45 protein-coding genes and 2 pseudogenes (1 of these 47 cut by a window edge) are annotated in these 57,256 nt (G+C 71.7%); 12 read left to right on the forward strand and 35 right to left on the reverse strand.

Annotated features, from left to right (window positions below; translation table 11 throughout):
- The first annotated feature begins 193 nt into the window (after positions 1 to 193).
- The 4 genes from ACGFYU_RS20370 to ACGFYU_RS20385 all read left to right on the forward strand — a co-directional run bounded on the left by ACGFYU_RS20370 (position 194) and on the right by ACGFYU_RS20385 (position 4,722).
- Positions 194 to 736: a hypothetical protein gene (locus ACGFYU_RS20370; protein WP_393828684.1), complete on the forward strand. Its 543-nt coding sequence runs from the start codon at positions 194 to 196 to the stop codon at positions 734 to 736.
- Between the two features lie 669 nt (positions 737 to 1,405).
- Positions 1,406 to 1,765 carry a hypothetical protein gene (locus tag ACGFYU_RS20375; protein ID WP_393828685.1) on the forward strand — a complete coding sequence of 120 codons (360 nt, stop codon included), beginning with the start codon at positions 1,406 to 1,408 and terminating at the stop codon, positions 1,763 to 1,765.
- A 78-nt stretch (positions 1,766 to 1,843) separates the two neighbouring features.
- Positions 1,844 to 2,548 (forward strand): ABC transporter ATP-binding protein, encoded by a 705-nt coding sequence (locus tag ACGFYU_RS20380; RefSeq protein WP_393828686.1) that lies wholly within the window; start codon positions 1,844 to 1,846, stop codon positions 2,546 to 2,548.
- Between the two features lie 185 nt (positions 2,549 to 2,733).
- Positions 2,734 to 4,722: a hypothetical protein gene (locus ACGFYU_RS20385; protein WP_393828687.1), complete on the forward strand. Its 1,989-nt coding sequence runs from the start codon at positions 2,734 to 2,736 to the stop codon at positions 4,720 to 4,722.
- A 404-nt stretch (positions 4,723 to 5,126) separates the two neighbouring features.
- On the opposite strand, the gene ACGFYU_RS20390 is transcribed toward ACGFYU_RS20385, so the two are convergent.
- From ACGFYU_RS20390 to ACGFYU_RS20405, 4 genes are all read right to left on the reverse strand, one after another.
- On the reverse strand, positions 5,127 to 5,954 hold the full coding sequence (locus ACGFYU_RS20390; RefSeq protein ID WP_393828688.1) for a replication-relaxation family protein: 828 nt from the start codon (positions 5,952 to 5,954) through the stop codon (positions 5,127 to 5,129).
- Positions 5,955 to 6,679: 725 nt separating this feature from the next.
- Positions 6,680 to 7,678 (reverse strand): zinc-binding dehydrogenase, encoded by a 999-nt coding sequence (locus ACGFYU_RS20395; RefSeq protein WP_393828689.1) that lies wholly within the window; start codon positions 7,676 to 7,678, stop codon positions 6,680 to 6,682.
- Between the two features lie 46 nt (positions 7,679 to 7,724).
- Positions 7,725 to 8,078 carry a MerR family transcriptional regulator gene (locus ACGFYU_RS20400; protein WP_393828690.1) on the reverse strand — a complete coding sequence of 118 codons (354 nt, stop codon included), beginning with the start codon at positions 8,076 to 8,078 and terminating at the stop codon, positions 7,725 to 7,727.
- 342 nt (positions 8,079 to 8,420) lie between these two features.
- Positions 8,421 to 9,092 (reverse strand): DUF4097 family beta strand repeat-containing protein, encoded by a 672-nt coding sequence (locus ACGFYU_RS20405; RefSeq protein ID WP_393828691.1) that lies wholly within the window; start codon positions 9,090 to 9,092, stop codon positions 8,421 to 8,423.
- A gap of 263 nt (positions 9,093 to 9,355) precedes the next feature.
- Between ACGFYU_RS20405 and ACGFYU_RS20410 the strand changes: the two genes are divergently transcribed.
- Positions 9,356 to 10,147 carry an inositol monophosphatase family protein gene (locus tag ACGFYU_RS20410; protein ID WP_393828853.1) on the forward strand — a complete coding sequence of 264 codons (792 nt, stop codon included), beginning with the start codon at positions 9,356 to 9,358 and terminating at the stop codon, positions 10,145 to 10,147.
- Positions 10,148 to 10,196: 49 nt separating this feature from the next.
- On the opposite strand, the gene ACGFYU_RS20415 is transcribed toward ACGFYU_RS20410, so the two are convergent.
- From ACGFYU_RS20415 to ACGFYU_RS20515, 21 genes and pseudogenes are all read right to left on the reverse strand, one after another.
- The gene (locus tag ACGFYU_RS20415) at positions 10,197 to 10,481 is read right to left on the reverse strand and encodes a hypothetical protein (RefSeq protein WP_393828692.1); all 285 of its coding nucleotides are present in this window, start codon (positions 10,479 to 10,481) and stop codon (positions 10,197 to 10,199) included.
- A 44-nt stretch (positions 10,482 to 10,525) separates the two neighbouring features.
- Positions 10,526 to 10,870, reverse strand: coding sequence for an Ada metal-binding domain-containing protein (locus tag ACGFYU_RS20420; RefSeq protein ID WP_393828693.1), 345 nt, complete (start codon positions 10,868 to 10,870; stop codon positions 10,526 to 10,528).
- 3 nt (positions 10,871 to 10,873) lie between these two features.
- The gene (locus ACGFYU_RS20425) at positions 10,874 to 11,581 is read right to left on the reverse strand and encodes a 2OG-Fe(II) oxygenase (RefSeq protein WP_393828694.1); all 708 of its coding nucleotides are present in this window, start codon (positions 11,579 to 11,581) and stop codon (positions 10,874 to 10,876) included.
- 15 nt (positions 11,582 to 11,596) lie between these two features.
- Positions 11,597 to 12,091 (reverse strand): methylated-DNA--[protein]-cysteine S-methyltransferase, encoded by a 495-nt coding sequence (locus ACGFYU_RS20430; protein WP_393828695.1) that lies wholly within the window; start codon positions 12,089 to 12,091, stop codon positions 11,597 to 11,599.
- Positions 12,092 to 12,111: 20 nt separating this feature from the next.
- Complete coding sequence (locus ACGFYU_RS20435) at positions 12,112 to 12,828, reverse strand: 2OG-Fe(II) oxygenase (protein ID WP_393828696.1); 717 nt, start codon at positions 12,826 to 12,828, stop codon at positions 12,112 to 12,114.
- Positions 12,829 to 12,900: 72 nt separating this feature from the next.
- Positions 12,901 to 13,335 carry a nuclear transport factor 2 family protein gene (locus ACGFYU_RS20440; protein ID WP_393828697.1) on the reverse strand — a complete coding sequence of 145 codons (435 nt, stop codon included), beginning with the start codon at positions 13,333 to 13,335 and terminating at the stop codon, positions 12,901 to 12,903.
- A gap of 30 nt (positions 13,336 to 13,365) precedes the next feature.
- A complete protein-coding gene (metF, locus tag ACGFYU_RS20445; protein WP_393828698.1) occupies positions 13,366 to 14,325 on the reverse strand; it encodes a methylenetetrahydrofolate reductase [NAD(P)H] in 960 nt (319 codons plus the stop codon).
- Positions 14,322 to 15,461: a carbohydrate kinase family protein gene (locus ACGFYU_RS20450; RefSeq protein WP_393828699.1), complete on the reverse strand. Its 1,140-nt coding sequence runs from the start codon at positions 15,459 to 15,461 to the stop codon at positions 14,322 to 14,324. Before ACGFYU_RS20450 ends, metF begins: the two co-directional genes overlap by 4 nt.
- A gap of 81 nt (positions 15,462 to 15,542) precedes the next feature.
- Positions 15,543 to 16,769, reverse strand: a complete 1,227-nt coding sequence (metK, locus tag ACGFYU_RS20455) for a methionine adenosyltransferase (RefSeq protein ID WP_393828854.1) — start codon at positions 16,767 to 16,769, stop codon at positions 15,543 to 15,545.
- Positions 16,770 to 17,366: 597 nt separating this feature from the next.
- Positions 17,367 to 18,704: pseudogene (locus ACGFYU_RS20460) on the reverse strand (lyase family protein); the annotation flags it as partial.
- Positions 18,701 to 20,659: an FAD/NAD(P)-binding protein gene (locus tag ACGFYU_RS20465; protein WP_393828700.1), complete on the reverse strand. Its 1,959-nt coding sequence runs from the start codon at positions 20,657 to 20,659 to the stop codon at positions 18,701 to 18,703. The pseudogene ACGFYU_RS20460 and the gene ACGFYU_RS20465, both read right to left, overlap by 4 nt.
- Positions 20,656 to 22,353, reverse strand: coding sequence for an FAD-dependent monooxygenase (locus ACGFYU_RS20470; RefSeq protein WP_393828701.1), 1,698 nt, complete (start codon positions 22,351 to 22,353; stop codon positions 20,656 to 20,658). Before ACGFYU_RS20470 ends, ACGFYU_RS20465 begins: the two co-directional genes overlap by 4 nt.
- Positions 22,354 to 24,234, reverse strand: a complete 1,881-nt coding sequence (locus tag ACGFYU_RS20475) for an FAD-dependent monooxygenase (RefSeq protein ID WP_393828702.1) — start codon at positions 24,232 to 24,234, stop codon at positions 22,354 to 22,356.
- Positions 24,231 to 25,247, reverse strand: coding sequence for a methyltransferase (locus ACGFYU_RS20480; RefSeq protein ID WP_393828703.1), 1,017 nt, complete (start codon positions 25,245 to 25,247; stop codon positions 24,231 to 24,233). Before ACGFYU_RS20480 ends, ACGFYU_RS20475 begins: the two co-directional genes overlap by 4 nt.
- Positions 25,248 to 25,290: 43 nt before the next feature.
- Positions 25,291 to 27,048, reverse strand: a complete 1,758-nt coding sequence (locus tag ACGFYU_RS20485) for a class I adenylate-forming enzyme family protein (RefSeq protein ID WP_393828704.1) — start codon at positions 27,046 to 27,048, stop codon at positions 25,291 to 25,293.
- A gap of 96 nt (positions 27,049 to 27,144) precedes the next feature.
- Positions 27,145 to 28,248, reverse strand: coding sequence for a 3-dehydroquinate synthase II family protein (locus ACGFYU_RS20490; protein WP_393828705.1), 1,104 nt, complete (start codon positions 28,246 to 28,248; stop codon positions 27,145 to 27,147).
- Positions 28,245 to 29,075: a 2-amino-3,7-dideoxy-D-threo-hept-6-ulosonate synthase gene (locus ACGFYU_RS20495; protein WP_393828855.1), complete on the reverse strand. Its 831-nt coding sequence runs from the start codon at positions 29,073 to 29,075 to the stop codon at positions 28,245 to 28,247. The genes ACGFYU_RS20490 and ACGFYU_RS20495 overlap by 4 nt, the downstream gene beginning before the upstream one ends.
- A 186-nt stretch (positions 29,076 to 29,261) precedes the next feature.
- A complete protein-coding gene (locus tag ACGFYU_RS20500) occupies positions 29,262 to 29,948 on the reverse strand; it encodes an O-methyltransferase (protein WP_393828706.1) in 687 nt (228 codons plus the stop codon).
- A 156-nt stretch (positions 29,949 to 30,104) separates the two neighbouring features.
- A complete protein-coding gene (locus ACGFYU_RS20505) occupies positions 30,105 to 30,731 on the reverse strand; it encodes a cupin domain-containing protein (RefSeq protein ID WP_393828707.1) in 627 nt (208 codons plus the stop codon).
- Positions 30,732 to 30,776: 45 nt separating this feature from the next.
- Positions 30,777 to 31,544, reverse strand: a complete 768-nt coding sequence (locus ACGFYU_RS20510; protein WP_393828708.1) for an SDR family oxidoreductase — start codon at positions 31,542 to 31,544, stop codon at positions 30,777 to 30,779.
- Entirely contained in the window at positions 31,541 to 33,016 is a 1,476-nt protein-coding gene (locus ACGFYU_RS20515) for an MFS transporter (protein WP_393828709.1), read from the reverse strand. Before ACGFYU_RS20515 ends, ACGFYU_RS20510 begins: the two co-directional genes overlap by 4 nt.
- 155 nt (positions 33,017 to 33,171) lie before the next feature.
- Here ACGFYU_RS20515 and ACGFYU_RS20520 point away from each other — a divergent pair, with 155 nt between their 5' ends.
- The 4 genes from ACGFYU_RS20520 to ACGFYU_RS20535 all read left to right on the forward strand — a co-directional run bounded on the left by ACGFYU_RS20520 (position 33,172) and on the right by ACGFYU_RS20535 (position 36,582).
- Complete coding sequence (locus ACGFYU_RS20520) at positions 33,172 to 33,759, forward strand: RNA polymerase sigma factor (RefSeq protein ID WP_393828710.1); 588 nt, start codon at positions 33,172 to 33,174, stop codon at positions 33,757 to 33,759.
- A complete protein-coding gene (locus ACGFYU_RS20525) occupies positions 33,756 to 34,595 on the forward strand; it encodes an MGMT family protein (RefSeq protein WP_393828711.1) in 840 nt (279 codons plus the stop codon). Before ACGFYU_RS20520 ends, ACGFYU_RS20525 begins: the two co-directional genes overlap by 4 nt.
- Before the next feature lie 51 nt (positions 34,596 to 34,646).
- On the forward strand, positions 34,647 to 35,204 hold the full coding sequence (locus ACGFYU_RS20530; RefSeq protein WP_393828712.1) for a methylated-DNA--[protein]-cysteine S-methyltransferase: 558 nt from the start codon (positions 34,647 to 34,649) through the stop codon (positions 35,202 to 35,204).
- Between the two features lie 145 nt (positions 35,205 to 35,349).
- Positions 35,350 to 36,582, forward strand: a complete 1,233-nt coding sequence (locus ACGFYU_RS20535) for a class I adenylate-forming enzyme family protein (protein ID WP_393828713.1) — start codon at positions 35,350 to 35,352, stop codon at positions 36,580 to 36,582.
- Positions 36,583 to 36,681: 99 nt separating this feature from the next.
- Here ACGFYU_RS20535 and ACGFYU_RS20540 read toward each other — a convergent pair whose 3' ends face one another.
- Positions 36,682 to 37,503 (reverse strand): BTAD domain-containing putative transcriptional regulator, encoded by an 822-nt coding sequence (locus tag ACGFYU_RS20540; RefSeq protein ID WP_393828714.1) that lies wholly within the window; start codon positions 37,501 to 37,503, stop codon positions 36,682 to 36,684.
- A 315-nt stretch (positions 37,504 to 37,818) separates the two neighbouring features.
- Here ACGFYU_RS20540 and ACGFYU_RS20545 point away from each other — a divergent pair.
- Both ACGFYU_RS20545 and ACGFYU_RS20550 read left to right on the forward strand, forming a co-directional pair.
- Positions 37,819 to 38,139: pseudogene (locus ACGFYU_RS20545) on the forward strand (chorismate mutase); the annotation flags it as partial.
- 233 nt (positions 38,140 to 38,372) lie between these two features.
- Positions 38,373 to 40,196 (forward strand): BTAD domain-containing putative transcriptional regulator, encoded by a 1,824-nt coding sequence (locus ACGFYU_RS20550; protein ID WP_393828715.1) that lies wholly within the window; start codon positions 38,373 to 38,375, stop codon positions 40,194 to 40,196.
- A 111-nt stretch (positions 40,197 to 40,307) separates the two neighbouring features.
- Here the strand turns inward: ACGFYU_RS20550 and ACGFYU_RS20555 are convergent, their stop codons facing one another.
- The 6 genes from ACGFYU_RS20555 to ACGFYU_RS20580 form a co-directional block, all read right to left on the reverse strand.
- On the reverse strand, positions 40,308 to 41,075 hold the full coding sequence (locus ACGFYU_RS20555) for a thioesterase II family protein (protein WP_393828716.1): 768 nt from the start codon (positions 41,073 to 41,075) through the stop codon (positions 40,308 to 40,310).
- Positions 41,076 to 41,086: 11 nt separating this feature from the next.
- A complete protein-coding gene (locus ACGFYU_RS20560; RefSeq protein ID WP_393828717.1) occupies positions 41,087 to 41,878 on the reverse strand; it encodes a 4'-phosphopantetheinyl transferase family protein in 792 nt (263 codons plus the stop codon).
- Positions 41,879 to 41,915: 37 nt separating this feature from the next.
- Positions 41,916 to 42,854, reverse strand: a complete 939-nt coding sequence (locus ACGFYU_RS20565; RefSeq protein WP_393828718.1) for a TauD/TfdA family dioxygenase — start codon at positions 42,852 to 42,854, stop codon at positions 41,916 to 41,918.
- A 174-nt stretch (positions 42,855 to 43,028) separates the two neighbouring features.
- Complete coding sequence (locus ACGFYU_RS20570; RefSeq protein WP_393828719.1) at positions 43,029 to 44,072, reverse strand: MupA/Atu3671 family FMN-dependent luciferase-like monooxygenase; 1,044 nt, start codon at positions 44,070 to 44,072, stop codon at positions 43,029 to 43,031.
- Between the two features lie 19 nt (positions 44,073 to 44,091).
- Positions 44,092 to 45,489, reverse strand: a complete 1,398-nt coding sequence (locus ACGFYU_RS20575; RefSeq protein WP_393828720.1) for an MFS transporter — start codon at positions 45,487 to 45,489, stop codon at positions 44,092 to 44,094.
- Between the two features lie 25 nt (positions 45,490 to 45,514).
- On the reverse strand, positions 45,515 to 45,739 hold the full coding sequence (locus tag ACGFYU_RS20580; protein ID WP_382644160.1) for an MbtH family protein: 225 nt from the start codon (positions 45,737 to 45,739) through the stop codon (positions 45,515 to 45,517).
- A gap of 181 nt (positions 45,740 to 45,920) precedes the next feature.
- On the opposite strand from ACGFYU_RS20580, the gene ACGFYU_RS20585 reads away from it, so the two are divergent.
- Positions 45,921 to 46,580, forward strand: a complete 660-nt coding sequence (locus ACGFYU_RS20585) for a response regulator (protein WP_393828721.1) — start codon at positions 45,921 to 45,923, stop codon at positions 46,578 to 46,580.
- 92 nt (positions 46,581 to 46,672) lie between these two features.
- Here the strand turns inward: ACGFYU_RS20585 and ACGFYU_RS20590 are convergent, their stop codons facing one another.
- From ACGFYU_RS20590 to ACGFYU_RS20600, 3 genes are all read right to left on the reverse strand, one after another.
- Positions 46,673 to 47,491, reverse strand: coding sequence for an ABC transporter permease subunit (locus ACGFYU_RS20590; RefSeq protein WP_393828722.1), 819 nt, complete (start codon positions 47,489 to 47,491; stop codon positions 46,673 to 46,675).
- Positions 47,492 to 47,531: 40 nt separating this feature from the next.
- Positions 47,532 to 48,482 carry an ABC transporter ATP-binding protein gene (locus ACGFYU_RS20595; RefSeq protein WP_393828723.1) on the reverse strand — a complete coding sequence of 317 codons (951 nt, stop codon included), beginning with the start codon at positions 48,480 to 48,482 and terminating at the stop codon, positions 47,532 to 47,534.
- Positions 48,483 to 48,605: 123 nt separating this feature from the next.
- A protein-coding gene (locus ACGFYU_RS20600) for an amino acid adenylation domain-containing protein (protein WP_393828724.1) crosses the window boundary here: on the reverse strand, positions 48,606 to 57,256 show its 3' portion. Its footprint extends 1,531 nt past the window's final position; the window shows 8,651 of its 10,182 coding nt (coding positions 1,532–10,182); the start codon falls outside the window, past its right edge — the gene reads right to left on this strand; it ends in the stop codon at positions 48,606 to 48,608.

A 57,256-nucleotide genomic window follows, 5' to 3' on the forward strand; every position in this document is an offset into this window, starting at 1 on the left:
TTCTGCTGAGTTCCAGCCGGGCCCACCACCCCGCCCCTACACTCCGAGCGAACCCTTCGACCAGGCCAGATAGCGAACCGCCACTGGAGTACTAGCGCCCAACGCAGGCTGGAAGCCGGTCGCCACCATCACCGCCGGCGACTTCACCGGCTCCAACCAGTTCGACCTCATGGTCCGCTGGGACGACGGCAGGATGACTCTGCACGGCGACGTCGGCTCCAACGGCCTGGGCGCCGGCGTCGAAATGGCTCCCTCCGGGTCCATCTGGAGCCACGCCACCCAGATTGCCGCGGGCCGCTTCAACGCAACCACCTACGTCACCGACCTCATGGTGCGGTGGTCCGACGGCGAGCTCAGCCTGTTCACCAACGTGGGCGCCGGCACCCTGGGCCAGGAATACAAGCTCAAGGACCCCAACAGCACCTGGAAGGAAGCGACACTGCTGACGTCCGGGCAGTTCTCCGGCAACCAGAAGTGGGACCTCATGGTCCGCTGGGACAGCGGCGAACTCGACAACTACGTCGGCACCACCACCGGCGGCCTCGGAGGTGAGCAGCGCATCCACGGCCCCAACAAGACGTGGACCCACAGCGTGATCATGACCACCGGACAGTTCACCAGTGACGGCCTCACCAACGACCTCATGATCCGCTGGACCGACGGCGAAACCACCATGTACCAGGACACCCGCATGAACAGCCTCGGCACCGAGCGGATGATCTCCCCGCCAGCCTGAACCTGCAGAGGCCGAGGCGTGCACACGGGCCCGCGTCAGATCACTCGCGCGCAACTGCCTTCACCCATCTCGCGAAGTCCCATCTCGCCCGTCCGCGTCGCGTTCCACCTCGCCAAAACAATGGCGACGGACCCAGACATCAAGTGACTGACGACGCCCTGGCCTCGCTGCGCTTCTTACTCGACGCCGCGTGGTCGAGGTCGACCAGACGCGGAAGGGAGACCTCACACTGATGTCCCAGGGCATCACTGCGAAGCGGTCCGGACGGGCTGCGCTCGACGGTGACCTGGCTTGTCTGCCAGGTACCTGTCTGATCACCACCGCCGCCTACCGTGTTTCGGCCTTTCGAGACGGCAGTCTCCACCGGGGTCCCCTAAAGAGGTATCAGGGCCTGCCACGACAGCTTCGCTCCGGTTGCCCGGGCAGGACGTTGCCCCCCCGCAGTTGCGCAGTTCGATCAACTGCGATCCGGTTCGAGGAGTGACGGGAGCCTCGTGGGTGGCCACCCGTCGCTGAAGGTGCGGAGGGATTCAGGCCAGGCCAGCGCTACTAGCCGGCAAGACGCACCAGGTTCTGACGACCATGCAGCTGTACAGACGACGCGCTGGTTGGCCAGCCGCCGTCTCGTATCGGGTCCACGTGGCCCTTCAATTAGAGAGGAATCTTTTCATGCACCGCATTGCCCAGGTGGCTGTGCTCGTGACAGCCGCCGTCGCTTTCAGCGCCCCCGTCGCAAACGCCGACAGGTCCTATATCTACAACAGTTACAGCGATGACGTAACAGACTGGCATACCGGTGTCAGCTGGGGCGGTGCCTTAGCGTGCGACATGGACCAGGACGGGAACTCTGTGAAGGCCCACTTCACGCGGGACGACAACTCCTCACACGAGGCATGGGCGCAGGCCGGAAACGGAACCTGCAACGGCGGATTCGACCTCAGCAGCACCAACCGGGTCAAGAAGCACCGCTCACAGCAGATTCGTGACTGGGCAACCGACCCCTACGGCCCCTGGAAGTACCGGCCCTGATCCAGCACATGTTCATCGCGCGGAGCCGGGATGTTCGGTACACCCGGCTCCGCGCTGCCCGGCTGACAACGAGGAAGCATGAGAACCGACCTGCACGATCGAGAGACAGCCGCAGTAGAAGTGAAGGACCTGTATTACAGCATCGGTGATCGCCGTCTTCTGAACGGGCTCTCCCTTAGTGTTGCTGCCGGATCATCCGTGGCGGTGACAGGCCCCAGCGGCTCGGGGAAGACGACTCTCCTCTGCTGCCTCAGCGGTCTGATCCCCGCCTCGTCCGGTGTCATCCGCATCGCCGGCGTCAACATCTCCCAGGCATCTGCAGGCGAGCGAGCCGCAATGCGGCTGCGCACCGTGGGTACCGTCTATCAGTTCGGTGAGCTGATACCGGAACTGTCGCCTCTGGAGAATGCCGCACTACCGGTCCTGCTCGCCGGCGGCAACGCGAAGAAGGCATACGCGGACGCACAGAGCCTGCTGGATGAGCTCGGCGTACTGGAATCCTCATCCAAGAACACCGCATCCCTGTCGGGCGGAGAGCGTCAGCGTGTCGCCGTCGCCCGCGCACTCATCGGCAGGCCTTCTGTGGTTCTGGCGGACGAACCCACCGGTTCCCTCGACGCGCGGACGGGCGACGTCGTCGCTGATCTGCTGTTCGATCTGCCCACCCGCTTTCAGTGTGCGCTGATCGTGGTGACCCACAATCCTCAAATTGCCGCCCGCGCCGACCGGACGCTTGAGCTCACCGAAGGACGCCTACTCACGGACTCAGAGGGTCGCAGATGAGCAGGCACCTGGCCATGCTCCGACTCGGTCACCGGGTAGGAACGTCCAGCGGTGTATCCGCCCTGATCCACCGCTTCGGACTGTTCGCAGCATCCTTCCTCGTGCTGTGGGTGGCCTGGAGCCTCCTGGCCGTAAATGCCAGTCTGGCCGCTCGTCAAGAACGACAGGACGCCCGTTCCCCGGTCATGGCCGAGCAGAGCCAAGAGGCGGTGGCCCTATGGCTGGAGCGCCCGGACTACGCCGATGGTCAGGCCATATCGGTCATCTTCCTGGAGCCACTCCAGGCAGATGCCAGCCCGCCGCCAGGCCTTGAGAGGTGGCCTGAGAAGGGTGAGGCCTTTCTTTCACCCCAGGCCGCAAAGCATGCGGCCGGAGCTCTCATCTCCCGCTACGGCACCATGGGTGGGACCATCGGGCGAACGGGTCTCACCGAACCCGATGAGTTGCTGGTGTACACCCGTTCCCCCATCGAAGGAATCTTCGGTGAAACGAGTCACAGAACACGCATATCGGGCTTCGGGCATCCGAATTCTCAGTTCATCGACTACTTCACCGTGAGCCACCAGTTCGAACGGTCCTCCGGCGACCTCTGGATACTCCTTCTTCTCTTCACCGTGTTGCCGGCCGCAGCCTCTCTCACGGTCGTGGTGCGCGGCGGCGCGGAGCTGAGAGACCGCCGAATCTCGATGCTCGAGGCTCTGGGAGCTTCATCTGCAGCACGCCTGCTGGTGGTCACCGGTGAAGCCGCGGCCCCTGTAGTGGGGGGCTCGCTCCTGGCGGCAGCCGCTGCGTGGGCCACGACCCTGTGGGACACCGTCCTTCCGTTCACCGGGTACACCGTCTCAGCTGGTGATGTGGCCTCACTGCGCATACGGACCCCCCTGCTGATTCTTGCTGCGGCCACCCTCGTCCTGGGGATCAGCGCGCTGCGCTACGTGATTCCCCCCAGGCGGACGACCACCCGCCCGCAGCAGACCAGAACCACGCCCGGACGGACGGCGTGGGTGCTATCCGGGACCGGGTCATCCCTGTGCCTGTACGGAACATGGCGAGCAGACGGTCCGGGGCGGGTCGCCTTCTTCTTCGGAGCCATGCTCGTACTCGCAGCCCTCCCCGTCCTTGCCGGTCGCCTGTCAGGCTCTCTCGGATCGGCGATCGCCTCGCATTCGCTCCGCAGGGGCGATGCAGCAGGACTCATCGCCGGACGGTGGCTCGCCGCCAGACCCGTCGTCCTCGCCGTACTCAGTGCGGCAATGATCCTGGGGCTCGGCCTCACGACCCTGGGCCAAGTCGTCACCAGCCAGCTCGAAGGCCCGGAAATCGTTGCCAAGCGCTTGGCCGGCGTAAACAACCGCAACGCCGTCCTGATCAAGGCATCAGGTGATCCATCCCGATTCGACCAGCTCCGCCGGCAGCTCCCAGACCATCCCACAGCCCTCATCTACCGCGACGGCGGCCGCACGATACTGTCCGCCGACTGCGAGTCGCTGGCATTCTTCGGAACACTCACCACCTGCCCCACGGCCGTATCAAAGCTGACTGACGCAATACCGACCGTTGAGACTGCGCCCCGCACAGCACTTGCAGTGCTCGGTCTCTCACCGGACATGGTGAGCATCACCACCCAGCACCCAGGCATCACCGACCCCGCAAACGTCTCCCTCGTGGTCTTCAACACCTCGGGCGGAATCGGAGCCGTTCACATCTGGGGTGCCGCCTACCGGACGCTAGGCTTCCCCATGCTTGACGTGCCGGTGGAGTCCGGGATGCTAGGCGCGCAAGCCCGGAGCGACTACGTCAAGTGGGTGTTGGATGCCTCACTGATCGGCTTGCTTGCCCTAGTCCTCGCCGGAATCGTGGGTGCAGCCTCCGTATTCGATGACCAGGCGCGAAGCCTCGGCCCCGTGGCCTCGTTCCGAAGCGACAGGAAGTTCTACCTAAGAGTGGCCCTCTGGAACCTCTCCGTTCCTCTCGTTGTCGTGGGAGCAGGCGCCGGAGTGGCTACGTACCTGCTAGGCCAGATGCTGCTCTCCATCGGCGACGGAGGCGAACTCTCCGCAGGACTAGTCGCCGCTGGCTCCCTCAGTATCGCCATCGGCGGTTTGATCATCGCCGTCATATGCGCTGAGATCGCGACACGCCGGGGCCGAATCTGGCGCCCTACAAACGACTGACGCAACAACTCTTCATCCCCTGTCCGTGCATCCCGACCTTCCGCCGACAGCGGGAGCATGCCCTGCGTCGCTCTGGGCTTGCCCACACTGTCAGCGGGAGGCTTGCCCAGCTCTCAGGGAGCTTGCCCGGGCCGGAAGCGGGAGCGCCAGCCGCCGGCCTTCTCGGCGGTGACGGCGGCCTCCTGCTCCAGGCGGTCGCGCTCGGCCTGGTCCGCTGCCGCGACGGTCTTGGCCTCGCACGGCTCGCACAGCGTCGGGTGCCACCGGTGGCCCGGCTCCGGAGACAGCTGGGTGTTCTGCCCGCGGTCGTTGTCGAACCTCGTATCGCAGCCGACGCAGGCAGGGCGGGCGGCCTCGCGCTCGGCCCTCTCCTGCTCGGCCGCGCGGCGCAGCTGCTCCTGGTACTACGCCTGTTGCGCCTTCATCCGCTCTGCCCGGCGGGCGAGGACGGCGTCCCGGCGGGGGTTGCCGATCGCGTCGTGGAGGGGCTGCATGTGGGTGCGGCCGAAGCGGAGGAAGACCGGGCCGTTGGGGCCGTGCTCGCGCAGGTTGCGCAGGCCGGTCGCGATGATCGGGATTTTCCTGTCGTAACTGCTGTACCCGTCGGCCGGCTCGCCCGCCCACAGCGGGCGGGTCAGTTCCTGTAGCCGCGGGACGGTGCGGTTGGGGTCGCGGGCGCCGATGTGGTTGAGGGCCAGGAGCACGGGCGGGTGCGGGGCCTCGCCGTACTCGACGGCGCGGGCGAGCCAGCGGGTGCGCCACATCGGCTTGTCCTTGCCGTCGGTGTCCTTGATCTGCCGCTTGAAGAACCGGTGGTACTTCGCGAGCTTCGCCGCGATCTCCTCGGCGGTCTCGTGGCAGTTGTCGACCTCGATGAACAACAGCGGGATCCCGTCCTGCGGCGCGGTGAGCACGATGTCGGCCTGGGCCCCGCCCTTGCCCGGCGCACCCCACGTCCCGGTCGCTGGGAGCGGGACCTCGGTCGCGTACGAGGCGATCGTGCCGACACCAGCCGGGGCGTCGACGGCGGCCTGCGCAGCCGCCTTGGCTTCGGCCGGCTCCGCAGTGAGCAGCTTCAGGTCGGGCTTGGGGCGGAGCATCGCGATGACGGTCTCGTTGACGGCCATGGGGTGTGTGGCCCGGCTGGAGCCCGCGCCGCGACCGGTCGAACCCATCTCCGTCAGCGGGCGCCCGAGCTCGTAGGAGGCGGCTTCCAGGCCCTTGGTGGTCAAGTTCCGCAGAAGGAAATCCCCCGGGTGCGGCCCAGGGCCTGCGGCATCCCCACGTACGAGTCACGCCCATTGGTCAAGGCATCCAGCGACTCGCCGAGCCAGCGCTTGTCCGTACCGTGCTCGATGACGACGTCGACATCGTTCGGCTCCAGCGCACCGCGCGCTTACGACCCGAAGACGTACACCTCCTCCACCAGGCCCAGCGGCCAGTCACCCTCGAACCGCGCGGTCATGTCCGCCAGCAGACGCGTGGCGCGCTCGCGCTTCAAACGACTGCCCAACAACCTCTGCCACGGCACTCCCCGCGCCAACTCGTACTCCTCAGCCGCCGCAGCAAACTCCTCGGGGACCTCCCGACGGTCCGCCACGCCCGCCACCGCAACCTGCGGAAGCGAACCACCGAACGTCCGCAGCCGCGACCACCCCAGCGACCGGCCGGCCTTCCGCGGCGCCGAACGGATCAGATCTACCCCGCCCAGCTCCTCTGCCTCGTCAACCCCGAGCCGGAGTTCGTACGGCCCGCCGAAGCCACCCCCACCCGGCGGACACGAACGACGCAACCCGCCCGCACCCAGCGTTCCGCCGCACCCCAGCCCAGCCCAGCACCAGTGAGAACCGATGACGCACACCCCAGTGCACATCACACGACGCCCATCACCCTGTCGTGGGCTGGTGAATCTGCGCAGTGGGGGTGAAACGTGATCGTCGGCGCCGCCTAGTCGTTTTCAGCGCCAGGGGTCGAGGGCGTGCTTGCCGCTGGTCTGGCCTTCTTCCAGCTGCCGCAGCACGTCCGGCCCCAGGGCCAGGGGGTGGATCTGCGGAGTGCCGGGCGGGTAGACGCCCTGGGCGATGAGCTCATCGAGCTCGACGAGCAGTTCCTTGAAGGCGGCTGGGGCTGCGGCTGCCCACTTGAAAATGTGCAGGCCCCTGACCTGGGCGTAGTGGGTGAAGAGAAGGTCGCGGGTGGAGAACTCGGCGTGCCCGGAAGCGGCACCGAAGATGACGATGCGTCCGGTGAACGGCTTGGCGACCGCCAGGCTGGCCCCGAAGGTGGCCTCTCCCACGGATTCCAGGACCAGGTCGACACCGCCGGTCAGGCGCAGGATCTCCTCGGCGAGATCGGGGCGTCGGCTGTCCAGGACCTCGTCGGCTCCGAGGCCCTTGACGGTCGCGTGCTTCGCCGGGGAAGCCGTGGCGATGACGCGGGCGCCGTAGTGGCGGGCGAGGCGGACCGCGGCCTGGCCCACGCCTCCGGCCGCCGCGTACACCAGCACCACCTCGCCCGGCTTGATCTCGCCCATGGGCTTCAGTGCCGCCAGCGCGGTCGCCCAGTTCAGCACCAGGCCGAGGGATTCGGCGTCGCTCCAGCCGGAAGGTACGGGGAGTACGCCGGCGGAGTGCATGGTCGTGTACTGCGCGAACGCGCCCGCGCCGACCCCCACGACGTGGGTGCCGAGCGGGAGCGGGCTCTCCACGTCCGGGGCGGCGGCCACGATCTCGCCGACGGCTTCGAAGCCTGCCACGTAGGGCGCCTGCGGCCCACCCTCGTAGATGCCACGGCTCTGCATGACGTCCGCGAAGTTGACCCCGGCGGCACCCACACGGATCAGGTACTCACCGGACCCCGGGACGGGGCGGGGCTGGCCGGCCGTGAGGGTCAGGTCCTTCGGACCCTGGTGCGACTGCTGGACCAGGGCCTTCATCAGTTGCTCGTGAGTGCTCATGGGCCGACCGTAGGAGGCTGACGCTTGTGTCAAGGTCAAGTGGCATTCACGAACTGGCCGGACGGGCCTTCTGGAGGAAGGCGTCGAGGGCCTCCTGCTGGCCGCTGAGGATGGCGATGCGTGCGGCGAGGCGGTCGCGGTGGCTCTGCACCTCGGCCAGGAACTCCGGACACACTTCGTCGGGGTGATCCGTGAGGCGCGGCAGGACTTCCCTGATGAGCCGCACGGGCAGCCCGGACTCCAGCAGCTCGCGGATGACCAGCACCCGGTCGAGGGTCGACTGGCAGTAGTCACGGAACCCGTTGGCGCACCGGCCGGAGACGATCAGGCCCTCGGCCTCGTAGTACCGCAGCGCGCGAGCGCTGACACCGCTGACCCTGGAAGCTTCGCTGATCTGCATATCCGGCCACAACGTTCAGGCGCACCGCGATCTTCCGGTACTCCCTCCGCTACTGGAAGACGAGGCATGTGCCCCCTTCCCCGCAGGCGCCCCCAGCCCGTGCTCCTCCGCCGCGCCGGCTGTCACGGTGTACGAAGAGAACGGACAACCGCGCCCTCACGTCCCACCCCGGACGGCAGCACCCCACCGGTTTCTGACTGACCACCACGCCGATCAGTGCCTTCGCCCCCACCCCATGGGCACCCCGGTGACCATCACCCGCAGTGTCGGTCACGGCCAGAGCGGTGTGGGCGATCGGCAGCATGCCGGTCCAGGCGGATTCGTTCTTCTCGGGGTGGTGGGTCAGTTGCTGTGGGCGGTGATGTCGCCGTAGCTGGTGGTGGCGTGGATGTTCAGGGCGGCGGTGGCGCCGTGCGAGTTGTTGAGTGCGTTGTTGATACGGCCGTAGCCGGTGCCGGCGTCGAGGGTGGCGGAGACTCCGCGGGCGGCGCCGAGGGTGATGTCGCCCGCCTCCGTGTGCAGTTCGAGCCTGCCGCCCATGGCCTCCGAGATGTGGATGTTGCCCTTCTGGGTGCTGATCTCCGCCGGGCCGTCCAAACGGCCGACCGCGATGTCACCGGACTGCAGGGCCAGGCGGGCGCCGGCGGTCTCGTCGAGCTTGACCGAGCCCGCTGCGCCCTCGAAGACCACGTCGCCCAGGCGTCCGACGCCCCGGAACTCGGCGGCGGCCGCCTTCGCCTCCACGCGGGAACCGGCCGGAAGCTGGACCGTCACCTCTACCGATCCCGAGTTGCCCAGGATCCGGTTCTTCGCCGGGGCAGCCTCGATGCGCAGGACACCGTCGTTGTAGGCGACCTTGATCTGCTCCGCCGACTTCACGTCGCGGCTCTTCGAGGCGTTGGCGGGAAGGACCTCGACGGTGGTGTCGGACCGATCGGCCGCGATGAACCGGATCAGGCCCGCGGGGATGTCCAGGACGGCGGCGATCGGGGCGGTGGTGTCGAACTTCTGCATGGTGGCTCTCCTTGAGCTCTTGTCGTTTCCGATGACCCAAACGCTACGTTGCCTTCACGACTTCGGCAACAAGTTCGTTGCGTAGAATTTGTATCTCTGCTGGTCAGAGGCGCTATTTCATTGCAATGGCCTTGTGGAATAACGCAACGACAGTCATGTGTCCGTTGCAATAGAAGGGTCGCGCCGCCGGTGTCGGATAGCCAGCGTGTCCATCGCGCTGCTCGTACGAACCGCAGGTCGTGGCCGCCGATATCCTGCGCGGCATGATCAATTCGGATGCGGGTCTCGATGATGCCGGGGTCGCGATGGCGGCGGTGCGGGCCGGGGCCAGTGTGGTGCGTGGCATGTACGGTCAGCGGCTCGGGCGGGTTGACAAAGGGGGCGGGGACTTCGCCACCGCGGCCGATGTGGAGGCTGAGGAGGCGATCCTCGGGGTCATCCGTGCCGCCCGGCCCGATGACGGCGTGCTGGGCGAAGAGGGCGGACAGCAGGGGGCCGCGGAGGGTGCGCGCCAGTGGTTGGTGGATCCCTTGTGCGGGACGCTGAACTACGCCGTCGGCAACATGGTGGTGGCGGTCAACGTGGCGCTGCGCGGTGGGGCGGCGGCGGTGGCCGATCCGTTCAGCGGCGAGGTCTTCTTTACCGATGGTGAGAGTGCGTGGGTGCGGCACGGCGGGGTCGATGTGCCCGTGGCGCCGAGCTCTGGTACTCGGTTGGTGGATGTCAATCTGGATCCGCCGTTTCCCAGTGCGCCCGGGTTCCGGGCTGTGGAGTTGCTGGCGCATCCCGGGTTCGTCGAGCGGTTCCGGCCCCGGGTCGTGTCCACGACGCTGGCGTTGGCCTGGGTCGCCGCCGGCAAGCGCGCCGCGTACGTCACCGACGGCGGCGACCTGTCGGGGAGCGTGCATTTCGCCGCCGGCATCGCCCTGTGCCGGGCTGCCGGCTGTGTGGTCACCGGGATCGACGGCGGGCCGATCGGAGAGGCGGGCCGCGGACTCGTCGTGGCCGCCGATGGGGAGACGCATCAGTTGCTGATGTCGATGATCCGCGGGTGAGAGCCGGCTCCGTCCCGGGACGGCGACCGTGTTGCCATGCCGTGGCGGGTCAGGGGGCTGCCGTCCGGGTCTGGGTGAGCGTGAAGGTGCGGGTGGGGGTCCAGGGGGTGCTGTGGAGGAGGCGGCGGGTCATCTGGGCCCAGCCGAGGGGGGCCGCGGCGATCACCCAGGCGTCGGGGGCGGGGGCCGTCAGGCGGCGGGCCGGGCGGAGCCAGGACGCGGCGTGTTCGGGCCAGTCGACCGTGGCCAGGATCTCGCCGCCCAGGGAGCGCCAGGCTGTGGCGAAGGCTGACGCGGCCGCGACCGAGGCGTGGTCGCGGCTGTGGCCTATCACTACAGTTCGGGATCCGGATCGGGTCACTTGGGTGATCAGGGTGGTCAGTTCGGCCTCTGTGTGGGGGGCTGGGGGTGGGAGTGCGGCGTAGGCGGCTTGCTCTGTCGGGGTGAGGCGGGGGGATCCTCCTTTGGGCCCCCGCCCTGTTCGGATTTCCATGCCCTGTACTCCTGCGGTAGGCAGCGGGCGCACGGGCGGTAGCCCGCTGCTCGGGCGGTGGGTTCGTCGGCGAAGAAGACGCGGTGTGTGATGTAGCCGCCGCGGGCGATCGCCCGGAGGGCAGAGGGGCAGTCCAGGCGGCCGTAGAGGCGGGCGCCGCGGTGGCCGCCCAGTCGGCCCGGGGTACGTGACGTGTAAGGGTGGCCGTCCGGGCCGATCAATGCGTACACCCGTCAGGACGCGTCGTGGAAGACCAGGCCCAGGGCGTGGCGGCGGCCGCTGCGGACCGTGCTGACGCCGTGGCGTACGGCGCCTGCGGACCAGCCCCGTTTGGTTTGGACGGGGCGTTCGCTGGTCGTGAAGATCAGGCCGTGGCCTTGGGGGAGCGGGGTTGTCGTGCCCCGGGACTGGGCGCGCGGGCGTTGTTCCACGAGGAGGAACTCGCCGCCCGTGTAGTCGGTGCCGTAGGCGTCCAGGCCGATGACGACCTGCATCGGGAAGACCAGGTCGCCGAAGAGGTCGCGGTGCAGGGCGTTCCAGTCGCCTTCGTCGTAGCGGAGGAGGATTTGGGCGGAGCGGTCCTGGCCGGCCGCGTGGCACATCCCGATCCATTCGTCGAGCTCGTCCGGCCAGGGGGCGGGGCGGTTCAGGCGGGCCGCCCAGTCGCGGGCGATGGGGAGGAGGTGGGGGTAGAGCGCCGCGCGGAGGGCGGCCACGGGTTCGGGGAGGTCGTGGGTGAAGTAGCGGTACTCGCCCGATCCGAAGCGGTAGCGGGCCATGTCGATGGTGGTGCGGAAGCGGTCCTCGTCCTCGTAGAGGGAGGACAGGGCGCGGCATTCGGTGGGGGTGAGGAGTTGGGGGGTGAGGGCGCAGCCGTAGCTGTCCAGTTCGTGGGAGATGGCCTTCCAGTCGGCTGTGCCGGTGCGGTCTCGCGCGTTCATGGGCGGCTCTTTCGGTCAGGGCGTGAGCATCGGCTGGAGGGCGCCCTCGTGGGTGAGGAGGGCGACCTTGCGTTCGATGCCGGCGGCGTAGCCGCGCAGGGTGCCGTCCGCGCCGATGACGCGGTGGCAGGGGCGGATCAGCAGGAGGGGGTTGGCTCCGATCGCCGCGCCCAGGGCGCGGACCTGGCCGCGGGGGATGTCGAGGTGGTCGGCGAGGGCGCCGTAGGTGGTCGTCGTGCCGTACGGGATCTTGTCGATCTCGGCCCAGACTCGTTGCTGGAAGGCCGTGCCGTCTGCGCGGTACGCGAGGTCGAAGTGCGTTCGGCGGCCTTCGAAGTACTCGTGGAGTTGGGCCACCGCTTCGGTGAAGGCCTCGGGGGCGTGGTGCCAGTCGTCGCGCGGTGGGGTGGCGCCGCGGGTGCCGGGCATTGAGAGGGACAGCAGGGTGGTGGTGTCTCCCACCAGGAGGAGGTCTCCCAAGGGGCTTTCGGTTGTCGTGAAGAGTTTCATCGGGCGTGCCCTCCTTGTGTTCAGCGGGCGTTGTGGAAGATCAGGCCCAGTACCGTGCGCCGGCCCCGGTCGACGGCGTTGGTGCCGTGCTTCATCGGGTGGCGGCGGAAGCCGTGGACGCCGCGGACGGGGCGGTGCCGGACGGGGAAGATCATTCCCTGGCCTTGGGACGGTTTGACGACCAGCGCCCGGGACTGGGAGCGGGGGCGTTGTTCGACGAAGACGTTCTCGCCGCCGGTGAAGTCCTCGTCGGGCTGGTCGAGCATGATGGCGATTTGGAGGGGGAAGACGAGGTCTCCGTAGACGTCCTGGTGGAGGCAGGCGTAGTCGCCCTTGTCGTATCGCAGGAGGAGCGGTGTGGGGCGGGACTGGCCGTCGGCCGCGCACTCGGCGAGGAGTTCGTCCAGGGTCGCCGGGTAGCCGCGCTCCTTGAGCTGCGGGGCCCACTGGTTGGCCATCCAGGCGACGAGGGGGTACAGCTCTTCGCGCAGTCGGCCCACCAGCGGTACCGCGGCGGGGTCGGCGAAGTACTTGTAGGTGCCCCGGCCGAACCCGTACCGCTGCATCACCACGGTGGAGCGGAAGAGCCGCGGCTCGTCGAAGAGGGCGGCGATCTCCTGGCACTGTTCGCGGGTGAGGAGGGGCGGGGTGAGGGCCACGCCGTCCGTGTTCAGCTGCTGGAACAGCTCGTCCCGGTCGAGTGCGTCGAGTGCGGGGTGGGGTGCGGGAAGGTTCATGGTGGCTTCCATCGTCGGCGTCGGGGGGCCGGGGTGCTGGCAGCTTTCCGACGTCGAGTTCGGGGCCGGCTGTCAGGGACCTTGCAGGGCGGCGGTCACCGCCGGGGGGTCCCAGTAGAACGGGCGGATCTCGGTGATCTTTCCGTCCCTTACGGTCATCAGCTGGACGATCCTGGTCTCCAGGGCGCGGCCGGTCGCGCGGGCCACGAAGCGGACGCGGCTGGTGACCACGACGTCGGGGCCGTCGATGATGTGGCTCTGGTCCAGGAATTCGATGGATTGCCAGGCCTCGCTCATGACCGCCATGAAGCGTTCGATGCCGTCGGGGCCGCGCCAGTCGCCCGCGTACGGGAGCCCGGGGGCCTGGTGCAGCACCACCTGCGGGTCGAGGCAGGCGGCGATGTCGTCGAAGGCGGCGGCGCCCGGGCCGCCCGCGGCGACGTAGGCCGTTTCGGCGGCGTAGAAGCGGGTGAGGGTTTCCGAGGTGGTGGGGTGGGTGGTGCTCACGCGTCCCCTAACGAAGGGGGCGGGTGGGGGTCACCGCTGGGTGGGATTGAGGTTCTGGTGGATTTCCAGGGTCGCCGTGGATTTGTTGAGGGTGATGTAGTGGAGGCCCGGGGCGCCCTCGGCGAGGAGGCGCGCGGACATCGTTGTGGCGTGGTCGACGCCTATGCGGTGGGCGGTCGCCGGGTGGTTCTTCGCCGCTTCGAGCTGCTGGGTGAGGGTGGGCGGGAAGCGGGCGTCGGTTAGCTCGGCGAAGCGGCGGATCTGGCGGAAGTCGGTCGCCGGCATGATCTCGGGGATGATCGGGGTGTCGCAGCCGGCTGCGGCGAGGCGGTCCCGCAGACGGAGGTAGTCGTCCGCGTCGAAGAACATCTGGGTGATGGCGTAGTCGGCGCCGGCCCGGCATTTGGCGACGAAGTGGCGGACGTCCTCGGTCCAGGAGGGGGAGCGGGGATGGCGCTCCGGGAAGGCCGCCACGCCTACGGTGAAGGCGCCCAGTTCGCGGACCAGGGTGACCAGTTCGTGGGCGTGGGTGAGGCCGTCCGGGTGGGGGGTCCACTGCCCCTTCGGGTCGCCGGGCGGGTCCCCGCGCAGGGCGAGGACGTCGCGGATGCCGGCGTCGGCGTACTGGCCGATGATGTGGCGCAGTTCGGCGACGGAGTGACCGACGGCGGTCAGGTGGGCGACCGGGCGCAGGGTGGTCTCGGCGGCGATGCGCCGGGTGACCTCGACGGTGCGGTCGCGGGAGGAGCCGCCGGCGCCGTACGTGACCGAGACGAAGGTGGGGGTCAGTGCCTCGATGCGGCGGATCGCCGCCCATAGGGTCCGCTCACCGGCGTCCGTCTTCGGTGGGAAGAACTCGAAGGAGAAGGAGCGCAGGCCTGCGGCCAGGTGCTCGCGCAGGGGCTTGGCGGCGAGGGGGGTCCTGGGGGGCAGGGGGGTCCCGGCCGGCAGCGGGGTCCCGGCCGGCAGCGGGGTGGCCGATGGTGTCATGGCAGGTCCGTCAGGAGTGGTGCCAGGGCGGCGGTTTCGTGGGGGCCGTAGGTGTCGGTGATGCGGCGGAGCAGGTCCGCGGGCACGATCTTGTACTCCTGGGTGCCGACCGATTCGAGGACCAGGGTGGCCATGGCGCAGCCCAGCCGGGCGGCCGTCGGTGCCGGCAGTCCGCGGGCGACGGCGGCGAGGAAGCCGGAGCGGAAGGCGTCGCCCACGCCGGTGGGGTCGGTGGGGGCGGGTGAGGGGAGGGCGGGGACGTGGGTCGGGGCCGGGTGTGGGTGCGGGTCCGGGTCCGGGTGTCCGTGCGGGTGCGGGTCCGGGGGCCCGGCCGGGTGCGGGGCCAGGGGACCAGCCGAGTCCGGAGCCAAGGGACCAGCCGAGTCCGGAGCCAAGGGACCAGCCGAGTGCACGTGCGGGTGCGGTTGGCCGTTGTGGGTTTCGAGGCGGGCGCCCTCGGCGCCGAGGGTGGTGATCCAGGTGCCGATGCGGGCGAGGACCTCCTCGCGGGTCCAGCCGGTGCGCTGGAGCAGGAGGGCGGCCTCGTAGGCGTTGGTGAAGAGGAAGCGGGCGCCCGTGATCAGCCGGCGGGTCTCGTCGCGGTCGAGGCGGGCGAGCTGTTGGGAGGGGTCGGCGGCGAAGGGGATGCCGAGCCGGCGGCACTCGTCGGTGTGGCGCAGCATCGCCTCGGGGTCGTTGGGGGCGATGACCACCAGGTCCGGGGTTCCGGTGCGTTCGGCGACGGTGGCCAGGGAGATGTGGCGGGCCTCGGCCATGGCGCCGGCGTAGAAGGTGGCGATCTGGTTGTGGTCGGCGTCGGTCGTGCACATGAAGCGGGCCGTGTGGAGGGTCGCGCTGACGCGTACGGAGGCGGTGTCGACGCCGTTGTTCTCCAGCCAGGCGGCGTAGTCGGCGAAGTCCTGGCCGGCCGCGCCGACGAGGACGGGGGTGAGGGCGAGGCGGGCCAGGCCCACGGCGATGTTGGCCGCCACGCCGCCTCGGCGTACCTCGAGGGTGTCGGCGAGGAATGAGAGTGAGACGTGGTCCAGCTGATCGGGGATCAGCTGGTCGCGGAACCGGCCGGGGAAGACCGTCAGGTGGTCGGTGGCGATTGAACCGGTGACTGCGATGCGCACGTCGGGGTCTCCTGGGGGGAGTGGCCTGCGGCTTGGCGCAGGCAGGTGGTTAGAGGCCTGCCGCTTGGCTCAGGGACGTGGTCAGAGGCCTGCCGCTTGGCGCAGGGCGTCTGCTCGGTCGGTGCGTTCCCAGGTGAAGGGCGGGAGTTCGCGGCCGAAGTGGCCGTAGGCCGCGGTCTGGGCGTAGATGGGGCGGAGGAGGTCGAGGTCGCGGATGATCGCGGCCGGGCGGAGGTCGAAGACATCGGTGATGGCGCGTTCGATGCGGTCGGTCGCGACGCGGGCGGTTCCGAAGGTTTCGACGAAGAGGCCGACCGGGGCCGCCTTGCCGATGGCGTACGCGACCTGGAGCTCGCAGCGGGAGGCGAGGCCGGCGGCGACGACGTTCTTGGCGACCCAGCGCATGGCGTAGGCGGCGGAGCGGTCGACCTTGGAGGGGTCCTTGCCGGAGAAGGCACCGCCGCCGTGGCGGGCCATGCCGCCGTACGTGTCGATGATGATCTTGCGGCCGGTCAGGCCGGCGTCGCCCATCGGGCCGCCGATCTCGAAGCGGCCGGTGGGGTTGACCAGGAGGCGGTAGCCGTCGGTTTCGAGCTTGATGCCGTCTTCGGCGAGGTCCCGCAGGACGTGTTCGACGACGAACTCGCGGATGTCGGGGGTGAGTAGCTTGTCGAGGTCGATGCGGGCGGCGTGCTGGGAGGAGACGACGACGGTGTCGAGGCGGACGGGGCGGCTGCCCTGGTACTCGATGGTGACCTGCGTCTTGCCGTCGGGGCGCAGGTAGGGGATCGAGCCGTCGCGGCGTGCGGCGGAGAGGCGGCGGGACAGGCGGTGGGCCACCTCGATGGGGAGGGGCATCAGGTTGGGGGTCTCGTCGGTGGCGTAGCCGAACATCAGGCCCTGGTCTCCGGCGCCTTGTTTGTCGAGGGCGTCCTCGGTGGCGGCGGCCGCGCTGGCGCCCTGGACCCTGGTTTCGTACGCCGTGTCCACGCCCTGGGCGATGTCGGGGGACTGGGCTCCGATGGAGACGGAGACTCCGCAGGAGGCGCCGTCGAAGCCCTTGGTGGAGGAGTCGTAGCCGATTTCGAGGATCTTCTCGCGGACGAGCTGGGCGATCGGGGCGTAGGCCTGGGTGGTGACCTCGCCGGCTATGTGTACGAGGCCGGTGGTGATCAGGGTCTCGACGGCTACGCGGGAGGTGGGGTCCTCGCGCAGGAGCGCGTCGAGGATCGTGTCGCTGATCTGGTCGGCGATCTTGTCGGGGTGGCCCTCGGTCACGGACTCCGAGGTGAACAGGCGGCGGGACATCAGGAATCCTCCGGCTTGTCGGGAAGGGGTGTGGGCGGTGGTGCGGGCCGGGTGGGTGGGGTCGGGTGGGCGGGCGGGGCCGACGGTGGGGCCGGGGCCGACGGTGGGGCCGGCGCCGGTGGGGCCGGCGCCGGTGGCGCGGCCGGGTCCGGTGGCGGCCGGGTCCGGTGGCGCGGCTGAGGCCGGCTGTGCGGGCAGGCCCGGCTGTGCGGGCAGGCCCGGCTGTGCGGGCAGGCCCGGCTGTGCGGGCGGGGCCGGCGGTGCGGGCGCGGCCAGCGGTGCCGGCGGTGTGGCCGGGGCCAGTGGCGCTTCCGAGGCCCGCTGGGCGGGCAGGCCCGACTGAGCGGGCGGGGCCGGCGGTGCGGGCGGGGCCGGCGGCGCCGCCGGGTCCGGCTGGGCGGGCAGGGCCGACGACGCGCCCGGAGCGGGCTGGGCGGCCGGGGTTGGCGGTGCGGACGGGGCCGGCTCCACGGGCAGGGCCAGCGGTGCGCCCGGGGTTGGCTGGGCGGGCGGGGTTGGCTGGGAGGCGAGGGCGTGGGAGACCAGTGTTTTGGCGGCGCCGGTGTAGGTGGTGGGGTCGAGGAGGTCCGCCAGTTCGGTTTCCGTGAAGTGCCGGGATACTTCGGGCAGTTCGCGCAGGATGAGGGCCAGCGGGCGGTTTTCGTGGTCGGCGGTGAGCGAGGCCTGGGACAGCAGGTCCTTGGCGCGGGCCTTGCCCAGTCGCGGGGCCAGGGCGGCGGACAGGCGCTCGGTGGCCACCTGGCTGCCGGTGAGGGCGAGGTTGCGGAGCATGCGCTGTGGGTGGGGCGTCAGGCCCTCGGCCAGCTCGGCGGCCGTCCAGGCGGCGCCGCCCGCCAGGCGCAGGCACTCGCGCAGCAGCAGCCATTCGGCGTGCCAGACTCCTGCGGAGCGCTCGTCTTCGGTTACGAGGCACTGGGTCAGTCCGGTGGCGAGTGGGGGGACTTGGAGGGCGGCGCTGCGGATCAGGGTGGACAGGACCGGGTTGCGCTTGTGGGGCATCGCGGAGGAGCCGCCGCGCCCGGCCACGGCGGGCTCTGCGGCCTCGGCGATCTCCGTCCGGACCAGCACCTGTACGTCGACGGCGAATTTGCCGAGCGCGCCGGTGGTGAAGGCGAGCGCGGCGGCGATGTCGGCGATCGGGGCGCGGAGCGCGTGCCAGGGCAGGGTGGGGCGGGCCAGTCCGGTCTCGGCGGCGAAGGCGGCTGCCAGCCGTTCGGCGTAGTCCTCGGCGGACGGCTGGGCCGGGTACGCGTCCTCCCCCGCGGGGGGTGGCGGGGTGGCGTGTTCGAGGTACCCGGCCAGGGTGCCGGCTGCGCCGCCCAGGGAGATGGGGAGGGAGGCGCGGACCGTGGTGATGCGGGTTGCGGCCTCCAGGATCAGGTGGCGCCAGCCGGCTGCTTTGAGGCCGAAGGTGGTGGGGACCGCGTGGAGGGTCAGGGTACGGGCCGTCGTGACCGTGTCCTTGTGTTGCTCCGCGAGGGCGGCCAGGGATTCGGCGGTGCGGAGCAGGTCGGTGGCGATCAGGTGCAGGGCGCGGGTGCATATGAGCATGGCGCCGGTGTCCAGGACGTCCTGGCTGGTCGAGCCGCGGTGGACGTATTCGGCGGCTGCTGGGTCCTTGGACGCTACTCGGGCCGTCAGGGCTCCCACCAGGCCCACCACCGGGTTGGCGGTTTCGCGGGCGGCGAGGGCCAGGGAGCGGAGGTCGAAGTGGTCGGCGTGGGCGGCTTCTGTGATGGCCTTCGCTGCGGCCGCAGGGACGGTGCCCAGGCGGGCCTGGGCGCGGGCGAGGGCCGCCTCCGCGTCGAGCATGGCCTGGAGCCACGCCGGTTCGGCCACCGCCTCCTCGACCGGGGTGCCCACGCGTACGGGTGAGAGGAGGCCTGTGTCCGGGCCTCCGTCGAAGTCCCTCATGTGTGGGCCTCCTGGAGGGTGGGGAGCCAGTGGGCGGGGGTGAGGTGGAGGAGGGCCCGGGCTATCGAGTCCGAGTCGCCCAGGGTCACCGAGTTGACGCCCGGTCTGATGCCGGCGGCGGTCACCCAGTGCACGGCCTCGGTGGGCACGCCGTAGGCGAAGCGGCGCGGATGGGCTCGGCCGCGTGCGTCCACGGTCCGGTACGGGCGCTGGGTGACGGCCAGGCCGCCCGACTCGTACGTGGTGCCGCAGCTGCCCTCCAGCCGGTACGGGGTGGCCTGGCCGGTGTGGAGCAGGTACTGGAGCAGGGCGTCTCCGGTCCGGCGCAGGTCGGGCTCCGGCAGCCGCGCCTCGATGAGCACGGTGGCCCGTACGGGGTCGGCGTCCACGCTGCGGGAGCGGGCCGCGAAGGCGGGGGCCGGGCCGGAGGAGTCGATGACTATGTCGAGGTCGGGGCCCAGGATCTCTACCACCCCGGCCTCGATCAGTGCGTGCAGTTCCTCGATGCGGGACACGGGAGGGCCGATGGAGAGGAAGGCGTTCAGGGGCGTGTACCAGCCCTGGAGGTCGTCGCGGTAGGAGTTGCCCTCCAGGCCGCCGTGGTCGACGGCGAGCCGGATCTCGTTGCGCAGGTCGCGCAGGACGTCGAGGGCCGCCTTGAGCGGTCCGCTGACGTTGCCGGCGGCGGCCTCGCGCATGTCCCGTGCGAGGTAGTCCAGGAGCCAGCGGCGGAAGTGCGCGCGGTCGGTGAAGCGGGTGGTGCCCGCGGGGCGGGCGAGCGCGTCCCAGTCCCAGCGGGCGGACCGTTCTATGCCGTGGGCGTCGAGGAGGGCGTGTTCGGCGGCCTTGGTGGGCGCCGCGAGGTAGGCCTCAGCGAAGGACGGGGCCCGCCCCGAATCCCCGCGGGAGATCAGCAGGGTTTCGTAGTAGACGGTTTCCACTTCTTTGGCGATCAGTGGCCAGAGGTGGGTGGAGAAGTGGATTCGCTCGCCTTCGCGAGAGCGGCGGCGTAGTGCTCGGATCGCGGCGAGGTCCAGCAGTCTGGGCTCGTAGCGGCCGTGCGGGCCCTTCTCGTTCTCGCCGCGCGCGTGGTACGGGATGCCGCGCCGCGAGCCGGCGTGGATGAGCGGCTCCTGTCCGGACGGGAGGTAGACCAGGCGGCCGGCGCGGCGGGCGAAGGTGCCGCCGCGGCCGTGGGTGAGGAGCGCCATCTGGTCGAAGAAGTTCAGGCCGAGGCCGCGGATCAGGACCGGCCGGCCCGGTTTGACCACGGACAGGTCCAGGTCGGCCGGGTTGGCGGGGAGGAAGTGGGCGAGGCCGTGCGCGGCGGCCCTGCGCGACCATTCGGCCTCCTTGTCCGACGGCCGTCCGCGTACGTGGCCCTGGGCGAGGACGACGGCGTCCAGGCCGGTCAGGCGGGTGCCGTCGGCGAGGGTGAGGGTCTGCGGGCCGCCGGGGAGGGGCCCGTCGTCCGCCAGGGCGACCGCGCGGGTGCGGTGTTCGATGACGGAGCAGTGCGCGGGGGCCTCCTGCGTCACGCGGCGGTAGGCGTATTCGAGGTAGCGGCCGTAGAAGGCGCGGGTGGGGTAGGTGTCGGGGCCCAGGCGCAGGGCCTCCGCGCGGGTCTCGTCGTCGAACGTGCCGGTGTCGTCGGCGGGCACGACCGTGACCGCCCATTCGTAGAGGCTCGGTCCCGGGTCCACCGGGCCGTCCATTTCCACCGTCCCGTCGGTGAAGACCGTCACCTGGGAGGCGACGGTGTTCATCAGCAGCAGCCGCGACTGGTCGGTGCGCCAGACCCGGCCGGCGCCGGGCGGATAGGGGTCCACCAGGTGGACGATGACCGAGCCGTGCGCGGCGGACTTGCGTTCGTTGGCGCAGATGCGTTCCAGCACCGACAGGCCGCGCGGGCCGGCCCCGACGATGCAGATCTCCAGCGTGGTGGTGCCGCTCATGCCGCCTCCCTCTCCCCGGCCCGCCCCGAGCCGGTCAGTTGGGCGACGAGTTCGCCCGGGTGGGTGGGCAGCCTGTTGCCGCGCCAGGCCACGTGCTGGTCGGGGCGGATCAGCACGAGGTCCCGCTCGTAGAGGTCGCGGGCTTCGGGGAGGTCGACGTCGAGGACGGTCAGCGGCATGCCGAGGCCCTGGGCGGCCGCCTCCAGCGGTTTGCTGTCCGGTGCTCCGCCGCCGAGGCGCAGCAGGGTCCAGCCGGTGCCGAACCGGTCGTACAGGGAGCTGCCCTGGCCGTGCCAGTCGTCGAGCCACAGGTGCGGGGCGCGGCCGCCGGGGACGCCGGAGGGGGTGTAGGTGCCCCAGGAGTCGGCCGGGGGTTCGCCGTCGCCGGCGACGATGGGCGAGCCGTCGTAGCGGGCTCCGAGCTGCACGCCGAGGGAGTGGGTGCGTTCCCCGTAGTCGCGCAGCAGGTCGCCCGCCCTGGCCCGGGCCTCTTCGCCGGCGGGACCGTCCTCCTCCAGCGCGGGCGGGCGGGCGATGGAGCCGAGTCCCGCGTTCAGTTCGCGGGCCGCGGCGGTGTTGCGCAGGGCCACCGGGCGGCGTTCCGTCTCGTACGTGGCGAGCAGGCCGGGGCCGCCCCAGCCCTGGAGGACGGCGGCGAGCTTCCAGGCCAGGTTGGCGGCGTCGTCGACGCCGGTGTTCATCCCGAAGCCGCCGTTGGGCGTGAACAGGTGCGCGGCGTCCCCGGCGAGCAGGATCCGGCCGATGGTGAAGCGCCGCGCGACCAGGGCGGCGCCCGGGGTCCAGGGCCGGTGGCCGAGGACCTCGACGGGCAGCGGGGTGCCGGCGGCCCGGCGCACCAGGTCGCCGATCCGGCCGGGGTCGGCGGTGTCGGGGTCGACGGAGCTGGTGAGCAGGAAGAACTCGTCGGCGCCGTCGAGGGCGATGAGGTTCATGACGAGTTCGCTGTTGAGGGCCCAGTAGCTCCAGGCTCGCGGGCCGGTCATGACGTCCGTGTGGAAGGTGGGCAGCCGCAGGTGGGCAGCGGTGGCCCGGCGGCCCAGCACTTCCTGGTCGAGGGAGCCGGGGCCCTCGTAGTGGACGCCGAGGGAGCGGCGGACGAGGCTGCGTCCGCCGTCGCAGCCCACGGCGTAGCGCGCCCTGGTGTGCCGGACGCGGCCGTCGGCGTCCTCGGTGCTCAGGACGACCCGGTCCTGGTCCTGGCGCATGCCGGTGACGGTGCGTCCGAGGTGCAGGGTGATGCGGGGGCGGGTGCGGACGTGCTCGTAGAGGAACCGCTCGACGTACATCTGGTTGGCGCGGTGGACGGGCTCGGGTGTCTGGTCGGTGGCGGGCGCGGCGGCGGTCTCGCGCATGCGCAGGCCGCGGGAGGCCAGGGGCAGCCGGGCCAGCTCGTGGCCGTCGTAGCGGGTGAACCAGGCGATGTCGGCGGGGTGTTCGGCGGGCAGGCCGAGGCGGCGGATCGGCGCGGAGATGCCGAGGCGCCGGTAGTGCTCCATGGTCCGCGCGTTGTGGGTGTTGCCGCGCGGCTCGCCGTACGGGTGGGGGGCCGCGTCGAACACGGTGGAGGGCACGCCGTGGCGGTCGAGGAAGAGCGCCAGCATCAGGCCGACCGGTCCCCCGCCCACGATCGCGACGGGTGTGGGGGGTGAGGGGTCGTTCATCGGGTCGTTCATCTAGCACCTCCCCCTTGCGGGCTTGGTCTCCGCGGGCTTCGTGGCGGCGGTGGGCGGGGTGTGCCCGAGGGCGGTCAGGAGGGCTTCCTCCAGCGCCTGCGCGGGCTTGGCGCACGCGGAGAGCTGCCGCATCGTCACGAAGCCGTCGGGGCGGACCAGGACCGCCCCGTCCTCGTCGTGGCCGCGCAGCCGGCTCCACTCGCCGTCGGCGTCGACGAGCCCGCCGCCCGCGCCCGCGGCGCCGACGGCGTACGCGTCGATGCGGACGCCGTGGCGGCGGGCGCGCTGGTCGGCGGCCTCGAGCCAGGCCCGGCCGTGGGAGCCGGCGAGCAGCAGGAAGGAGCCGGGCGCGGTGTGCAGCTGGTGGGTGGAGACGCGACGGCCGTCCCGGTGGAGCCAGGCGTGGGGCAGCCGGGAGCCGGGGCGGGCGGACTGCGGGTACTGCAGGCCCAGCGGGTCGCTCTGGGGGCGGGGGGTGCCGTCGGGGGTGACGCGGCCGGCGTCGGCGTAGTCGTAGCCCATCTCCAGGCCGAGGTGGGCGGTGGTGATGCGGTTGGTGTCGAAGTACTCGCGCAGGACGGCGCGGCGGGTCTCGCCGTCCGGGGTGTCGGAGAAGAGCGCGGTCATCTGGGCGCGGTTCCACTCCGGGCGGGCGCCTTGCACGACTCCGGTGCCGGCGGTGAACGCGATCTGGTTGAAGAGGGAGAACAGGGCCCGTTCGACGACGCGGACGGCGACCGGGCGCCGTTCGGCGTCGTAGCTCTCCAGCAGGGCCTCGTCGGCGCGGCCGCCCAGGACCAGGGCGAGCTTCCACGCGAGGTTGTGGGCGTCCTGGACGGCGGTGTTCAGGCCGAGCGCGCCCGACGGCGGGTGGCGGTGGGCGGCGTCGCCGACCAGGAAGACGCGGCCGGAGCGGAAGTGCCGGGCGACCGTGCCCTCCACGGGCCAGCGGCTGATGCTCTCGACCTCCATGGGGTGGTCGTCGGGCAGTTTGAGGGTGCCGCGGACCATCTTGACGATGGTCTCGTCGTCGAGTTCGGCGGCGCCCTGCGCGCCCGGCGGCCGCGAGAACATCAGCGTCCACTCCTCCGAGTGGCGGCCCCAGCGGCGCGGGCCCATGGGCACCACTCCGCAGTGCTCCAGGGTGCCGTCCTGGGACAGGCTGGAGACCCGGTTGACGACGGCGTCGTCGTACGGGATGAACGGCGAGAAGTCCGCGCGGACGTGGAGGTTGATCCACTCCAGGAAGGTCGGGGTGCCCTCCATCTCGACGTCGTCCCGCAGCCGCCCCACGGTCTTGCCGCCGTCCGCGGCGATCACGTAAGAGCAGCGCACGCGGAAGGTGTCGGCGGTGTCGCGGTCGAGGACGGTGGCGGTGACCCCGTCCTCGTCCTCCGCGAGCTCCAGCAGTTCGTGGTGGAAGAGCAGGCCGCCGGGGGCGCGCTCCTCGGCGTGCCGGCGCAGCAGCGGTTCCAGCCAGCGCTGGCCGAGGTTGGCGTGCGGCTGCGCGGAGGCCTTCGCGTAGCGCGCGGCGAGTTCGCCGCCGCCGAAGGCGCTGGTGCGGTGCAGCACCTTGCGGTCGTACGGCTCGTCCCCGCCGAGGCTGGACAGCCAGACCATCGCCCCGCTGTTCTCGGGGGGCGAGCCCTCGCGGTAGATGTCGGCGGCCACGCCCAGGTGCTCGAATATCTCCATCGTGCGTGCGTTGAGGATGTGCGCCTTCGGCTGGACGGATGTCGAGGGGTGGCGTTCCACCAGGAGCGAGGCGATGCCCAGGTCGGAGAGGGCCAGCGAGGAGGTGAGCCCGGAGCCGCCGCCTCCGACGATCAGGACGGGGACGTGGCGGTCGGCGGCCGCGGCCGGCCGGGGTGGTGTGTTCATGCTTCTTCCTTTGCCGGTGCCGCGACCAGCAGGCTGGTCTCCAGGGCCAGTTCCCGTACGGATTCCAGGCGGAGGCCGGCCGCGTCCAGCAGGGTCCGGTAGCCGTCGAGGGTGCGTTCGCGGCCGCCCGCCGCCATCAGCAGGTGCAGGTCCCACAGGAGCGGCAGGAGCGCGGTGCCGTCGGTGGGGATGACCCGCTCGACGATCAGCAGCCGGGCCCGGTCGGGCATGGCCGCGCGGATCGTGGAGAGCAGGCGCACGGCGTGCGCGTCGTCCCAGTCCTGGAGGACCCGCGACAGCAGGTAGACGTCGCCGTCGCCGGGGACCTCGTCGAAGACGTCGCCGCCGACCGTGCGGTGCCGGCCGGGTCCGAGCGTGCGGGTGAGGTGGGCCTCGGCGACGGGCACGACGTGCGGCAGGTCGAACAGCACGCCGTGCAGCTCCGGGTGGGCGGCGAGGACGGTGGAGAGCAGCATGCCGCCGCCGCCCGCGACGTCGACGACGGTGCGGGCGGAGCCGAAGTCGTAGGAGTCCAGGACGTCCTGGAAGAAGACGTTCCCGGCGTTCATCGCGCGTTGGAACTTGGCGGCGGCCCCCGCGTCCGCCGCCAGGTGTGCGCGCAGGGTGGTGCCGAAGGTGTGCTCGAAGCCGGAGGTCCCGGTGCGGACGGCGGGGACGACGGCGCCCCAGGCGCGGTGGAACTCCTCGCCGTAGATCACCGCCATGTCCCGCATCGAGCGTTCGTGGTCGGTGCGCAGCAGCTCGCCGACGTCGGTGAGCCGGTAGCCTTCGGCGCCGCCGCCGGTGAAGACGCCCATGGCGGTCAGCAGGCGCATCAGGCGTTCGATCCCGTCCGTCCTGGAGCCGGTCGCGTCGGCGAGTTCGGCGGTGGTGGTGCGGCCGGCGTGGATGTGGTCGGGGAGGTCGAGTACGGCGGCCGCGTGGAGCGCCTGTGCCTGCCAGGCGCCGGTGAGGAGGTCCACCACGCGACGCGCGGGCTGCCCGTCGGCCATGTGTCGGAGCCTTTCGGTGTCGGTTCGTATCCGGAGGTTCGGGCTACTCGGAGTGCGCGGCCGCCCGGGCCGGCAGGGGCGTCCCGGGCGCCGGCTCGTGGTCGTGCGCCGTGCCCGGCCCGGCCGGGTGGTGCAGGACCTCGCGGTGCCGTTCGCGCAGGGTGCGCTTGAGGACCTTGCCGGTCGGCCCGACGGGCAGTGCGGAGCGGTCCGCCGCGACGACGAGCGCGGCGAGCGGGGTGAGCCCCTTGCGGGCCAGCGCCACGTTGCACTGGTCGAGCAGGCAGCTCGGGGAGCGCGCCACGTCGTCGCGGAACAGCACGACGGCGGCGGGCAGCGAGGAGCCGGGGTGGTCGGGGTCCTCGACGGCGACGACGGCCGCGTCGAGGGCCTGTGTCGTCAGCAGGACCGATTCCTCCAGCGGGAGGCTGTGGACGGGGCCGGTGGCGGCGGCGATCACGTCGGGCGTGCGGTCCAGGTGGTACCAGTTGCCTTCGGTGTCGCGCCGGACCACGTCGCCGGTCAGGAAGTAGCCGTCGACCAGGGATTCCCGTCCCAGGGTCGGGTCGTCCCAGTAGCCGGGGGTGACGCTGGGGGTGCGGACGCCCAGGAGGCCCGGTTCGCCGTCGGGCACCTTGGCGCCCTGCTCGTCGAGGACGGCCGCGTCGAGCACGGCCTTGACGGGGCGTCCGATGAGCCGGCCGTACTCGGCGGTCTGCGGGGTGTACACCGTGCGGAAGAGGACCATGCCCATCTCGGAGGAGCCCAGCCCGTCGACGTAGCGCGAGCCCGCCAGCCGGCGGCGGCCCTCGCGGCGGATGCCGAGCGAGGTCAGGGGGCGGATGTGCCGCTCGTGCGAGGCGTCGCCCATGCCGTTCCAGGTGTGGATGGACTGGGCCGCGTACGGGGTCACCTGCGCGACGTCGATCTCGGCGAGGGTCAGCGGGAAGCCCAGGACGAAGGTGGGGCGGAAGCGGTTGATCGCCCGGGCCGTCGAGGCACCGTCCGCGCCGTCCAGGACCAGGGTGGGGATGCCCAGCAGGAGGGCCATGGTGAGGTAGCTGATGCCCGCGGAGTGGCTGTGCGGCAGGGCGGTGAGCATCCGGTCGGAGCGCAGCGAGGGGAAGGTCCACAGGCGTTCGCGCTTGCCGTCGAAGAAGGAGCTGTGCGTGAAGACGGGGGCCTTGGGCCGGCCGGTGGTCCCGGAGGAGTGCGAGATCATCACCAGGTCGTCGCCGCGGTGCGCGTACGGGAATCCGGGCATCGCCGCCGAGGGGCGCGGGGCGGTCTCGTCGAGCCGGCGGATGTCCTCGGTCAGGATCTTCTTGTGTGCGGCGGGGCCGGCCTTGTCCCAGACTCCGGCGACGCCGGCCAGCAGGTCGGCGTCGCCGACGAGGATCGTCGTACGGGTGCGCCGGAAGTACTCGGCGGCCGTCTCCGTCGCCATGTTGGGATTGCAGTGCACGGCGACCGCGCCGAGGCTGGTGAGGGCGATGTGGTGCAGCAGCCCGTACATGCCGTTGCGGGTGTGGACGCCGACGTGCGTGTGCGGCAGCACTCCGTGGGTGCGGTACCAGTGGGCGTAGCGGATCACGATGATCCGCATGTCGTTGAGGGAGTACCCGGGCAGCTCGCCCTCGTCCCAGGTGTCGGAGGTGACGTCGGGGTGGAAGAGCAGCGGGCGGTCCCGGTCGGCGGCGACCTCCCAGGCGTGCCAGAAGAAGTTGCCGGCCCCCAGCCGTCGGTCGAGGGTCAGACGCAGGCGTTGTACGGCGGACCGCTGGGTCCCGAGGATGTTCATGCGTGTGCCTTTCTCGTCCTTCGGGGTGCTGGCCGGAGCGCGGGCGGGGCGGGAGCGGGTGCGCCCGGGCGCCGGGGACCCGCTCCCGCGGCCGGTTCACTTCTCCAGGCAGAACTCGTTGATCGGGTAGCCCACGTGCCGGTCCTCGACGGGCAGGTAGCCGAGGACCTTGTCCCCGGGCTTGAGCTCGGTGCTGTTGAGCACCTTGCCGCCGGGGCCCAGGACCCGTACGTGCCAGTCGTCCTGGAGGATCAGGTTGGCGGTGCGGCCGCCGGGGCCCACGGCGTCGATCGAGATCAGCGGGCGGCTCTCGATCTTGACGCGGCCGACGGTGACGAGGCGGGTGCGGCCGTGGATGTCCACCGCGGTGATCTTGATGCCGGCCTTCAGCTCGCTCAGGTAGTTGGTCCGCTCGTTCTGTCCGAGCGTGTACGAGTGGATGGCGCCGGCGTTGACCCGGAAGGGGCGCGTGGGCATGTAGGGCAGGGGGTGCGTCTCGCTGACGCACAGGATCATGCCCTTGGAGGTGGAGCCGACCAGGATGCCCTCGTCCTCGCGGAAGTACGTGGCCGTGTCCACGCACGCCCGGTCGCCCATGCCCACGTGCGCGGTGGCGGTGACCTCCAGCTCCACGAGCTCCACGTCCGCTACGCCCGCCTCGGCGGCCCGCCTCAGGGCGGTGGCGTCGCCGACGCCCGCGGGCGCCATCAGCACACCGTCGGAGCCGAGTTCCAGGACGCCGAAGATGATCTCCGCCTCCTCCACGTCCTGGGCGAGGGTGACCAGGCTGCCCTCGGCCTTGGCTCCGGCGGCGATCACGATCTCAAGGGGGATCTTGGTGGGGTCGCGGAACCAGAGCAGGCTCCAGCGGTCGGTGCGCGCCGACTGGCAGGCGTCCTCCAGGGTGTCCGCGTCGATGATCTCGACGTACCGGCCGAACTCCACCTCGGGGTGGCGCAGGGCCAGTTCGGCGGGCTCGCCGTGCTTGGCCGCCTCGACGATGACGACGTCGGCGGCGCCGAAGTCCTCGGGGAGGGTCTGCCCCTGGGGGAAGAGGACCTTGCGCACGGTGGGCGGCAGGCCGGCCAGGTCGGCGGGGTCGTCGGTGAGGATGCCGTCCACGCGCGCGTGGATCGCCTCCTCCACGACCGCGGCCTTCGCCGATCCGACCGATCGGATGTCGATCCAGCTGAGCTTCACAGGACACCTGCCATTCGCGGGGAAGGGGTGGGTACGAGGGGGTCGGGGCCGGCGGGGCCGACGGAGCCGACGGAGCCGTGCAGGATCCCGGCGAGTTCGCGGACGGTCGCGCGGGGGTCGGGCGAGCCGAACACCCGCCGTCCCACGGCCAGTCCGCGGCATCCGACGGAGAGCGCGGAGGCGGCGAACTCGGCGAGGCTCGCGGTGTCGTCGCCGCCGCCCGCCACGATGATCGGGATCGGGGAGCTCGCGACGACCTCGGCCATGCGCTCGACCGGCGAGGCGAGGACCGTCTTGACGATGTCCACGCCGAGGTCGGCGGCGATGTTGACGACGTGGGAGAGGAGGGTGGGGTCGTAGGGGTCGGCGACCCGGGGGCCGCGGGGGTAGATCATGGCGAGCAGCGGCATGCCCCAGCGGTCGCAGGCCGCGGCGACCGCGCCGAGGTCCGTGAGCTGCTCGGCCTCGGTGTCCGAGCCGATGTTGACGTGCACGCTCACCGCGTCCGCGCCGAGCCGGATGGCGTCCTCGACGTCCCCGACCAGCACCTTCGCGTTGACGTCCGGGCCGTGGGGGGTGCTGGCGCTCAGGTGCACCAGCAGCGAGCAGTCCGCGAGGACTTCGGGGTCGATCACCCGCGCCCGCCCCTTGTGGACGACGATGCCGTCGGCTCCGCCGTCGACCACGTCGCGGATCAGCTTGTCGAACGCGCCCGCGGTGGTGATCGGGCCGTCGGAGACCGAGTGGTCGAGCGGCACGAAGAGGTAGCGGCCGTCTCCGTGGCCGGACAGCCGGGCCAGGCGCAGTGATTTTCCGGAGGAGGACATTCTCGTCATCGGGCACTCCTTTGTGCGGATTCCTACGGACGGGCGGGTTGCCGGTCGGCCCGTGCGGGCCGGCTGCTGGGGCTCCGCCCCAGGCCCCGCGCCTCAAACGCCGGCGAGGCTGGATTCGGCCCGCCTGAGTGCGCTGGTGCGGCTACGAGATCGGGGCTCCGCCCCGGACCCCGCGCCTCAAACGCCGGCGGGGCTGGAGTTGCCGGCGGGGCCGGATTCGGTCTTCTTGCGGATGAGGGTCACTCCGTCGCCGATCGAGAGGATGACCGCCTCCACGCGGGGGTCCGCGGCGACGTGGGCGTTGAAGGCGCGCATCGGGGCGCCCTCGCCCTCGGGGTCGTCGACCACGGTCGAGAACCACAGGACGTTGTCGACGAGGATCGCGCCGCCGGGGCGCATGCGCGGGACGAGCTCCTCGTAGTACGCGAGGTAGCCCTCCTTGTCGGCGTCGATGAACGCCAGGTCCCAGTCGGCGTCGGCCGGCAGGGAGCGCAGCGTGTCAAGGGCCGGTCCGAGGCGCAGCTCGATCCGGTCGGCGACGCCGGCCTCCTTCCAGGCGTCCTGGGCGATGGCCGTCCACTCCTCGTTCACGTCGCAGGTGAGGAGGTGCCCGTCTTCGGGGAGGCCCTTGGCGATGCTGAGCGCCGAATAGCCGGTGAACGTGCCGATCTCAATCGCCTTGCGGGCGGACATGAGCCGGGTGAGAAGCGTGAAGAGCGTGCCCTGCGGAGTTCCGATCTGCATCCGGGCTCGTTCACCGACGGCAGCTGTCCTCTTCATCAGGCTGCGCTGTGCCGCGTCGACCGGAAGGCTGTTTTCGACGATGTATTCGTACAGCGCCTCGGATACCAGTTTTGGCCTCATGCAGACGAGCGTCGCAGCGCCCGCACCAGAACCGTCACAGAAATTCTACAGAGAATTGGAACCATACCTTCCGCGCGTAGGGTGCAGAAAAGGAGGGGTCGGCGAATACCGCCCCCTCCTTTTCAACCTGCCCTTGTACCCTGCCCCGGGCAGCCCTCAGTAGTGCCAGGCGGCCACCTCGTCGGGCAGCGGCTCCAGTTCCGCGATCTCGCTCGGCTTGCGGTCCATGTACTCCGGATTGCAGCCCTGGTAGCCGAGCAGTCTCGCCACCGGTGCGAGCGCCCCGAACAGCAGCCGCTGCACCGGCCAGGCCGGCGAGGTGAAGCGCAGGACGTCCTCGAACTCCAGGGTGGTGACGGCCTGCTGGAGCAGGTGCGGCATGCCCTCCGGGGTGGTCTTGCCGTCCTGGGCGAGGCCGAAGAGCTGGCGCAGCACCATCTGTTCGAAGCGGTCGGCCCCGCCCTTCAGCTCGCATATGTGGCGGGACTCGTCCCCGCCCGCGTTCCACCAGCGGTGCTTGACGCCGGGCGGGATCAGGATGCTCTGCCCGGCCCGGTCCAGCACCACCTCGCGCCCGTCGATCGAGAAGGCGATCCGGCCTCGGACCAGCGTGAACCGTTCCTCACTGCGGGGATGGACGTGCGATCCGGACACGGCTCCGCCCGGTTGCACATACACGTCCATCACGGTCCGCTCGCCGCCGGTCTCCGCGGCGGGCGTTCTGATCACCACGCGCTCCCGGCACCGCGGGTTCTCGTAGACCTCTCCCTGGCTGACGGCCATGCGGATCCTCCCCTTCGTCGCGACGCGCGCGTCGCCTTCGGCAGTTCAGAGTCGTGCACCGCCACTCACGTCGATGACCTGGCCGGTGATCCAGCGCGCCTCGTCGGACGCCAGGAAGGCGACGACGTCGGCCACGTCGTCCGGCTGCCCCACCCTGCCCAGGGCGGCCTGTTCGGAGACGAGCCGCCCGGCCTCGGGGTTGCCGCGCAGCCAGTTCGCGTTGACGTCCGTGTCGAGCGTTCCGGGCGATACCGCGTTCACCGTGATGCCGCGACCGCCGAGTTCCTGTGCGACGGTGAGCGTGAGCGTGTCCATCGCGCCCTTGGTCAGGCCGTAGGCCACGACCTGAGGAAATGCCATGCGCGTGACGGCTGACGACACATTAATGACGCGGGCTCCGTCGCGCAATCGGGTCAGGCCCTGCTGGATGAGAAAGAACGGGGTTCTGATGTTGACCGCGAACATCCGGTCGTAGTCTTCCGGCGACGTCTCGGAGAGGGTGGCCTGGACCGATGTCGCCGCGTTATTCACCAGGATGTCCACTCCTGGATCGGGGCGGAATTCGGCAATTCCCTTGTCGAATGCGGTCCACAGCTGCTCGGCGGCGTCGGGCGCGGAGAATTCGGCCCGGACGGCGAAGGCCGTGCCGCCCGCGGCGAGGATGCCCTCGACCACCTCGGCGGCCGCTTCGGCGGCCGAGGCGTAGTGGACCGCGACCACGGCCCCGTCCGCCGCCAGCCGCTCGGCCGTCGCCCGCCCCACTCCCCTGCTGGCGCCGGTGACCAGCGCCGTCCTGCCGTCCAGCCGCTTCATCGCGCACCGCCCTTGGTGTCGGCGCCGGCCGCGCGGCCGCGGCCCAGGAACAGCCACACGATCAGCGCCGAGGCCAGCAGGAACAGGGCGTTGACGATCACGCCCGCGTGCAGGCCGCCCAGGACGGCGTCGGTCGCCGATCGCGTCTTCTCCAGTGCGGAGGTCCGCGCCGCGATCACGGCGCTCACCACCGGGATGCCCAGGGTGATCGCGATCTGCATGCTCATCGTGGTCAGACCGGTCGCGAGCCCCTGCTCCTCGTCCGGCAGCCCCGAGGTGGCGGTCACCATGTACGACACCAGGCTGTACGCGTGGCCGAAGAAGCCGACGGCCAGCGCGACGAGGACGAGGACGGCGCCCGAGTTCCCGTCGTTCAGCCAGAGCAGGACCGCGTACCCGACGGACTGGACCACGAGCGACAGGGCCAGTACGGCGGGCGCCCCGATCCGGGCCAGCAGCTTGGGCGCGATCGTGCCGCCGATGATGGTCAGGACGCCGGGCAGGCCGATCACCACGCCGGTGGTGAAGGCGGAGAAGCCCAGGACCTTCTGCATGTAGAGCGTGGTGGTGAAGGAGATCGCGGTCGCCATGGCGATCGAGGCGAAGCCGCCGAAGTTGCCCCAGCGCACCGTGCGCCGCTTCAGCACCCGTACGGGGGCGAGCGGGTTGGGGCTCTTCAGCTCGATGAACCAGAAGGCCACCAGCAGCACGACGGCCGCCGCCAGCCAGATGTACACGCCCGGCTCCCCCCAGCCCTGGTGGCCGGCGGTGGTGATGCCGAAGACCAGCGCGAGCAGGCCGGCGGAGACGGTGACGGCGCCGGGCACGTCGAGCTTGGTGTGTCCGCCCGTGCGGTTCTCGGGGATGACGGCCAGGGTGCCGACCAGCACCAGCAGGGCCACCGGGACGTTGATCAGGAAGGACCAGCGCCAGCTGAACAGTTCGGTCAGCGCGCCGCCCAGCAGGGCGCCGGCGCTGAACCCGCCGCCGAGCAGGGCCCCGTTGAGCCCGAGCGCCCGCTGCCGCAGCGGCCCCTCGGGGAACGTCGTGGTCAGCAGGGAGAGCGCGGACGGCACCGAGATGGCCGTCGCCACGCCCTGCGCGACGCGGGCGGCCACGAGCATCGTGGAGGACTGCGCCAGCCCGCCGACGAGCGAGGCCGCGGCCAGCAGCACGATGCCCAGCAGGAACATCCTGCGCCGCCCGAACAGGTCGCCGATGCGCCCGAACAGCAGGGTGAAGCCCGCCGCGGGCAGGGCGAACCCCGTGGTGATCCACTGGAGGCTGTCCAGGGAGAAGCCCAGCGAGTCGCCGATCACCGGCAGGGAGACGGTCAAGATGGAGAAATCGGCGGCGAGCATGAACTGCGCGCCGAGCAGAACGGCCAGGGCCAGTTTCTGCTGACCCGTCATGCGCTGCGGCGCGGCCGCGGGCGCGGCCCGTGTGCCGGTCATCTCCTCCAGGTCGGACATTGCTTCCCCTTCACCTCGTGAGCCGGTTCCCCGGCGTGCGGAAGGAGGAACACCGGTTGCCGCGAACGGGTTGCACGCCGGCGGCGGGCGCCCGGCCGCGGCCCCCTCGGTCCGCGCATGCAACCCTCCGGAAAGCCGTGGTGTTCTGTTGGGTGATGGACGACATGGCCGAGCAGGTGAGCGAACGCCTGGCAGTGGACCTCGACGACGGCTTCACGGAGCTGGTGCGGGTGCACGCCACGGCGGTCCGTGGGTTCCTGTTCCGGGTCACCGGTTCCGCCACCGAGGCGGACGACCTGGGGCAGGACACGTTCCTGCGCGCCTATACGGCGCTGCAGGGCTACTCGCCCCAGCGCCGGCGCGAGCTGCGCCCGCGGGCCTGGCTGATGACCATCGCGGCGAACGTCTGGCGCAACCACGTCCGTACCGGCGTGCGCCGCCCGGTGTCCGCCGCCGCCGTCGAGGACGTGTGCCAGGCCCTGCCGGACGGCAGTCCGGGCCCGGAGGAGCGGGCCGGGACGGCGGAGGACCGGCGCCGGCTGGTGTCGGCGCTGACCGAGTTACCGGAGAACCCCCGGGTCGCCGTCGTGCTGCGGCACGTCGTCGGTATGAGTTACGTGGAGATAGCCGAGGCACAGGGATGCCCGGTGGGAACGGTCAAAGCGCAGGTCTCGCGGGGTATCGGTAGCCTTCGTCAGCTGATGGAGGCCAAGGACCCGCCCACGAGGGAGGTGTTGAAGTGAGTACGAACGACGAGGGCACCGCCTCCTCGCGGCCCGATCTGGAGAGCGCGCTGGCCGATCTCACCACTCCCGCTCCGGTGGACTTCGGGCTCCGGGTGCTGCGGCACGTGGGCATCTCCCCAGGCCGCTACGACCGGTACGTGCACCTGCCGACGGACGCCGGCGGCCTCTACGTGGCCTTCAGCCCCCTCGCCGTCACCGGCTCGACGCTGGAGTCGATGGTCGTCAGCGCCGAGATGTTCGAGGAGGTCCACTGGTCCCGGACCCGGCGGACCGCGATCCGCGACACCACCCCCTTCCCGGGACTGCGCCCCGCCCTGCGCACCGGCCGGGCGAAGGCCCTGCCGATCGACCTGGGCGGCCTGGACGAGCAGCAGTGCGCGGTGCTGGAGGCCGTACGGACCGTGCCGCGGGGACAGCTCCGGCCGATCAGCTGGATCGCCCGGGAGGCCGGGCTGCCGTCCGCCCGGGAGGCCGGGCTGCCCTCCGCCGGGGAGGAGGCCGTCGTCGCCGCCCTGGCCGCCAATCCGGCGACCCTGCTCGTGCCCTGCCACCGGATCACCTACGAGGACGGCTCGCCCTGCGACGCCGCGTACCTGCCCGGCACGGGCCGGGCGCTGCGGGCCGCCGAGGACATCGACATGGAGCGGCTGGCCGCGCTGGCGGGGCGGGGCGTGGTCCTGATGGGCAGCGACACCACGAACATCTACTGCCATCCCACCTGCGCCCACGCCCGCCGCATCACCCCGCCCCACCAGCGGCCGTTCCACAGCGCCTCCGAGGCTCGGCGGGCGGGTTACCGCGCCTGCCGCAGTTGCCGGCCCCTCACCGTCTGACAGCACCGTGCCCGGCACCACGCGCCCGGCACCACCGGAAGGACCACCGCCATGCCCCCCGCCGACGCTCCCCGCACGGACGGCGCCGCCCTCGTCAGCCATCCGACACCGCTCGGCACGCTGACCCTGGCGGCGACCGGCGACGCCCTCGTGTACTGCGCCTTCGGCGCGCCCGAGGACGTCCGGCCACGGCTGGCCGCGCTCCCGCCGGCGCCGGGGCCCGGCACAGGCCGGTCCGCCGAGGCCGTCCTCGACGACGCGCGCGCCCAGCTCGACGCGTATCTCGGCGGCCGGCTGCGGGAGTTCTCGCTGCCGCTGGACCTGCGACTGGCCACGCCGTTCTCCCGCGAGACGGTCTCGGCGCTGACGGACTTCGTCCCGTACGGCACGACCGGCACCTACGGTGCGCTCGCCGGGCACCTCGGGCGGCCCCGGGCGGCCAGGGCGGTGGGGACGGCGCTCGGCGCCAACCCGCTGTGCGTCGTGCTCCCCTGCCACCGCATCGTCGGTGTCTCCGGCCGCTTCACCGGGTACGCGGGCGGCGCCGCCGCCAAGGAGTACCTCCTCGATCTGGAGGCCGGCCGGCGGCCCCCGGCACCGGCGGCCTGACGGCCCGCCCCTGAACCGGGGCCGGCGGCAACATCCCCCGTGCCGCCGGCCCCTTCCTCCCGGCGCCCCGTGCAACCCGGTGCCCCGCTCCGGTGTTCGGTTCTGTGTGACACGGTCCCGACACGAGGGGGAGTAAGCCTTGCGCATGCGCGACGTACCCGAGGGCACGACCGGCTGGTGGGGGGAGGAGCTGCTCGCGCGGCATCCCGCGGACGGTGTCTGGGCGCGGGCCGGCCGCGAGGTGACCTACGGGGAGCTGCGCGCCCAGACCGGCAGGCTCATGGGGCTCTTCCGCGCGCACGGGATCCGGCCCGGCGCCACCGTGGCCCTGCAGGGCACCCCCAGCTTCTCCCAGGTGTGGTCGGTCTTCGCGCTGTGGTCGATCGGCGCCCAGGTCATGCTGATGGGGCAGGAGATACGCGGCCGCGAGCTCGGCCGGCTCCTCGACCGCTGCCGGCCGCAGTTCCACGTCTCCTTCGACTCGGCCGGCCACCCCCTGCTCGCCTTCCACGACGAGTGCGAGATCCTCGTACGCCGTATGCGCGGGGGCGCCCGCGCCGCCACCGACCACTGCCTGGTCCACTTCACCTCCGGCAGCACCGGGTTCGCCAAGGCCGTCGGGCGCACCGCGTCGTCGCTGCTCGCCGAACTCGACGTCTTCCGCCGTATCGGCGGCATGCCCGGGGCCGGCTCGCGCGTGCTCGTCCTGGGCTCGGTCGCGCACTCCTTCAACCTGGTCGGCGGTCTGCTGCACAACATGGACGTCGGTGCCACCACCGTCTTCCCGACCCGTGCGGGCCGCCCGGCCGCGCTGCGCGCCGCCATCCGCTCGCGCACGGACACCATCCTGGGCACGACGGGGCACTTCACGGAACTCGCCCTGGCCGCACGCCCCGTACGGGTGCCGGGGCTGCGGCGGGCGATCTCCGGCGGCGACCGGCTCGACGACCGGGTGCACGCGCGGTTCACGGAACGCTACGGCGTCCGCATAGGCCAGGCGTACGGGACCACCGAGACCGGCATCGTGGCCGCCGACCCGACGGGCTGGTACGGCCCGGGCACGGTGGGGCTGGTCGTGCCGGGGGCGCGGGTACGGCTGGAGGGCGGCGAGTTGCAGGTGCGCCTGGCCCGCACCCCCTACCTCGGTGAGGAGGAGCCGCCCGCGCGCTTCCTCGCCGACGGGCCGCACGGCGGCCCCGGCTGGCTCAGTACCCGCGACCGGGCGGTGTTCGACCCGGCCGGCGGGGCGCTGCGGATCCTGGGCAGGATCGACCCCTTCGCGGACCGCGGCAGCCTGACCCGGGGGCCGGACCGCGCCCTGCTGCTGGACCGGACCGCCGAGCGGGCGCTGACCCGCGCCGGGCGGCCCCGGGAGTGAGCCGGGCCGTTGCCGACAACGATGTCGAAATCGATGTCGGCAACGACGCAACCGCCGCACCGCGGACGGTGTTCTTCTGGTGAGGGGTTCCGGCGGCCGCTAGACCACCGGCATCATCCGGCCCGCCGACGCCGCGTACGGGGCGGCGTCGTCGAGGTCCCAGGCGTTGAGGATCCGGTGCTGCAACTGCTGCACCGGAGCGCCCGGCTCGATGCCCAGTTCCGAGACCAGATTCAGCCGGAGCCGGCTGAAGACCTCCAGGGCTCGCGCCCTGGAGCCGACGATGTCCAAAACACGCATGTACTGGTAATGCAACCCCTCGTGCAGGGGGTATTCGGAGACGGAGACCGCCAGGTCGGAAAGGGCCTCGTGATAGTGGCCCACACGGATGCGGGCCTCCGAGAGGATCTCTATGACACCCAGTCTGGACTCTTCCAGCTGGAGCCTCTGGGATTCGAGCGCGGGCCCGGTCAGGGTGTCGACGAATGCGGGCCCGCGCCAGGTCGCGAGAGCCCGCGAGAGTAAGTCGATCCCCTCGGTCAGAGCGCCTTCCCTTATGACTCTGCGGCCGGATTCGGCGAGCTCCAGATAACACCGGTAGTCGAATTGCCCGGCCGTGTCGCTGAAGGTGTAGCCGCCCGGCCGCGTGAGGAGCAGCTCGCCGGCCACCACGCGCACGGGAGCCGCCGCCACCTGGGCCAACACCTTGCGCGACTGGAGCACGTAGGTCTGGATGTTGCGCAGGGCGCTCGCCGGCGGGGCATCGCCCCACACCTCGCGCACCAGGGAGGAGACGGGGATTATTCCACCCGAATTTGCCAGCAGGAGGGCGAGGACGGTACGAGGCTTGGGGGCGAGTTCGATGTATCTCGGCGGCTCGTGGTTCGATATGTGAAGAGGACCTAATATTCCGATGTCCATTCAGACTCCAAAATAGGCCGTCGCAAGCCGCCGAATATGAGCCAGGGCCGTTCGTGGGGGGAGGTGGATGAATGCGCGGACAAAGTTGCGCATGTGCGACTTACGGCATGCCAAAACATCCTACATCAGGCCAACTGCACACTGTCAACCATTGGCCAGTATCCATCCATGCATAAAAGAAATGCTTATTTTTTCTTCACCGGACTCACCCGAAACATTCGCGCGGGGCGGGGATCTACAGGACCGCTATAGGTCCGTCGGCGAAGGTGTCGTCGCCACCCGGCCGGGGCGCCGTCAACGGATGATCCCCCCGACAAGGAGACACACATGACCCAGCGGACGCTGCCCTCTGCCGCCCCGACCGACGCCGAGAACGTCATCGCCGGTCTGCGCGGCTCCATCGACGTGCTCGACGCGCAGATCCTGGAACTGCTCGAACGGCGCCAGGGGCTCTCGGAGTCCGTCCAGCGCGCCCGGATCTCCTCGGGCGGGCGCCGGACCGAGCTCGGCCGCGAGAACGTGATCATCAAGCGCTACGCCGACCGCCTGGGGCGGCCCGGCGGGACCATGGCCCTGGCGCTGCTGGAGTTCTGCCGCGGATCGACGGGGGTGCGCTCCGGCGGCGCGGCCGCCTGACCCACCGTTCATCGGACTGCAGCCCGGGGGTGCGCGGAACACCGCGCGCCCCCGGGCTGCTTGCAGTTGGGTCCGGTGCAGCCCCACCCGTATCGCATGTGAATTCTATATTCCTCATCGGGAGCTGGCAGGGTGTTGCCACCGCAATGTCCTGACAGTCGCGGATGCTGCCAGGAGCGATCTCCAGGGCCAAGACTTGTCTCCGTCGGAAGGAATACCGAACGGGGAAAAGCATGGAACTCCAGATTCTTGGACCGGTGGAAGCCCGGCGGGACGGGAAACGCGTCGCCCTTTCCGGAACGAAGGTCAATACCGTACTGGCGACCCTGCTCCTGGCCCGCGGTCGGGTGGTTTCCGACGCACGGCTGAGTTATCTGCTGTGGGGGTGGAATCCGCCCGCCACCATGAACGCGCAGATCTACACCTACGTCTCGCGGCTGCGGATGCAGCTCGGCGACGGCATCAGCATCGTGCGCCAGCAGCCCGGATACGCGATGCACACCGGGGACGCGGCGATCGATTTCGTCGAGTTCGAGCGCCTCGCGCGGCTCGGGCGCGAAGCCCTGGAGCTCGGGCACCACGAGGAGGCCGACGGCTTCCTGCGCGGGGCCCTGGAGCTGTGGCGGGGGCCCGCCCTGTCGAACGTCACCGAGTTCCTGACCGACGCCGAACTGCCGCAGCTGGAGGAGGCGCGGGCCGCCGCCACCGAGAACCGGATCGAGGCGGACCTGGCGCTCGGCCGGCACCAGCAGATCGTCCCCGAACTGACCGGGCTCGTGTCCCGGTTCCCCGTACGGGAGCGGATGCGGGCGCAGCTGATGACCGCGCTGTACCGGTGCGGGCGGCAGGCCGACGCGCTGACGACCTACCACGACGGGCGCAAGGCGCTGGCCGAGGAGCTCGGGGTCGATCCCGGGGAGGCCCTGGCCGCCACCTACCAGCGGGTGCTGACCGGCGAGCTGGAGGGCGCGGGGGAGGCCGTACGGGTCGCCGTGCGGGCGCCGGCGGTGCACAGCGCGCCGCCGGCCATGCTGCCGCCCGACATCGCCGACTTCACCGGGCGGGAGGCCGAACTCGCCGAGCTGCGGCGGCTGCTGCCCGCCGCCGAGGGCGCCCGTTCGTGGCACGCGCGGCGCTTCCTCATCACCGGCATGGCCGGGAGCGGGAAGACCGCGCTCGCCGTGCGGGCCGCCAACGACTGCCTGGAGCAGTTCCCGGACGGGCAGCTGTACGTCAACCTCAGCCACTCCGACGGCTCGCCGAGGGACCCCCGCGAGGTGCTCGTACGGCTGCTGCGGGCGCTCGGCGACTCGCTCGCCGCGGACGTGGGGGAAACCGATCTGGACGAGCTGATCCGGCTCTACCGGACCCGGACCTCGCGCAAGCGGCTGCTGATCCTGCTGGACAACGTGGTCAGCGAGCTGCAGCTCGGGCCGCTGCTGCCGGGGGCGCCGGAGCCGGCCGTGCTGATCACCAGCCGGACCGCGCTGGGGCCGGTGGGCGGGGTGCACACCCTCGTGCTGTCGCCGCTCGGCCCGGAGGAGGGGCTGCGGATGCTGTGCGCCGCCGTCGACCCCGCGCGGATCGCCGCGGAGCCGGCCGCCGCACGGGAGATCGCCCGGTTCTGCGCCGGGCTGCCGCTGGCCGTACGGATCGCCGGCAACCGGCTCGCCGCGCGGCCCCAGTGGTCCCTCGCGCAGCTCGCGACCCGGCTGGCCGATCCCGCGGGCCGGCTGGCGGAGCTCCAGGCGCGCGGGCTGTCCGTACCGCAGAGCCTGTCGCTGTCGCTGCGGCAGCTGCGGCCGGAGCGGCGGGAGCTGCTCCACCGGCTGCCGGAGATCGGGGGCGGCACACGGTCGTTCTCGGCGGCGCGGGTCGCGGACGAGCTGGGGCTCGCGGAGGCCGTCGTGGAGCGCGGGCTGGAGGGTCTGGTCGACCACGGGCTGCTCGTCGTATGGGACGACGGGGAGCCGGGCGTGCCGCCCACCTACGAACTGCACGAGCTGGTCGGGTTGTTCGCGCGGGCGAGGGCCGCCGCGGAGCTGGTCATGGGGTGAGGGCGCACCGAACCGCCCTCGCGCCGGTGGGACGGCGGAGGGCGGAGTCGGTGGAGCGGAAGAGATGTCCGGTTGTTCGGTTCGGATGGTGTGGGAGGAGGGGCCGTGAGGTCAGACCAGTTGCGGGTGGAGCCGCAGGACGGACGTCACGTGGGCGACCACGTCGGCCCGGTGGGCGGCCAGGTAGAAGTGGTCGCCCGGGAAGACGCGACGGTCGTAGCGGGCCGTCGTGACCTCCTTCCAGGAGAGCAGTTCGTCGGGTGCGCAGCCCGGGTCGTCGTCCCCGCCGAGGGCGCTGACGGGCGCCGAGACGGGTACGGGGCGGTCCGGGCTGTGCGTCTCGATGAGCTTGTAGTCGCTGCGCAGGGTGGGCAGCAGCAGGTCGCGCAGTTCCGGTTCGTCGTAGATGCCGGCGTCCAGGTCGCCGAGGGCCCGTACGGATGCGACGAGGTGGTCGTCGGTGCCGAGGTGGGTCTCGCCGGCGGGTTCGGCGTGGGGGGCGCCGCGGCCGGAGACGAAGAGGCGGACGGGGACGACGCCGTGGCGGCGTTCGAGGCGCAGGGCCGTCTCGTAGGCGATGGCCGAGCCCATGCTGTGGCCGAAGAAGGCCACCGGTGTGTCGAGGACGGGGAGCAGGGCGCCGGTGATCCCGGCCGTCATCTCCTCCATGGACTCGATGCGGGGTTCGGTGAGCCGGTCCTGGCGGCCGGGGTACTGGACGGCCACGAGTTCGACGCCGGCGGGCATCAGGGCCGGCCAGTCGCGGTAGAAGCCGGCCGCGCCACCCGCGTGCGGGAAGCAGACGAGGCGTAGCCGGGGCCGGTACCCCGCGGGTGTGAGCCGGAGCCAGCGGGCTCCGGCGCTGTCGTCGTGCGCCATGGATCTCCTCCTTACAAGGCGGCTTCGAGGGCGGACGGGGAGGGCAGGCGGAGGTAGCTTCCGGGGTGGGCCGAGGTGCCGATGAGGATCACCGGCCCGGTGCTGTCGGCCTCGCGGGCGAGGGCCGCGTACCGGTCGGGGCCCAGCGGCAGGTCCTGGACGACCCAGGTGTCCGGGCCGCGGGGTTCGGCGTGGTGGACGACGACGGGCGAGGTCCGCCGGGGCTGCACGTCGACGGTGCTGAGGTCGGCGACGATGCCGACGCCGCTCGCCTTGACGACGGCCTCCTTGCGGGTCCAGCCGCGGAAGAAGGCCTCGGTACGGGCCTCCTCGTCGGGCAGGCCGTTCAGGTAGCGCAGCTCCTCCTCCGACATGACGAAGAGGGAGGTGCCGGTGAAGTCGTCGAGGAGCCTGGGGTCCTCGATGTCGACGCCGATCTGGCGGTCGGCGGCGACGGCGAGGAGCCAGTGCCGGCCGGAGCGGGACAGGTTGAAGTCGAGTCCGGTCGGCGGCCAGACCACCTGGGGGCGGCCGTGGCTGGGGTCGGGGCAGCGCGGGCAGTGCTGGCGTCCCAGCCGGATCTCGCGGGGTCCGGTCTCCAGGTACCGGGCGAGGATGCGGCGTACCTCGGCGTGGATGTTGGCGTAGCGGGTGCCCGCGCGCTGGGATCGGCGGGCGGCGAGGGCGCGTTCGTCCTCGGAGAGCAGTTCCATGGCGCCGGGCTCGGGCAGGTCGGAGGCTTCGCCCTGCCAGACGTGCACGGCGTCCGTCTCGCGGAGCGTGCGGTAGGAGGCACCGTTCATGGGCCACTTCCTGACGGGTCGGTGGTGGGGTGGGGCATCAGTCCGACATGGCCACGAGGATCCGGCGGTCGCCCGTGAAGGGGCGGCGGCCGTGGGCCAGCAGGACGTTGTCGATGAGCAGGACGTCGCCCTGTTCCCAGTCCACGTCGACGGCCTCCTGGAGGCCGCGGTCGCGGATCTGGGTGACGTACTCCTCGGGGATGGGGCTGCCGTCGGCGAAGGTGACGTTCTGCGGGAGCTCGTCGGCGGGGAGGATCTGGGCGAGGGCCGCCGCGGTGTCGTCGCCGAGGCCGGCGGGGTGCCACTGGTCGGCCTGGTTGAACCAGACCTCGGCGCCGGTGTCGGGGTGCTTGAGGGTCGCGGGGCGGACCATGGTGACGTGGATGCCGCCGTCGGCCTTCCACTCCCACTCGGCGCCGGTGCCGTCGAGGAAGACCTCGACGTCCTCGCGGTTGGTGGTCTCGAAGGTGTCCTGCCAGCTCTTGCCGAGGCCGAAGCCGTCGTGCAGGTACTGGACGTAGCGGACGCCGTCGGCGAAGGCCTCGCGGACCTCGTCGTCGAGGGACCGCAGCCAGCGGGCCGCGTCGACGACGGGGGTGGCGCCGCCGCCGCCCGGGCGGACCTGGCAGTAGAAGGCGAGGCGGGTGGGCCAGGAGTGGGCGTAGCTCATCTCGTTGTGCATGGAGATGGTGAACTCGGCGGGGTATTCGGTGGAGGTGTAGACGTTGCCGCCGACCTTGGTGCGCGGGGAGTTGCCGTGGACGTAGGCGAGGCGGTTCGGCAGGAGCAGGCCGAGGACGTCGTCGAGGCGTTCGGGCGATACGTCGAAGCCCCGGAATACCAGGCCCTTTTCCTGGACGAGGAGTTCGGAAAGCCTCTCCGGGCCGAGTTCCACGAGCCTTTCGATCAGTTCCTCCGGGCCGCCGATTCCCTCTGGTTCGATTTCCAGCGGTGTCCAGACATCGGTGTTCGGCATTCTTCACCTCTCTTGATTCGGTTAGTCTTCCCATGCTCCCGGGGCGTCCCCCGGGAACGCCATGGGCGCTCTATATAGGAGGGTGCGTCCGTATTTCCGGCGGTGACGCGAAAAGCTGCGCGCCCCTGCCGGTGCAGGGACGCGCAGCGCGTGCCGGATGAGGCCGGCGGGGCGTCAGTTCGCGGTGATGCGCTCGTTGAGCCGGCCCAGGTGTTCGAGTCCGGCGAGGACTTCCTTGGTCGGAATGCCGAAGTCGATGAGGCAGCCGATCTCGTCGACGCCGATCGCGCGGGCCTGCTCGACCATCGGGAGGACCTCGTCGACGGTGCCGAAGAGGGCGCCCTCCCGGTAGTAGCGGTCGAAGGCGCGGGCGACGAGGAAGTCCATGTCGGCCTCGTTGAGGTCGTCCAGGTCGACGGCGTCGCCGACGAAGGAGCGGGCGATCAGGTGCATGGAGCTCTTGAGGTACTCGGAGAACGGGGCGCGCACCTGCTCGCGCACCGCGTCGGAGTCCTCGCCGATGAGGGTGTGCAGCATCAGGACCACGTGGCCGGGCCAGCCGTCGTGCTCGGCCGCGGCGACGCGGCGGTACTCGGCGATCTTCTCGGCGAGTTCGTCGAGGTTCTGGCCGAGCACGTGGGTGAGGAGGCCTGCCTTGAGGCGGCCGGCCGCGCGGAAGGTCTCGATGCCGCGTGCGCTCGTGACCCAGACAGGCACCTCCCGCTGGACGGGCGGCGGATAGGACTGGACGGTCACGGGCCGGCCGAGCCCGTCGACGGCCTCCAGGCTCTCGCCGCGCCACAGCCGGCGGACCTGGCCGATGGCGTCCAGGACGTTCTGGCGGCGCTCGGGGTAGGTCTCGGGGCGCAGCGCGAAGTCGACGGCGTGCCAGCCGGAGGCGAAGGCGAGGCCCGCGCGGCCGCCGGAGAGGTTGTCGACGACCGACCACTCCTCGGCGATGCGCAGGGGGTGGTGGAGGGGGGCCACGACGGAGCCGGCGCGGATGGCGACGCGCTCGGTGACGGCGGCGACGGCCGCGCCGAGGACGGCCGGGTTGGGGTAGGCGCCGCCGAAGGGGTGGAAGTGCCGCTCGGGGGTCCAGACGGCCGCGAAGCCGTTGCGGTCGGCGAACTTGGCGCCCTCCAGGAGGAGTTCGTAGCGTCCGCTCTCGCCTGCGGCGGTGCTGTCGTTGGCGAAGTAGAAGAGGCTCAGGTCCATCGGTTCTTCTCCCGTGGGGCTACGTGAGGTGGTCGGCGGGTGCCGTGGGCCGTGCGGCGGGGTTCGCGGCCGGGTCTTCCGGTGCGGGTTCGTCGCCGGGTGCGGGGGCGAGTGCCTCGCCGGGTGCGTCGCCGGGTGCGTCGCCGAATGCGTCGCCGGGTGCGTCGCTCCCTCTGCGTACGGCGGGCAGTGCGGCGGCCGTCAGGGTCAGCAGGGCCATGCCCGCGGCGACGGCGAGCACGCTGTCGGAGGCCTTCCAGGCGTCCAGGAGGAACCCGCCGCCGAGTGCGCCGAGCGAGGCGCCGCCGGAGACGAGCAGGTTGGAGGTGGCGCCTGCCCGGCCCTGCATCTCGTCCGGGGTGGTCGACATCTGGTGGACGGACGCGGCCACGCCGAAGACGGCTCCGACCAGGTTCATGAGGGCGAACGCGGCGCCGATGAGGACCGGTTCGGTGGTCATGGCCATCACGGGGATCAGCAGGGACCAGGCGGCGAATCCGCCGATGAGCAGCGCGGGCAGCGAGATCCGCTCCATCCACCAGCGGGCGCCCACGGCTCCGAGGAGCCCGCCGGCCCCGCTGATCGCGAAGACGACGCCGACGACGGACTCGGAGTGCCCGGCGTCGCGTACGAGCAGCACCACGACGGCGAGGGACAGGATCTGGAAGAGCCCTCCGCCCAGCGCGACCAGGCCTACGGCCGTACGCAGGAACCGGCGGCCGCGCAGCCAGGCGAAGCCCTCCGCGATCTGGGCGAGCGGCCGGGCGGGGGCCGCGGTGCGGGAGCCCTGGAGGGGGGTGCGGATGAACAGGAGCGTCACGACGGCCACGACGGCTCCGATCGCCGCCGTCATGAAGGGGCCCCAGCGGACGACGGTGAACAGGGCGGTGCCGGCGGGTGCGCCGAGCAGGCCGGCCGCGCGGCCGCGGGCCTCGTTCTGGGCCATGGCCGCGCCGAGTTGCTCCGCCGGGACCAGGGCGTGGACCGCTCCGCGTTCGGCGAGCTGGTGGACGACGGCGAAGGCGCTCTCGACGAAGACGACCGCGATCAGGTGGGCGAGGCGGGGGGTGCCGGCCAGCAGGGCGGCGGCCAGGCTGCCCAGGGCCAGGAGGCGGCCCGCACCGCAGCCGATCATGGTCTTGCGGCGGTCCCAGCGGTCGGCGAGTACGCCTGCCGGGAGCTGGAGGAGGAGGTTCGGGACGAGGGCCGCGAAGCCGACGAGCCCCGCCGCGGAGGCGGATCCGCCGGTCGCCCACAGGGCCAGCAGGGGGTAGCAGACGGCGCTCATCCTGGTACCGAAGAATGCGGTCCACTGGCCGCTCCACAGGAGCAGGAAGTCCCTGTTCCGGGAGAGCGGTACGGGCGCCGCCTGGGCGGGGGGCTGCTGGGCGGCGGGGGCCGCCGGCGTCGCGGGCACGGTGTCCATTCCTCGCTGCCGGAGGTCAGGCGGCCGCGGCGGCGGCTTCCGTCTCCCGGATCAGGCTGGCCGGGCGCATGTCCGTCCAGTTGGTCTCGACATAGTCGAGGCAGCTTTGGCGGTCCGCCTCGCCGTGGGCGGTGGTCCAGCCGGCCGGGATCTCGGCGAAGGACGGCCACAGGGAGTGCTGGCCCTCGTCGTTCACCAGCACCAGGTACAGGCCCTCTTCGTTCTCGAACGGGTTCGACATGTCACACCTCGGTCAGCTTCGGTCGGATTCTTGACGTCCCGTACGGGCCGCCGGTGGGAGAGGATTGGCGCGTGCCCGCGTGGCGGCGGCGTACGGCACACGATGAATCTGCGGCAGCCGCCTACAGCGTTCCTATAGATCCGGCGACGTACGGATCCACCGATCCATCCGGAGGGGCTGCGTGACGATCCGAGTACTGCTGGCCGATGACGAGGCGATGATCCGGGGCGGGGTCCGGGCGATCCTGGAGTCCGCCGAGGACGTCGAGGTCGTGGCGGAGGCCGGGGACGGCCGGGAGGCCGTGGACCTCGCCGCGCGGCACCGGCCGGACGTCGTGCTGATGGACATCCGCATGCCGCGGATGGACGGGCTGACGGCGGCCGCGGAGGTACGGCGGCTGGTGCCGGGGACGGCCGTGGTGATGCTGACCACCTTCTCCGAGGACAAGTACATCGTCGACGCGCTCGCCGGGGAGGTGAGCGGCTTCCTGCTCAAGTCCGGTGACCCGCAGGACCTGCTGACGGCCGTACGGGCGGTGCGGGACGGGGCGTCGTTCCTGTCTCCGCAGATCGCGCACCGGGTGATGCGGCTGCTGGGGGCGCGGGACGTCGGCCGGGGCATGGCGGCGCAGGAGCGGGTGGCCGCGCTGTCGGGGCGGGAGCGGGAGGTGCTCGCGCTGCTCGGGGCGGGGTGCTCCAACGCCGAGATCGCGCGGAGGCTGTTCGTCGTGGAGGGAACGGTGAAGGCGTACGTCAGCGCGATCCTGACCCGGCTGGAGGTCAAGAACCGGGTGCAGGCGGCGATCGTCGCGCACGAGGCGGGACTGGTGCCCCAGGTGTGACGCCCGCCCGGTTCCGGGCCGCACGACGGCGGCGAGGCCGGGGTCGCCCCTGGGGGGCGACTCCCGGCCTCGCGTGCCGAGTCGGGGGCGGGTTACGCGTCGCGCTTGCGGATGGTGGTGATGCCCAGCCAGAGGGCGGCGGCGGCCCAGGCCCCGACGACCAGGAAGCCGACGAACGGGCCGAAGGGCTCGGTGTCGTTGAGGGCGAAGTGGGCGCCGGCCTGGCTCGGGAAGTACTCCGCGATGTCGGCGAGGAAGTCGAGGCTCTTGACGACCTCTCCGATGCCCTGGAGGAGCATCGGGATGACGAGGAACAGGGCGAAGAGGACCACGATGGTGCCGGCGGCGCTGCGCAGGACCGCGGAGAGGCCGATGGTCAGGACGCTGATCGCGGCGAGGAAGACGCCGGTGGCCAGGACCTGGAAGACGATCTCGCCGCTGTAGTGGGCGTACTCGTCGAGCATGGTGCCGCCGAAGAGGACGCCGAGGGCGGCGACGACGACGCCGACCACGAAGGAGACCGCTCCGGTGACCGCGGCCTTCGCCAGCAGCACGCGGCGGCGGTCGGGGACGCAGCTCAGGGTGGTGGTGATGCTGCCCGTCGAGTACTCGCTGGTCACGGAGAGCATCGCCAGGGAGGCCAGGATGAAGATGATGAAGTAGCTGATGGTGCTGACGCCGATGCTCGCCGCGTCGATCGAGTCCTCCGCGCCCGCCACGCCCTTCAGGTTCGAGGTCATCGTCATCGCGGCGAACGGGGAGATCAGCACCATGCTCGCGACGGAGCCGAGGACGAACCAGAGGGTCGAGCGGAGGGAGCGGAGCTTCATCCACTCCGCCGCGATCGCGCCCCGCAGGCCCGAGTCCGTCCGGGTGGTGGTGAGGGTTGCCAGAGGGGTGGTTGCGGTCATGGTGATCGCCTTCTCGGGAGGTGTGCGGGGGGCGGGGGGCTCAGGCGCGGGTCGCGGTCGCGGCGGTGTGCTGCTGAAAGGCGGAGTTGCCGTACTCGACGCTGTCCGCCGTCAGTTCCATGTAGACCTGCTCCAGCGAGGCCTCCACCGCGCGCAGTTCGTGCAGCCGCACTCCCATCTCGTGGGCCAGGTCGCCGACCTGCTCGACGGTCGCGCCCGAGACGATCAGCTCGTTGGAGCCCGCCCACTGGACGTCGGCCGCGTAGCCGGCGAGCGCGCTCACCAGGCCGTGCAGGGCGCCGCTCTCCGGACCGCGGACGCGGACCGTGCCGCCGGCGTGGCTGGCGAGGAGCTCCTCCATGCCGGTGTCGGCGATGAGGCGGCCCTTGCCGATCACGATGAGGCGGTCGGCGGTCAGCTCCATCTCGCTCATGAGGTGGCTGGAGATGAAGACCGTGCGGCCCTCCGCCGCCAGCGAGCGCAGGAACTGGCGGATCCAGCGGACGCCGTCCGGGTCCAGTCCGTTGACCGGCTCGTCCAGCATCAGCACCTGCGGGTCGCCGAGGAGGGCGCCGGCGATGCCGAGGCGCTGTCCCATGCCGAGCGAGAAGCCGCCCGCCTTGCGGTCGGCGACATCCGCCAGGCCGACCGCGTCGAGCACCTCCTCGACCCGGCTCAGGGGCAGGCCGTGGCTGAGGGCCATGGCCCGCAGGTGGTTGCGGGCGCTGCGGCTGGGGTGGACGGCCTTGGCGTCCAGCAGGGCGCCGATCTCGCAGAGGGGGTTGGGGATCTGGGCGTACGGACGGCCGTTGACCAGGGCCTGGCCCGAGGTGGGCAGGTCCAGCCCGAGGATCATCCGCATCGTCGTCGACTTGCCGGCGCCGTTGGGACCGAGGAACCCGGTGATCTTCCCGGGCATGATCTCCAGGGAGAGATCGTCGACCGCGGTCTTGTCCCCGTAGCGCTTGGTCAGGCCCTGAAGGGTGATCATGTGAGTCGTTCCTCTCGTCTGGCTTCCGTCGGGCGGCGGCCGGCGGCTTCCGATGACCTCAAATTACGGACGGGGACGGGGCTGCCGCAGTGAGCGATCGGCATCCCCGGCACCTGACGAAAGTCAGGTGCCGGCACGCGTGTCGAGGTCTGCCAGGGACCGGGCGAGGGTCCGGCCGATGAGAGCCGCGGTAACGGAATCACTCAGCATCCCTTCGTGGTCGGAGAAGACGTCGAAGCTGTGTACAGCCCCGCTCAGATAAGGCTTCCAACCGGGGCTATGCGGATTCTCTACGTCCAGTTCAGCGGCCTGTTCCGCCGTGGAACCGCCCCCTCCGGTCGCCCTGAAGAAGAGCAGATCGCCGTCGAAGCGGGCGGGGGCGGCGTACGTGTGCATGAGCCGCAGGCTCGTCAGGTGCGCCCGGGTCATCCGCAGCAGCTCGGCGTCGCCGAAGTCGGCGAGGGAGGGGTTCTGCGCGCGGATGTGCTCCAGGTAGCGGGGAACGTGCGCGTCGAGCGGCCCGTCCGCCGCGGGATCGTACGCGAAGCCGACCGCCTGCAGCTGCGCCGCGACCAGCTCCGGTTCGGTCGGCGCCGGGACACCTGGGGTGCTGGGCAGGGTGTCGAGGATCGCGAGCAGCTCGACCTCCTCGCCGCGCTCCTGGAGCAGGGTGGCCATGGCGTGCGCGACCTGGCCCCCGAAGGACCAGCCGAGCAGCCGGTACGGGCCTCGGGGGCGCACTTCCCGGATGCGGTCCACGTACGCGGCGGCCAGCTCGGCCACCGTGGCCGGGCCCGCGGTGTCCGGGGCTTCGTCGGCGAGGCCGGGGGCCTGGAGGCCGTAGACCGGCTGGCGCGGGTCCAGGTGCGGGAGCAGCGCCGCGTAGCACCAGCTCGCGCCGGCCGCCGGGTGGACGCAGAACAGCGGGGGCAGCGGGCCGGTGGCGCGCAGCGGCAGCAGCGGGCGCAGTGAGGCGGCCGGATCGTACGGCGTGGAGTCGGCGAGGCCCGCGGCGAGCGCGGCGACCGTGGGGGCCTCGAAGAGGCGGCGGACGGGCAGGTCGATGCCGAGGGCGCCGCGGATGCGGGTGGTGAGTCGGGTGGCGAGCAGGGAGTGTCCGCCGCGCTCGAAGAAGTTGTCCTCGATGGTGAGGTCGTCCGCCTGCAGGACCTCCGCGAACAGGCCCAGCAGGATCTCCTCGCGCGGGCCCCGGGGCGGCCGGGCCTCGGTGGCCGGTCCGGTCTCGGGGGCGGGCAGGGCGGCCCGGTCGAGCTTGCCGTTGGGGGTGAGCGGGAGGGATTCGAGGGTGACGAAGGCGGCCGGGACCATGTAGTCGGGGAGGGCGGAGGCCAGCCGCGCGCGCAGCGCCCCGTGGTCGATGGCGCCGCCGGTGGGCGGGACGACGTAGCCGACGAGGCGGCGGGCACCGGGGCTGTCCTCACGGAGCAGGACGGCGGCGCGGACGACCGTTTCGTGGGAGGTCAGGGCCGCTTCGATCTCGCCGAGCTCGATGCGGAAGCCGCGGAGCTTGACCTGGTGGTCTGCGCGGCCGAGGTATTCGAGCTCGCCGTCGCGGGTCCAGCGGGCGAGGTCGCCGGTGCGGTACATGCGGGCGCCGGGGCCGTCGTACGGGTTCGCGACGAACCGTTCGGCGGTCAGGACGGGGCGGTTGAGGTAGCCGCGGGCGAGTTGGACTCCGGAGAGGTACAGCTCGCCGGAGGCGCCGGCCGGGACGGGGCGCAGGTGCCGGTCCAGGACGTAGGCACGGCAGTTGTCGATCGGACGGCCGATCGGGGCCACGCGCGGCCACTCCTCCTGCTCGGCGGGGAGCGTGTAGGCGGTGACGACGTGCGTCTCGGCCGGGCCGTAGTGGTTGTGCAGGACGGAGGCAGGGCCCGCGGCCGCATAGTGCGCTCGGACCGGCTCACGCAGGGTCAGGGCCTCCCCCGCCTGGGCCACATGCGCCAGGTCAGGGAGGGGGAGGGCGAGGTCGCGGGCGGCTTCGAAGACCGCGTCGACGACCAGGTTCGGGGCGTACAGCTCCGCGACACGGTGTTCCGCGAGCCAGGCGGCCAGCGCGGCCGGGTCGCGGCGGACCTCCTCCGGGCACACCACCAGCGTCCGGCCCGAGACGACCGCGGAGAGGATCTCCTGCACCGATACGTCGAAGCTGACGGCGGTGAACTGGGCGGTGACCGTGCCGGGACCGCCCGGAACGGCTCCCTCGTGCCAGGCCAGAAGGTTCCGGACCGCACCGGCCGGCATCACGATGCCCTTCGGGCGACCCGTGGACCCTGAGGTGTAGATGACGTATGCGGGAGCCTCGGCCGGGACGGCCAGGTTCAGGTCCCCGTCCTCGTATCCCGACGTGTCGGGGAGGGTGTCCAGGACCACTGCCGGAGCTGCGTCCTCGACCATGTACGCGATCCGGTCCGCCGGATACTCCGGGTCCAGAGGCAGATACGCCGCGCCCGCCTTCAGCGTCGCGAGCATCGCCACGACGAGGTCCGCCGAACGCGGCAGGCGAACGCCCACCACCGACTCCGCACGCACACCCCGATCGGCCAGCCAGCGCGCCAGCCGGTTCGCCGACGCGTTCAACTCCCCGTACGAGAGACCGCCGTCACCGGCCAGCACGGCGGGCGTGTGCGGGGCAGCAGCCACCCGCGCCTCGAACATGGCGGGGAGAGTGAGCGGGGCGTGCGGCGTCTCGGTGGCGTTCCAGGCGGTCAGGAGCTGCTCGCGCTCGGCGCCGGAGAGGATCTCCACCCGGTGCACGGGTGCGGACGGCTCCTCCGTCACCGCTTCCAGCACCCGGACGAAGCGTTCGGTGAGCGTCCGGGCGGTGTCGGGGTCGAAGAGGTCGACGGCGTATTCGAGGGTGCCGTGGAGGCCGGTGCCCGGCGCGCCCTCGGAGAGGGAGAGCAGAAGGTCGAACTTGGCGGAGCCGCCGGCCACGGCCCGCTCGGACAGGGTGAGCCCGCCGAGCCGCCCGACGGCTTCGACGGCCCGGTCCCGGTCGGTGTTGTCCCACATCAGCATGGTCTGGAAGAGGGGGTGGCGGGCCATGGACCGGGCCGGGTTGAGGACTTCCACGAGGCGCTCGAAGGGCACGTCCTGGTTCCCGTACGCCGCCAGGTCCGCCTCCCGTACGCGGACCAGCAGCTCGGCGAAGGTCGGATCCCCGGACAGATCCGTCCGCAGGACCAGGGTGTTCACGAAGAACCCGACCAGGTCCTCCAGCGCGTCGTCCGTACGCCCCGCGACCGGCGTACCGATCGCGACGTCCTCACCCGCACCCAACTGGTACAGCAGGGTCGCCAGGGCCGCCTGCGCGACCATGAAGGGGCTCGCGCCATGCGCACGGGCCACCTCCTCCAGGCGGGCGTGCACCGCCGCCGGGACCTCGAAGGACACCGAACCACCCCGGTACGAAGCCACGGCCGGACGCGGCCGGTCCACCGGCAAAACCAACTCCTCCGGAAGCCCGGCCAGCCGCTCCTTCCAGAACGCCAACTGCGCCGCGACCACACTCTCGGCGTCGTCCTCCGAACCCAGCAGCTCCCGCTGCCACAGCGAGTAGTCCGCGTACTGCACCGGCAGCGGAGCCCAACCCGGCTCGGCGCCCGAGACCCGGGCCGCGTACGCGGTGGCCAGGTCGCGGGCGACGAGCGGCAGGGACCAGCCGTCGCCCGCGATGTGGTGCAGGACGAGGACGACGACGTGCTCTTCCGGCGCCAGCTCGAACAGGCGCAGGTGGACGGGGAGTTCGTGGGACAGGTCGAAGGCGTACCCGGCCGCCTCCGCGATCCCCGCCTCCAGTTCGCGCTCGTCGGTGACGGCGGAGACGGCCAGGCCGGGGTGGGCCTCGTCGGCGGGCAGCACGATCTGGTGCACGCCCTGGTCGTCCTCGGCGAAGACGGTACGCAGGGACTCGTGCCGGACGACGAGGTCGTGCAGGGCGGCGGCGAGCGCCTCCTGCTCCAGCGGGCCGGTCAGGCGGAGGGCGGTGGTGAGGTTGTAGACGGGGCTCGATCCGTCGAACTGGTTGAGGAACCAGAGCCGCTGCTGGGCGTGGGAGAGCGGGATCCGCTCGGGGCGGGGCCCCGCGGTGACGGCCGCGCGGGCGGAGTCGGCGGTGGCGAGGTACGGGGCGAGGCCCGCGACGGTCGGCGTCTCGAACAGCCGGCGGACCGACACCTCGGCCCCGAAGACGGACCGGATGCGGGCGGCGAGCTTCGTGGCGAGCAGCGAGTGTCCGCCGCGCGCGAAGAAGTCGTCGTCGATGGAGACGGGCGCCGAGGTGGCGAGGACCTCAGCGAAGAGGCCGCAGAGGATCTCCTCCTGCGGGGAGCGCGGGGCGCGGCCGAGGCCTCCGGGCTCGTCGTCGGGGACGGGGAGGGCGCGGCGGTCGAGCTTGCCGTTGGGGGTGAGCGGGAGGGCTTCGAGGGTGACGAAGGCCGCGGGCAGCATGTAGTCGGGGAGTACGGCCGCCAGGTGCTTGCGCAGCAGTACGCCGTCCAGCGCCTCACCGGGCTGCGCGGGGACGAGGTAGACGACGAGGCGCTGGTCGCCGGGGGCGTCCTCGCGGACGAGCGCGGCGGCGCGGGCGACGGCCTCGTGGGAGGCCAGGGCCGCCTCGACCTCGCCCAGTTCGATGCGGAAGCCGCGCAGCTTGACCTGCTGGTCGACCCGGGAGACGTAGACGAGCTCGCCGTCCTTGGTCCAGCGGACCAGGTCGCCGGTGCGGTACATGCGGGAGCCGGGGTCCCCGTACGGGTTCGCGACGAAGCGTTCGGCGGAGAGACCGGGCCGGTTGAGGTAGCCGCGTGCGAGGCCGGTGCCCGCGATGTACAGCTCGCCCGCGACCCCGGCCGGGACCGGCTGCAGGGCGGCGTCCAGGACGTAGACCTGGGTGTTGGCGATCGGCCGGCCGATGGTGACCTCGGACGAGGTGATCTCGGTGGCCGTGGACCAGATGGTGGTCTCCGTCGGCCCGTACAGGTTCGTGACGGCGGCCGCGTGGTCGGCGAGAGTGGCCGCCAGATCGGACGGCAGCGCCTCACCGCCCGCCAGGACGCGGACCGCGCCCAGCACGGACGGGTCCACGTAACGCCACAGGCTCGGGGTGGCCTGCATGACCGTGATCCCGCGGCTCTCGATGAGGGTGTGGAGGGCTTCGGGGTCGCGGACCTCGTCCCGGTCGGCCAGGACGACGGTCGCGCCGTTGAGCAGCGGGAGGTAGAGCTCCAGCCCTGCGATGTCGAAGGCTACGGTGGTGACGGCCAGCAGGCGGTCCTCGGCGCCCAGCGCGAAGCGGTCCTGCATCGAGGTCAGGAAGTTCAGCAGCGCGCCACGCGGAACGACCACGCCCTTCGGGCGGCCCGTCGAACCCGACGTGTAGATCACGTACGCCGGAGCATCCGCCGAAACGACCAGGTCCAGGGCCTCGGCCGAGTAGCCGGAGACGTCCGGCAGCTCCTCCAGCACAACCGCCGGAGCCGCGTCCTCCAACATGTACGCGATACGGTCCGCCGGGTACTCGGGGTCGATCGGCACGTACGCCGCACCCGACTTCAACACCGCCAGCAGAGCCACGACCAGATCGGCCGAACGCGGCAGCTTCACCGCGACCAGGCCCTCCGGCCCCGCACCCTGATCGCGCAGCCAGCGCGCCAGACGGTTCGACGCCGCGTCCAACTCCCCGTACGCGTACGAGACCTCGCCCGACCGGACCGCCAGGGCCTGCGGCACAGCCGCCGCCCGCGCCTCGAAGAGGGAGACCACGTCGCCGGACGGCAGGGCACGCGCGGTCGCGTTCCACCCGTGCAGCACCTGCTCCCGCTCCCCCGCGGCCAGCACGTCCACCCGGCCCACCGGCACGTCCGGACCGGTGACCAGCGCTTCCAGGAGGCGTACGAACCGCGCCACGAGCGACTCGGCCGACGCGTGATCGAAGAGGTCCGTCGCGTATTCGAGTACGCCGTTCAGCTCGGCGTCGATCGCGAAGCGGAGGTCGAAGGTGGCCGCGCCGGTGCCCACCGGCTCGCCCGCGACCGTGAGGCCGGGCAGCAGCCCGCCGGCGCCGTTCATCGTGTCCTGCTGGTCGACGCTGTTGAAGGCCAGCATGGTCTGGAAGAGCGGGTGCCGGGACATCGAGCGGGCCGGGTTCAGGGCCTCCACCAGCCGCTCGAAGGGCACGTCCTGGTGCGCGTACGCCGCCAGGTCCGCCTGCCGGACCCGGCCGACGAGCTCGGCGAACGTCGGGTCGCCGGAGACGTCGGTCCGCAGGACGAGCGTGTTCACGAAGAAGCCGACCAGGTCGTTCAGGGCGTCGTCCGTACGGCCGGCGACGGGCGTGCCGATCGGGATGTCGTCGCCCGCGCCGAGGCGGTGCAGCAGCACGGAGAGGGCCGCCTGGACGACCATGAAGACACTCGCCTGCTGCCTGCCCGCGAACTCGGCGGTCAGCGCGTGGAGTTCGGCTGGCATCGCGATCGGCACCTCGCCGCCGCGGTGGCCGGCCACCGCCGGGCGGGGCCGGTCGGTGGGCAGGTCGAGTTCGTCCGGGAGCCCGGCGAGGGCCTCGCGCCAGTAGGAGACCTGGCGGGCGGCCAGGCTGTCCGGGTCGTCCTCGGAGCCGAGGAGCCGCGCCTGCCAGAGCGTGTAGTCCGCGTACTGGACGGGGAGCGGGGCCCAGCCGGGCTCCTCCCCGGCCGTGCGGGCCGCGTACGCGGTGGCCAGGTCGCGGATCAGGACGGGCGTGGACCAGCCGCCGTCGCCCGCGATGTGGTGGACGACGACGAGGAGCACGTGCTCCTCGGGTGCGAGGGTGAACAGCCGGGTGTGGACGGGGGGTTCGGCGGAGAGGTCGAAGGTGTGGGCGGCGCCGAGCGCCAGCGCCTCGGCGAGTCCGTCCTCGTCGACCGCGACCACGCGCGGGGCGGCGCGGGCCGCCTCGGGGTCGAGGACCACCTGGTACGCGCCGTCCGCGTCCTCCGCGAAGACGGTACGCAGGGACTCGTGCCGGACGACGATGTCGTGCAGGGCGGCGGTGAGGGCCGGGCGGTCGAGCGGCCCGGACAGGCGCAGGGCGACGGGCACGTTGTAGGCGGGGCTGGGGCCGTCGAACTGGTTGAGGAACCACAGGCGCTGCTGGGCGAAGGACAGCGGGATGCGCTCCGGGCGCACGGCGGCAGCGGTGAGCTCGGGGCGGGCGGTCCCGGTTCCCGAGAGGGCGGCGGTGAGGCCGGCCACGGTCGGGGCGTCGAAGAGGGCGCTCATCGGCAGGTCGACGTCGAGGGCGGCCCGGACGCGGCTCATGAGCCGGATCGCGAGGAGGGAGTGCCCGCCGTTCTCGAAGAAGTCGTCGTCGATGGAGAGCGGGGCCGGCGCGCCCAGGACCTCGGCGAAGATGCCACAGAGGATCTCCTCCTGCGGGGTGCGCGGGGCGCGGCCGGGGGCGGCGGGCTCGTAGTCGGGGGCGGGCAGCGCACGCCGGTCGAGTTTGCCGTTGGGGGTGAGCGGGAGCGCGTCGAGGGCGACGAAGGCGGAGGGGACCATGTACTCGGGCAGCACCTCGGCCAGCCGGGCGCGCAGGGCGGCGGTCCGCTCGGGGGTGGCCTTGCCGCCGGGGACGACGAGGTAGGCGACGAGGCGCTTGTCACCGGGGGTGTCCTCGCGCACGAGGACGGCGGCGCGGGCGATGGCCTCGTGGGCGGTGAGGGCGGCTTCGATCTCGCCGAGCTCGATGCGGTAGCCGCGGAGCTTGACCTGCTGGTCGACGCGGGAGAGGTAGTCGAGGCGGCCGTCGGCCGTCCAGCGGACCAGGTCGCCCGTGCGGTACATCCGCGAGCCGGACGGGCCGTACGGGTTCGCCACGAACCGCTCGGCGGACAGGCCCGGCCGCTTGAGGTAGCCGCGCGCCAGGCCGGTGCCCGCGATGTACAGCTCGCCGGGGACTCCGGCCGGGACCGGCTGCAGGGCCGCGTCGAGCACGTACACCTGCGTGTTGGCGATGGGACCGCCGATCGACACGGTCTGACCGCCGAGCACCTGCTCCGCCGTGGACCAGATGGTGGTCTCCGTCGGGCCGTACAGGTTCGTCACGGAGGCCGCGTGGTCGGCGAGGGTGGCCGCCAGATCGGACGGCAGCGCCTCGCCGCCCACGAGGACGCGCACTCCGGTCAGGGCCTGCGGGTCCACGAACCGCCAAAGGCTCGGGGTGGCCTGCATGACCGTGACGGACCGCGTCTCGATCAGGGACCGCAGGGCCTCGGGGTCCCGGGCCTGCTCGTGGTCGGCGAGGACGACGGAGGCGCCGTTCAGCAGCGGCAGGTACAGCTCCAGGCCTGCGATGTCGAAGGCCACGGTGGTGACGGCCAGCAGGCAGTCCTCGGGGGTGAGGGCGAAACGATCCTGCATGGCGGTCAGGAAGTTCAGGAGCGCACCGCGCGGCACGACCACGCCCTTCGGGCGGCCCGTCGAGCCGGAGGTGTAGATCACGTAGGCCGGAGCGTCCGCCGAAACGACCAGGTCCAAGGCCTCCGCAGAGTACGCGGACGTGTCGGGCAGCTCGTCCAGCACCACCGCCGTGGCCGCGTCCTCCAACATGTACGCGATACGGTCCGCCGGGTACTCCGGGTCGATCGGCACGTACGCCGCACCCGACTTCAGCACCGCCAGCAACGCGACCACCAGGTCCGCCGAACGCGGCAGCGTCACGGCAACCAGCCGCTCCGGACCCGCACCCTGCTCACGCAGCCACCGCGCGA

Origin of the sequence: Streptomyces sp. NPDC048337, from assembly GCF_043201175.1 — a bacterium.
Classification (GTDB): Bacteria; Actinomycetota; Actinomycetes; order Streptomycetales; family Streptomycetaceae; genus Streptomyces.

Coding starts and splice junctions, on each gene's coding strand:
- ACGFYU_RS20480 (WP_393828703.1), bottom strand. CDS start 25,247: ATGGCCGACGGGCAGCCCGCGCGTCGCGTGGTGGACCTCCTCACCGGC.
- ACGFYU_RS20410 (WP_393828853.1), top strand. CDS start 9,356: ATGATCAATTCGGATGCGGGTCTCGATGATGCCGGGGTCGCGATGGCG.
- ACGFYU_RS20590 (WP_393828722.1), bottom strand. CDS start 47,491: ATGACCGCAACCACCCCTCTGGCAACCCTCACCACCACCCGGACGGAC.
- ACGFYU_RS20465 (WP_393828700.1), bottom strand. CDS start 20,659: ATGAGCGGCACCACCACGCTGGAGATCTGCATCGTCGGGGCCGGCCCG.
- ACGFYU_RS20425 (WP_393828694.1), bottom strand. CDS start 11,581: ATGAACGCGCGAGACCGCACCGGCACAGCCGACTGGAAGGCCATCTCC.
- ACGFYU_RS20400 (WP_393828690.1), bottom strand. CDS start 8,078: ATGCAGATCAGCGAAGCTTCCAGGGTCAGCGGTGTCAGCGCTCGCGCG.
- ACGFYU_RS20535 (WP_393828713.1), top strand. CDS start 35,350: ATGCGCGACGTACCCGAGGGCACGACCGGCTGGTGGGGGGAGGAGCTG.
- ACGFYU_RS20540 (WP_393828714.1), bottom strand. CDS start 37,503: ATGGACATCGGAATATTAGGTCCTCTTCACATATCGAACCACGAGCCG.
- ACGFYU_RS20565 (WP_393828718.1), bottom strand. CDS start 42,854: ATGCCGAACACCGATGTCTGGACACCGCTGGAAATCGAACCAGAGGGA.
- ACGFYU_RS20560 (WP_393828717.1), bottom strand. CDS start 41,878: ATGAACGGTGCCTCCTACCGCACGCTCCGCGAGACGGACGCCGTGCAC.
- metF (WP_393828698.1), bottom strand. CDS start 14,325: ATGACACCATCGGCCACCCCGCTGCCGGCCGGGACCCCGCTGCCGGCC.
- ACGFYU_RS20570 (WP_393828719.1), bottom strand. CDS start 44,072: ATGGACCTGAGCCTCTTCTACTTCGCCAACGACAGCACCGCCGCAGGC.
- ACGFYU_RS20550 (WP_393828715.1), top strand. CDS start 38,373: ATGGAACTCCAGATTCTTGGACCGGTGGAAGCCCGGCGGGACGGGAAA.
- ACGFYU_RS20595 (WP_393828723.1), bottom strand. CDS start 48,482: ATGATCACCCTTCAGGGCCTGACCAAGCGCTACGGGGACAAGACCGCG.
- ACGFYU_RS20530 (WP_393828712.1), top strand. CDS start 34,647: ATGCCCCCCGCCGACGCTCCCCGCACGGACGGCGCCGCCCTCGTCAGC.
- ACGFYU_RS20580 (WP_382644160.1), bottom strand. CDS start 45,739: ATGTCGAACCCGTTCGAGAACGAAGAGGGCCTGTACCTGGTGCTGGTG.
- ACGFYU_RS20380 (WP_393828686.1), top strand. CDS start 1,844: ATGAGAACCGACCTGCACGATCGAGAGACAGCCGCAGTAGAAGTGAAG.
- ACGFYU_RS20375 (WP_393828685.1), top strand. CDS start 1,406: ATGCACCGCATTGCCCAGGTGGCTGTGCTCGTGACAGCCGCCGTCGCT.
- ACGFYU_RS20370 (WP_393828684.1), top strand. CDS start 194: ATGACTCTGCACGGCGACGTCGGCTCCAACGGCCTGGGCGCCGGCGTC.
- ACGFYU_RS20510 (WP_393828708.1), bottom strand. CDS start 31,544: ATGAAGCGGCTGGACGGCAGGACGGCGCTGGTCACCGGCGCCAGCAGG.
- ACGFYU_RS20405 (WP_393828691.1), bottom strand. CDS start 9,092: ATGCAGAAGTTCGACACCACCGCCCCGATCGCCGCCGTCCTGGACATC.
- ACGFYU_RS20520 (WP_393828710.1), top strand. CDS start 33,172: ATGGACGACATGGCCGAGCAGGTGAGCGAACGCCTGGCAGTGGACCTC.
- ACGFYU_RS20395 (WP_393828689.1), bottom strand. CDS start 7,678: ATGAGCACTCACGAGCAACTGATGAAGGCCCTGGTCCAGCAGTCGCAC.
- ACGFYU_RS20495 (WP_393828855.1), bottom strand. CDS start 29,075: ATGTCCTCCTCCGGAAAATCACTGCGCCTGGCCCGGCTGTCCGGCCAC.
- ACGFYU_RS20485 (WP_393828704.1), bottom strand. CDS start 27,048: ATGAACATCCTCGGGACCCAGCGGTCCGCCGTACAACGCCTGCGTCTG.
- ACGFYU_RS20385 (WP_393828687.1), top strand. CDS start 2,734: ATGGCCGAGCAGAGCCAAGAGGCGGTGGCCCTATGGCTGGAGCGCCCG.
- ACGFYU_RS20500 (WP_393828706.1), bottom strand. CDS start 29,948: ATGAGGCCAAAACTGGTATCCGAGGCGCTGTACGAATACATCGTCGAA.
- metK (WP_393828854.1), bottom strand. CDS start 16,769: ATGTCCCGCCGCCTGTTCACCTCGGAGTCCGTGACCGAGGGCCACCCC.
- ACGFYU_RS20435 (WP_393828696.1), bottom strand. CDS start 12,828: ATGAACCTTCCCGCACCCCACCCCGCACTCGACGCACTCGACCGGGAC.
- ACGFYU_RS20505 (WP_393828707.1), bottom strand. CDS start 30,731: ATGGCCGTCAGCCAGGGAGAGGTCTACGAGAACCCGCGGTGCCGGGAG.
- ACGFYU_RS20555 (WP_393828716.1), bottom strand. CDS start 41,075: ATGGCGCACGACGACAGCGCCGGAGCCCGCTGGCTCCGGCTCACACCC.
- ACGFYU_RS20470 (WP_393828701.1), bottom strand. CDS start 22,353: ATGAACGACCCGATGAACGACCCCTCACCCCCCACACCCGTCGCGATC.
- ACGFYU_RS20430 (WP_393828695.1), bottom strand. CDS start 12,091: ATGAAACTCTTCACGACAACCGAAAGCCCCTTGGGAGACCTCCTCCTG.
- ACGFYU_RS20475 (WP_393828702.1), bottom strand. CDS start 24,234: ATGAACACACCACCCCGGCCGGCCGCGGCCGCCGACCGCCACGTCCCC.
- ACGFYU_RS20515 (WP_393828709.1), bottom strand. CDS start 33,016: ATGTCCGACCTGGAGGAGATGACCGGCACACGGGCCGCGCCCGCGGCC.